This window comes from Natronococcus pandeyae (assembly GCF_008122205.1).
GTDB classification, from domain to species: domain Archaea; phylum Halobacteriota; class Halobacteria; order Halobacteriales; family Natrialbaceae; genus Natronococcus; species Natronococcus pandeyae.
This window is the reverse complement of the sequence record NZ_PHNJ01000007.1, coordinates 115,344-173,014: the sequence shown is the minus strand read 5'-3', so window position 1 is coordinate 173,014 and position 57,671 is coordinate 115,344. Positions and strand designations below refer to the sequence as shown.

At 63.1% G+C, this 57,671-nt stretch carries 45 protein-coding genes (2 of these 45 cut by a window edge); 26 read left to right on the top strand and 19 right to left on the bottom strand.

All coding sequences use genetic code 11. From position 1 onward, the window contains the following. Positions 1–854: the 5' portion of a Gfo/Idh/MocA family protein gene (locus CV102_RS14515; RefSeq protein ID WP_233710699.1), read on the bottom strand. Its footprint begins 244 nt before the window's first position; only the first 854 of its 1,098 coding nucleotides appear in the window; the start codon lies at positions 852–854; the stop codon falls past the left edge of the window. Between the two features lie 128 nt (positions 855–982). Between CV102_RS14515 and CV102_RS14510 the strand changes: the two genes are divergently transcribed. The 5 genes from CV102_RS14510 to CV102_RS14490 all read left to right on the top strand — a co-directional run bounded on the left by CV102_RS14510 (position 983) and on the right by CV102_RS14490 (position 8,753). Beyond that, on the top strand, positions 983–2,164 hold the full coding sequence (locus CV102_RS14510; RefSeq protein WP_148858722.1) for a HEAT repeat domain-containing protein: 1,182 nt from the start codon (positions 983–985) through the stop codon (positions 2,162–2,164). A 20-nt stretch (positions 2,165–2,184) separates the two neighbouring features. Continuing rightward, entirely contained in the window at positions 2,185–4,038 is a 1,854-nt protein-coding gene (locus CV102_RS14505) for a BNR-4 repeat-containing protein (RefSeq protein WP_148858721.1), read from the top strand. A gap of 94 nt (positions 4,039–4,132) precedes the next feature. Beyond that, entirely contained in the window at positions 4,133–5,845 is a 1,713-nt protein-coding gene (locus CV102_RS14500) for a family 20 glycosylhydrolase (protein ID WP_148858720.1), read from the top strand. 46 nt (positions 5,846–5,891) lie between these two features. Beyond that, positions 5,892–7,922 (top strand): alpha/beta hydrolase family protein, encoded by a 2,031-nt coding sequence (locus CV102_RS14495; RefSeq protein ID WP_148858719.1) that lies wholly within the window; start codon positions 5,892–5,894, stop codon positions 7,920–7,922. Positions 7,923–7,976: 54 nt separating this feature from the next. Next, positions 7,977–8,753, top strand: a complete 777-nt coding sequence (locus CV102_RS14490; RefSeq protein WP_148858718.1) for a sugar phosphate isomerase/epimerase family protein — start codon at positions 7,977–7,979, stop codon at positions 8,751–8,753. 282 nt (positions 8,754–9,035) lie between these two features. Here CV102_RS14490 and CV102_RS14485 read toward each other — a convergent pair whose 3' ends face one another. Further along, positions 9,036–12,743: a heparinase II/III domain-containing protein gene (locus tag CV102_RS14485; RefSeq protein ID WP_148858717.1), complete on the bottom strand. Its 3,708-nt coding sequence runs from the start codon at positions 12,741–12,743 to the stop codon at positions 9,036–9,038. A gap of 363 nt (positions 12,744–13,106) precedes the next feature. Between CV102_RS14485 and CV102_RS14480 the strand changes: the two genes are divergently transcribed. Beyond that, positions 13,107–14,318, top strand: coding sequence for an aminotransferase class V-fold PLP-dependent enzyme (locus CV102_RS14480; RefSeq protein ID WP_148858716.1), 1,212 nt, complete (start codon positions 13,107–13,109; stop codon positions 14,316–14,318). A 249-nt stretch (positions 14,319–14,567) separates the two neighbouring features. On the opposite strand, the gene CV102_RS14475 is transcribed toward CV102_RS14480, so the two are convergent. The 4 genes from CV102_RS14475 to CV102_RS14460 all read right to left on the bottom strand — a co-directional run bounded on the left by CV102_RS14475 (position 14,568) and on the right by CV102_RS14460 (position 19,216). Next, positions 14,568–15,683, bottom strand: a complete 1,116-nt coding sequence (locus CV102_RS14475) for an ABC transporter permease (protein WP_148858715.1) — start codon at positions 15,681–15,683, stop codon at positions 14,568–14,570. Continuing rightward, positions 15,670–16,692: an ABC transporter permease gene (locus CV102_RS14470; RefSeq protein ID WP_148858714.1), complete on the bottom strand. Its 1,023-nt coding sequence runs from the start codon at positions 16,690–16,692 to the stop codon at positions 15,670–15,672. Before CV102_RS14470 ends, CV102_RS14475 begins: the two co-directional genes overlap by 14 nt. A 67-nt stretch (positions 16,693–16,759) precedes the next feature. Further along, positions 16,760–16,984 carry a hypothetical protein gene (locus tag CV102_RS14465; protein WP_148858713.1) on the bottom strand — a complete coding sequence of 75 codons (225 nt, stop codon included), beginning with the start codon at positions 16,982–16,984 and terminating at the stop codon, positions 16,760–16,762. Positions 16,985–17,029: 45 nt separating this feature from the next. Beyond that, positions 17,030–19,216 carry an ABC transporter ATP-binding protein gene (locus CV102_RS14460; protein WP_148858712.1) on the bottom strand — a complete coding sequence of 729 codons (2,187 nt, stop codon included), beginning with the start codon at positions 19,214–19,216 and terminating at the stop codon, positions 17,030–17,032. A 194-nt stretch (positions 19,217–19,410) separates the two neighbouring features. Between CV102_RS14460 and CV102_RS14455 the strand changes: the two genes are divergently transcribed. From CV102_RS14455 to CV102_RS14445, 3 genes are all read left to right on the top strand, one after another. After that, entirely contained in the window at positions 19,411–19,671 is a 261-nt protein-coding gene (locus tag CV102_RS14455; RefSeq protein WP_148858711.1) for a hypothetical protein, read from the top strand. A 185-nt stretch (positions 19,672–19,856) separates the two neighbouring features. Next, positions 19,857–21,707, top strand: a complete 1,851-nt coding sequence (locus CV102_RS14450; protein WP_233710697.1) for an ABC transporter substrate-binding protein — start codon at positions 19,857–19,859, stop codon at positions 21,705–21,707. Between the two features lie 161 nt (positions 21,708–21,868). Continuing rightward, the gene (locus CV102_RS14445; protein ID WP_148858710.1) at positions 21,869–22,828 is read left to right on the top strand and encodes a Gfo/Idh/MocA family protein; all 960 of its coding nucleotides are present in this window, start codon (positions 21,869–21,871) and stop codon (positions 22,826–22,828) included. Positions 22,829–23,492: 664 nt separating this feature from the next. Here CV102_RS14445 and CV102_RS14440 read toward each other — a convergent pair. The 3 genes from CV102_RS14440 to CV102_RS14430 form a co-directional block, all read right to left on the bottom strand. Continuing rightward, positions 23,493–24,524, bottom strand: coding sequence for an NAD(P)/FAD-dependent oxidoreductase (locus tag CV102_RS14440; protein ID WP_148858709.1), 1,032 nt, complete (start codon positions 24,522–24,524; stop codon positions 23,493–23,495). Next, positions 24,525–24,884, bottom strand: a complete 360-nt coding sequence (gene trxA / locus CV102_RS14435; RefSeq protein ID WP_148858708.1) for a thioredoxin — start codon at positions 24,882–24,884, stop codon at positions 24,525–24,527. A 246-nt stretch (positions 24,885–25,130) separates the two neighbouring features. Beyond that, positions 25,131–25,772 (bottom strand): class I SAM-dependent methyltransferase, encoded by a 642-nt coding sequence (locus CV102_RS14430; protein ID WP_148858707.1) that lies wholly within the window; start codon positions 25,770–25,772, stop codon positions 25,131–25,133. Between the two features lie 155 nt (positions 25,773–25,927). Between CV102_RS14430 and CV102_RS14425 the strand changes: the two genes are divergently transcribed. Further along, positions 25,928–26,314 (top strand): DUF302 domain-containing protein, encoded by a 387-nt coding sequence (locus tag CV102_RS14425; RefSeq protein ID WP_148858706.1) that lies wholly within the window; start codon positions 25,928–25,930, stop codon positions 26,312–26,314. A gap of 100 nt (positions 26,315–26,414) precedes the next feature. On the opposite strand, the gene CV102_RS27145 is transcribed toward CV102_RS14425, so the two are convergent. Beyond that, on the bottom strand, positions 26,415–26,897 hold the full coding sequence (locus tag CV102_RS27145) for a hypothetical protein (RefSeq protein WP_306438846.1): 483 nt from the start codon (positions 26,895–26,897) through the stop codon (positions 26,415–26,417). 693 nt (positions 26,898–27,590) lie between these two features. Here CV102_RS27145 and CV102_RS14415 point away from each other — a divergent pair. Together CV102_RS14415 and CV102_RS26030 are read left to right on the top strand one after the other, a co-directional pair. Then, the gene (locus CV102_RS14415) at positions 27,591–29,303 is read left to right on the top strand and encodes a cation:proton antiporter (RefSeq protein ID WP_148858705.1); all 1,713 of its coding nucleotides are present in this window, start codon (positions 27,591–27,593) and stop codon (positions 29,301–29,303) included. A gap of 116 nt (positions 29,304–29,419) precedes the next feature. Then, positions 29,420–29,818, top strand: coding sequence for an MFS transporter (locus CV102_RS26030; RefSeq protein ID WP_187432983.1), 399 nt, complete (start codon positions 29,420–29,422; stop codon positions 29,816–29,818). Between the two features lie 231 nt (positions 29,819–30,049). On the opposite strand, the gene CV102_RS26025 is transcribed toward CV102_RS26030, so the two are convergent. Then, positions 30,050–30,223 (bottom strand): hypothetical protein, encoded by a 174-nt coding sequence (locus CV102_RS26025; protein ID WP_187432982.1) that lies wholly within the window; start codon positions 30,221–30,223, stop codon positions 30,050–30,052. A 517-nt stretch (positions 30,224–30,740) separates the two neighbouring features. After that, on the bottom strand, positions 30,741–31,115 hold the full coding sequence (locus tag CV102_RS14400) for a winged helix-turn-helix transcriptional regulator (protein WP_148858703.1): 375 nt from the start codon (positions 31,113–31,115) through the stop codon (positions 30,741–30,743). A 196-nt stretch (positions 31,116–31,311) separates the two neighbouring features. On the opposite strand from CV102_RS14400, the gene CV102_RS14395 reads away from it, so the two are divergent. After that, positions 31,312–32,340, top strand: coding sequence for an NAD(P)/FAD-dependent oxidoreductase (locus tag CV102_RS14395; protein WP_148858702.1), 1,029 nt, complete (start codon positions 31,312–31,314; stop codon positions 32,338–32,340). A gap of 64 nt (positions 32,341–32,404) precedes the next feature. Here the strand turns inward: CV102_RS14395 and CV102_RS14390 are convergent, their stop codons facing one another. The 6 genes from CV102_RS14390 to CV102_RS14365 form a co-directional block, all read right to left on the bottom strand. Continuing rightward, a complete protein-coding gene (locus CV102_RS14390; protein ID WP_148858701.1) occupies positions 32,405–32,596 on the bottom strand; it encodes a hypothetical protein in 192 nt (63 codons plus the stop codon). Between the two features lie 98 nt (positions 32,597–32,694). Beyond that, on the bottom strand, positions 32,695–32,958 hold the full coding sequence (locus CV102_RS14385; protein WP_148858700.1) for a MarR family transcriptional regulator: 264 nt from the start codon (positions 32,956–32,958) through the stop codon (positions 32,695–32,697). 102 nt (positions 32,959–33,060) lie between these two features. Further along, complete coding sequence (locus CV102_RS14380) at positions 33,061–33,279, bottom strand: hypothetical protein (RefSeq protein ID WP_148858699.1); 219 nt, start codon at positions 33,277–33,279, stop codon at positions 33,061–33,063. A gap of 303 nt (positions 33,280–33,582) precedes the next feature. After that, positions 33,583–34,068: a hypothetical protein gene (locus CV102_RS14375; protein ID WP_233710696.1), complete on the bottom strand. Its 486-nt coding sequence runs from the start codon at positions 34,066–34,068 to the stop codon at positions 33,583–33,585. A gap of 162 nt (positions 34,069–34,230) precedes the next feature. Further along, entirely contained in the window at positions 34,231–34,860 is a 630-nt protein-coding gene (locus CV102_RS14370) for a hypothetical protein (protein ID WP_148858698.1), read from the bottom strand. 110 nt (positions 34,861–34,970) lie between these two features. Next, positions 34,971–35,174, bottom strand: coding sequence for a hypothetical protein (locus CV102_RS14365; protein WP_148858697.1), 204 nt, complete (start codon positions 35,172–35,174; stop codon positions 34,971–34,973). Positions 35,175–36,050: 876 nt separating this feature from the next. On the opposite strand from CV102_RS14365, the gene CV102_RS14360 reads away from it, so the two are divergent. The 13 genes from CV102_RS14360 to CV102_RS14305 all read left to right on the top strand — a co-directional run bounded on the left by CV102_RS14360 (position 36,051) and on the right by CV102_RS14305 (position 56,457). After that, positions 36,051–37,049 (top strand): amidohydrolase family protein, encoded by a 999-nt coding sequence (locus CV102_RS14360; protein ID WP_187432981.1) that lies wholly within the window; start codon positions 36,051–36,053, stop codon positions 37,047–37,049. A gap of 467 nt (positions 37,050–37,516) precedes the next feature. Further along, entirely contained in the window at positions 37,517–38,287 is a 771-nt protein-coding gene (locus CV102_RS14355; RefSeq protein WP_148858696.1) for an IclR family transcriptional regulator, read from the top strand. 795 nt (positions 38,288–39,082) lie between these two features. Further along, a complete protein-coding gene (locus tag CV102_RS14350; protein ID WP_148858695.1) occupies positions 39,083–40,510 on the top strand; it encodes a sodium-dependent transporter in 1,428 nt (475 codons plus the stop codon). Positions 40,511–40,910: 400 nt separating this feature from the next. Continuing rightward, entirely contained in the window at positions 40,911–42,056 is a 1,146-nt protein-coding gene (gene pdhA, locus CV102_RS14345; RefSeq protein WP_148858694.1) for a pyruvate dehydrogenase (acetyl-transferring) E1 component subunit alpha, read from the top strand. Next, entirely contained in the window at positions 42,053–43,069 is a 1,017-nt protein-coding gene (locus CV102_RS14340; RefSeq protein ID WP_148858693.1) for an alpha-ketoacid dehydrogenase subunit beta, read from the top strand. Before pdhA ends, CV102_RS14340 begins: the two co-directional genes overlap by 4 nt. A gap of 213 nt (positions 43,070–43,282) precedes the next feature. Continuing rightward, entirely contained in the window at positions 43,283–43,999 is a 717-nt protein-coding gene (locus CV102_RS14335; RefSeq protein WP_148858692.1) for an EthD domain-containing protein, read from the top strand. Between the two features lie 4 nt (positions 44,000–44,003). After that, complete coding sequence (locus CV102_RS14330; RefSeq protein WP_148858691.1) at positions 44,004–44,591, top strand: HD domain-containing protein; 588 nt, start codon at positions 44,004–44,006, stop codon at positions 44,589–44,591. Positions 44,592–45,267: 676 nt separating this feature from the next. Next, positions 45,268–50,703, top strand: a complete 5,436-nt coding sequence (locus tag CV102_RS14325) for an AMP-binding protein (protein ID WP_148858690.1) — start codon at positions 45,268–45,270, stop codon at positions 50,701–50,703. Between the two features lie 136 nt (positions 50,704–50,839). Further along, the gene (locus tag CV102_RS26020; protein ID WP_187432980.1) at positions 50,840–50,986 is read left to right on the top strand and encodes a hypothetical protein; all 147 of its coding nucleotides are present in this window, start codon (positions 50,840–50,842) and stop codon (positions 50,984–50,986) included. Positions 50,987–51,842: 856 nt separating this feature from the next. Beyond that, entirely contained in the window at positions 51,843–53,240 is a 1,398-nt protein-coding gene (locus CV102_RS14320; RefSeq protein WP_148858689.1) for an NAD-dependent succinate-semialdehyde dehydrogenase, read from the top strand. A 57-nt stretch (positions 53,241–53,297) separates the two neighbouring features. Beyond that, the gene (locus CV102_RS14315) at positions 53,298–54,908 is read left to right on the top strand and encodes an acetolactate synthase large subunit (RefSeq protein ID WP_394349487.1); all 1,611 of its coding nucleotides are present in this window, start codon (positions 53,298–53,300) and stop codon (positions 54,906–54,908) included. A gap of 257 nt (positions 54,909–55,165) precedes the next feature. After that, positions 55,166–55,501 carry a DUF7853 family protein gene (locus tag CV102_RS14310; protein WP_148858687.1) on the top strand — a complete coding sequence of 112 codons (336 nt, stop codon included), beginning with the start codon at positions 55,166–55,168 and terminating at the stop codon, positions 55,499–55,501. Positions 55,502–55,992: 491 nt separating this feature from the next. Then, a complete protein-coding gene (locus CV102_RS14305) occupies positions 55,993–56,457 on the top strand; it encodes a hypothetical protein (protein ID WP_148858686.1) in 465 nt (154 codons plus the stop codon). A 102-nt stretch (positions 56,458–56,559) separates the two neighbouring features. On the opposite strand, the gene CV102_RS14300 is transcribed toward CV102_RS14305, so the two are convergent. Then, positions 56,560–57,671, bottom strand: partial view of a S9 family peptidase gene (locus CV102_RS14300; RefSeq protein WP_148858685.1) — the 3' portion only. It continues 772 nt past the right edge of the window; the window shows 1,112 of its 1,884 coding nt (coding positions 773–1,884); its start codon lies off the right edge, out of view; its stop codon occupies positions 56,560–56,562.

The window sequence follows — 57,671 nt, the reverse complement described above, 5'->3', positions numbered from 1 at the left end:
TCGGCCAGCGGCTCGCCGGTGTCGATCTCGTCCCACGCCGCGGCGTCGGCCGTCTTCACCCGAAGCTGGGCGTCGCCGTCGGGGTTGAGCTCGAGTTCCCCTTCGGTACCCGTGACGCGGACGTCACAGGCGATGAGCGGGTTCTCGTCGCCGGTCGCGATGATTGCGTCCGTCCCGTCCTCGTACTGCCAGCGCGCGAGCGCCTGGTTCTCGTTGTGGACGCCGTAGCGGACGTTCTCTTCGCGGTAATCGATCTGTCCCATCACCCACGCTACGGGACGATCGTCGAGGATCGAGTTGCAGAGATCGACGAGGTGAGTGCCGGCGTCGAAGAGGTTCTTCGTCGCGAGTTCGACGCGGGTTACGTCGCCGATCGCTCCCTCTCGGACCAGTTCCGCCACGCGCCGGCTCGGGGTCGCGACGCGTCGCTGGTGGTTGAACGTCAGCTGGACGCCCCGCTCGTCGCAGACGTCGATCATCCGCCGGCTGGCGGCCATGGTGTCGGCCATCGGCTTCTCGCAGTGGATCGCTCGCAGGCCGTCCGCGTTCGCACAGTCGATCACGATGTCGGCGTGGGTCGGCACCGGCGTACAGACGCTGACGATGTCTGGTTCGACCTCCTGGAGCATCTCCGCGTAGTCGGTGAACACGTTCGACGGATCGATGCCGTTCCGGTCGGCGAACGCGCTCGCGTTCTCCTCGACGATGTCGGCGCAGGCGACGAGCGAACAGCGATCGTCCTCGTCGTACGCGGCTGCGTGGTGGTACGCCATCGCTGCACTTTCGCCCCATACCGGGTTGTCGGGCTCCGGCCCTGTTCCAATGAATGCTACGTGGTAGTCTGACACGGTCACAGAGTGGTTACGAACGTATCGACAAATAAATATCGGAGAACGGGACAGTCGTCGACCGGTCTCCCCCTCCGTTCGACCGCGCGGCGACGTCAACTATAAGGGCGGATCGAAACTTGGTACGACATATCATGATCTCGTCTGGAGAAGACGCGACCGAGCGAGCGAGGACTCTTCGCGACGTTGCCACCACTGATCCCGCGGCGGTTCCCATCGCGGAAGTCGTCGAACTGCTCGTGCTCGGCAACCCGGAGACGCGTCAACTCGCGATGGCGTGTCTCGAGGAGACGATCGACGGCCGTCCCGGGGAATCCGCGGCCGCTGTGGCCGCGTTCGAGCGATTGCTTTCCGACGACGATCCGCACGTTCGTCGCAGAGCGGCGCTTTCGGCGGGGGCAGCGATTCGGAACGACGCCGAGTCCTTCGAGACGCTCGTCCCGGCGCTCCGGACGATCGGGAACGATCCCACGGAGCCGGGACGCGACGCCGCGATCCAGGCGCTGTCCGCGCTCGCCCTCGAGCGCCCCGGTTCGGCGACTGACGCGGTCGACCCCCTGATCGACGTCTGTCACGCGCGGGTCGTTCCGACGGAGCCACCGCGAGACGGGTCAGGACCCTCGCGAGACGGTGGCTACCGGGACGACCATACCGCGGCGGCCGTCGGTCCGGAACGCGATCGACGAGAGTCCACTCGCGTCCAGGCGATGGCCGGACTCACGCGGATCGCGGCCGAGCGACCTGAAGCGGTCGTCGACCGCGCGGAGCGGATCGCAGAACTGCTCGGGGACGACCACCACCTCGTCCGGGCGGGGACGTGCGAAGTGCTCGAGTCGGTAGCCGAGACGCATCCGGCTGCGGTCGAGCCGTTCGTCCCGTCGCTGGTCGATCGTCTCGCGTCGGACACCGAACATCCCGTTCCGTGGCGCGCGGCGGACGCGCTGAACGCCGCCGGCGACGAGTACCCGATCCGCGTCGGGGAGGAACTCCGCGGCGTCCTCGATACGATCGAGACGTTCCTCGAGCGGCGCGATCCGGGAATCCGAGGCGTCGGCGTCGGTCTCCTCGCGTACGCCGCGCAGGCAGATGCCGACGCAGTCGACGACCTGGTTCCGCGGGTTCACGACCTCCTCGAGGACGACCAAGCGCCGGTTCGGGCGAACGCGGCGCTGACGCTCGGACTCGCTGGCCGCGGGGAAGCGGTCGACGACCTCGAGTCGCTCGCGGCAGACGATCCGGAGCCGTCGGTCCGCGACGCCGCGACGCGCGCGATCGGCCTGCTCGAGGGTCCCGCGACCGGGGAAACGACCAAGTAGGTTCGCCGGCCCCTTCCTGTATGTCGCCGCTTCGAGACGGATTGCTCGGCTACTGGCCGGCCGTCCGGGACCACCGCGGAACGGTGTGGGACGAGTCGCCGCGGGAGAACCACGGTCGGTACGGTCGCGACGCGCGATGGATCTGGTTCACGAACCCGCGCGCGGTGCGGTACGCCGATGAACGGGATCGGACGTACGTCGGCTACCTCGGCGGGCCGACGGGGACCGACATCGTGATCGCCGGCTTCGACCACGACTCGGGCGAGTTCGAGCGGACGACGCTCGAGCCGTCGTTCTCGGCCGACGACCACACCAGCCCGGCCGTGCTCGTCGCGCGGGACGGCCGGCTCCTCGTCTTCTGGTCGGGACACAACGGCGGCTCGATCCGCTACCGTCGCTCGACGGCGCCCGAAGATCTCTCCGCGTTCGGGCCACTCCGGACGATCGACCAGGCGTGTGTCACCTATCCGAACCCGGTTCAGCTCGAGGGTACACCGGAGGCGCCGATCTACCTCTTCTACCGCGACCGGACGGTCACGAGCGACGCCACGGACGATCCGTACGGATACATGGGCGACGGGCACGTCTACTACCGTCGCTCCGTCGACAGGGGCGATTCGTGGAGCGAGCAGACGCGGCTGGTGACCGCACCGGAGGGTCACTACGGCACGTACTTCGTCCACGCGGCGACCGAGGAGACCGTCCACCTGTTCTTCACCGACGCCGAGCGGGGCGGGGACGCGCCGAAGCGCCACGTCCTGTACGCCGCGTTCGAGAACGGGACGCTCGTCGCGGCTGACGGGGAGCCGATCGCGACCGAATCGGAACTGCCCGTAACGGTTGCCGACCTCGAGCGCGTCTACGACTCCGCGGCGGCCGACGGCGAGTACGCCTGGGTCTGGGACGCGAGCGTCGACGAGCGCGGCGCGCCGGCGGTCGTCTACGCGACGTTCCCCTCGACGCTCGCCCACGAGTATCGGTACGCGCGGTGGGACGGCGACGCGGGAGAGTGGCGCGATCACCATCTCCGAGACGCCGGGCGGTACGTCGAGGCGGCGGGCGTCGAGGGCCACTACTCGGCGGGCGCCGCGCTCGATCCCGACGACCCGACCGTCGCCTACGCCTGCGTGTCGGTGGACGGCTCCCGCGCCGTCGAGCGCCTCGAGACCGATACCGGCGGGCGGTCGTGGTCAGTTCGCACGGTGTGTGACGACCCCGTCGGAACGCCGATCCGGCCGGCCGTCCCCGCGAACGGCGCTGACGAGTGTCCCGTGCTCTGGCTCGAGGGTTCTTACGAGAGCATGCACGCTTCCCAGACCGTCCTGCGCGGACTGCCGACCGGCGGGGTCGACGGACGGATCGAGGGCGACGGCGAGACCGGCGTGACGCTCGGGCTGGACCTGTTCGACGAACGGGCGGTTCGCGACGGCGTCTCCGTCTCGGCGCTCGTCCGAACGCGGGACCTCGACCGCCGGCAGACGGTCCTGCAGTTCGGCGACGGGATTCGCCTCGACGTCGCGCGGGAGACGGCCGGCGCGCTCGAGTTCTCGCTGGCCGACGACGCGTCGACTGCGGTGGCGTCGTGGAACGGGCTCGCCGCCGGCGACGAACGGTTCGTCGAAGGTGCGTGGGATCCCGACGACGGGACGATGCAGTTACGCGTGGACGGCTCCGTCGTCGACGAGGCGTCGTTCGACGGGCCGATCGCGTTCGACGGCCCGAACGCGTCCTGGACGCTTGCGAGAGACGCGTACCTGCTGGGAAGCGGTCTGGTCGGCACCCTCCGCGAGGTGCGGCTCTACGGTCGGCCGACGACGACGGCCGACCACCGGGCACTCCGGAAGTCTGCGGAGGATCGCGTCGCCGACCGCTAAACGCCGGTCGGCTGCCGGCCGGCCAGAGACGCGCCGCGTTCTCGCTCGATGGAAAATCGTTAAGACCGCGCTCTCCCTTGCCACCACGTACCACATGTCTGCACGTGACCTCGGGGTCGTTCCCCGACCGCGTCGAGCCGAGCTGAACGGCGAGACGGTTCGATTCGAGCCTCCGTTTACGGTCGGGACGTCCGACGAGAACGCAGAGCCGGCCGGAACGCTGCTGATCGACCTCCTCGAGCGAGAGACGAACGCCCGGACGATCCAGTCGGACGAGGAGCCGACCATCGGCCTGACGATCGACGACGCCCCCTCGGACGCGTTCGACGATCCGGAAGGGTACGTCCTTGAGGCCGCCGAAGACGGGATCGTCGTTCGATCGGCGACGGTCGACGGGCTGTGCCACGGCTGCCAGACCGTCGTCGGTGGCCTCGAGCGCCGTGACGACTCGTGGCAGTTTCCGGCCGGCGAGATCCACGACTGGCCGGAAACGCGGTGGCGGGGGTTCATGCTTGACCCGGCGCGGGGCTTCCTCTCGGTCGAGCGCGTCAAGCGGCGGATCGATCAGGCCGCGCGGGCGAAGCTGAACCGGCTCCACCTCCACCTGCTCGATCACGAGGGCTACGCCCTGGAGTCCGAGGCCTTCCCCGAACTGAACCGCGGTCCCGACGGCGAGGAGCGGCCGGCGTACTCCCCCGCGGACGTCGACGAGTTGGTCGAGTACGCCGCCCGCCGCGGCGTCGAAATCCTCCCCGAGATCGACGCCCCGGGCCACGCGAGCCACGTCCTCGAGACGTACCCGGAGCTCCGGTGCACCGTCGAGGACGGCGAGCCGAGCGACAGGACGCTGTGTATCGGGACGCCGGCGACCGACGAGTTCGTCGAGACGCTGCTCGAGGAGGTGGTCGAGCTCTTCCCCTTCGAGACGGTGCACGTCGGCGGCGACGAGTGGGCGATGGGCCACTCGTGGGACGAGTGTTCGGTCTGTGCGGAACGGATGGCCGAGGAGGGGTCGGAGACGCTCGCCGAGCACTTCTACGGGTTCGTTCGCCGGGTCCACGAGACGCTCGAGGCGCACGACCGCCGGATGATGCTCTGGAACGACCAGATCGACATCTCGGACTCGCCGTCCCTTCCGCGGGACGCGCTGGTGCAGTTCTGGCGCGTCGCCGGTAAGGGTCGCGGCCCGGTCGAGGGCTGTAGCCTCGAGCGCTTCCTCGAGGAGGAGTTCGAGGTCGTCAACTCGTACGTCTACGCGGCCTACGTCAACGGCTGGATCTCGGAGGAGTACATGCTCGGCTGGGAGCCGCGCAGTCGCCCGTCCGTTCCGGACGCGCGAGCCGAGCAGGTGATCGGCGGCGAACTCCTGGCGTGGGAGCCTTCCTCCGAGGAGACGCGCGCGTACTTCGAGCGCGCGTTGCCGTCGGCGATCCCGGTCTTCGCGGATCGGCTCTGGAACGGCGATCCGATCGCGGATCGCCCGGCGTTCTCGACGGCCCTGACCCGGCACGCGCTCGGCCCGTTCGTTCCCGAAGGGTTCGACGTCTACCGCGAACTCGGCGGTACCATCCTCCCGACGGAGGGGGAGAACGTCCCGTCGCCGCCGGCCCACGCGCACCGATCGCTCGGCGACCGGACTCCAAGCGAGGCTCGAGACGACTACAAAGACGCGCTCGAGACGCTTCGATCCCTGTCCGACTCGGGAGAAGCGGTGTACCCCGAAACGGTCGCGGCGTACGAGGAGTGTCTCGAGTGGCTCGCGGACGTCGCGGACCGGGAGCACCGCGGCGTGATCGATCGCCCCTGAGGACCCGAACTTATAATCCATCGTACTGCTAGTATCGTACTATTCGATGGACCAGTTCAGCGAGAACGTCGACGGCTACTACGACGTAGAGAACCAACTGCCGCGATACCTCCGGCGACTGGCGGAGCCGCAGTTCGAACGCGAGGACGAACGACGAGAGGCGATCGACTCGGTCTCGGCGGCCGACGCGCACCGCGAGCGCGTTCGCGAGTACTTCTTCGAGGCGATCGGCGGGCTGCCCGAAAAGAAGACGGACCTGAACGCGACGCGGACCGGCCGACTCGAGTACGACGGCTACGCGGTCGAGACGGTGATCTTTGAGAGCCTGCCCGGCTTCCACGTGACGACGAACGTCTACGTCCCGGACGGGGCGTCGGCCGACGATCCACGTCCCGCCGTTCTGTTCGTCTGCGGCCACGCCGCCACGGCGAAGACCGCCGGGGGCTACCAGCAGGGCTGTATCGACCTCGTTCGCAACGGTTTCGTCGTCCTCGCGATGGATCCGATCGGCCAGGGCGAACGCCACCAGTTCTACGATCCCGAGACGGGATCGATCCCGGAGTCCGACGACTCGCGGGACTACCCGCGGACGAACACGCTCGAGCACAGCTACCTCGCCCGCCAGTGCACGTTCGCCGGGGCGAACGTCGCGCGCTACTTCGTCTGGGACGGGATCCGCGCGCTCGATTACCTCGAGTCGCGCCCGGAGGTCGACGCCGACCGCCTCGGCGTCACCGGCAACTCCGGCGGCGGGATGCAGACCAGCTACCTCATGCTGGCCGACGATCGGATCGCCGCCGCCGCCCCGTGCTGTTTCATCACGTCGAAGGAGGCGTACATGAAGACCGGCCAGGGCCAGGACGGCGAGCAGATCGTCCACCGCGCGATCGAGCGCGGGCCCCGGTACGACGATTTCCTGCTGGCGTTCGCGCCGAAGCCGGCGCTGATCGGAGCCGCGCAGTCGGACTTCCTCTGTATCGAGGGCACGCACCAGTCCTACGAGCGCGCCTCGAGGGTGTACGACCTGTACGGCGAGGACGACGCACTCGAGTTGGCCGTCGCCGACTCGACCCACGGCTTCGGCCCGGAACTCCGCGAGGCGACGGTCAACTGGTTCCGACAGCAGCTGCTGGGCGAGCCGCCGACGTTCGAGACGGGCGATCCGGTAACCGAGGACGAGGAACGGCTCGTGTGCACCGACGACGGCGAGGTCAGGGCCGCGTTCCCCGACGGCAGAACTGTCGTCGACCTGAACCGCGAGTACGTCCGCGAGACCGCGCCGGAGGCGGGGACGGCGCCGACCGTCGACGATCCGGGGGCGTACGCCCGCCGGCTTCGGGAACGGCTCGTCGACCGATTCGACCTCGAGCGCGACCGACCCGGACTGCACCCGCGGACGATCGAGACCGAGAGCGAGGGGGACGTGACGTGGGAGAAGGTGTTCTTCCTGAGCGAGCGGGAGGTCGTCGTCACGGCCGTCGTCGTGACCGCGGAGGAGGCGGCGGGCGAGGAGCCGCTCGTCCTGTTGCTCGAGGAGGGGACCGACGAGATCGAGGACCGACGCGACGAGATCGCCTCACTCGCGCGGGACCACGGAACCGTCGTCGTCGCCGACCCCCGCGGGGTCGGCGGGGTTCGCTCCCGGACCGTGAACACCCGACAGCAAAACGGCGGCGGCTACGACGACTACCACGGCACGGTGAACAAGCTCGCGGCCGACGCGTTGATGCTCGGCACGTCGCTGCTCGCGCTACAGACGTTCGACGTTCTTCGCGCCGTCGAGTACCTCCGATCCCGGCTCGGCGGAGACGAAGACGGCGACGTCGCGATCGAGGGACGCGGTCCGTGGGGCATCCACGCGCTCCTGGCCGCGGTCGTCGATCCGTCGATCCGGACGGTCTCCGCCGTCGACCCGCTGCCGTCGTTCTACGAGCAGGCCACGACCGAGGAGATCCCGGTCGACCACCGGCTGAACGTCCACGGGATCGTCGGCGAGTTCGACGTTCCACAGCTCCTGCCGGCGCTCGCCGACCGTGAACTCGACTGGGACGGCGCCGACCTCTCGCGGTATCGGTGACCGATGCGTTCGGACGGCGAAACAGTTTAGCCGACGCGCTCTCACGCCTCGTTCATGCAGATCGGACTGTGTACGATTTCGAACCAGGAAGCGAGCGTCGACTCCGTCATTCGCGACGCCGGCGACGCCGGCTACGATGGCGTCGAAGTATGGGGACAAGATCACGTCGGAGACGGCGATCCGGAGACGTGTCGGTCCATCCGGGACGTCGCTCGAGCGGCGGGCGTCGAGATCCCGGTCTACGGCTCGTACCTGCGCATCGGCGCGCCGGAGTTCGACGATATCCTCGAGCACGAACTCGAGATCGCCCGGCGGCTGGACGCGGATCTGATCCGCGTCTGGGCCGGTAGCCAGGAGTACGGCGATCACGACGAGGGCCACTGGGAACAGGCGATCGAGGACCTCTCGCGGGTGAGTCGGCTCGCGGCCGATCGAGGGCTCGGCGTCACTGTCGAAAAGCACGCGAACACGCTCACGAACGACGGCGAGGGGGCGAGACGGCTCATCGAGTCGGTCGACCGGGAGAACTGCCGGCTCAACTGGCAGCCCGCGTTCTCGATGCCCCCTGACGCGTTGCTCGAGGAAGCGAAGGATCTCGCGCCGCTCTCGAACAACCTCCACGTGCAGGCGGTGCCGGAACGCGGCTCCCGCGACCGCTGTCCGCTCGAGGACGCCTTTTTCGACCTCGAGCGACTGCTCGGTATCTTCGAAGATGCCGGATTTTCCGGCTACGTGAACGTCGAGTTCGTCGACGACGACCGTCCGTACCGAACGGCGATCGACGGCGACCTCGAGTACCTTCGGCGCGCAACGTCCCCACAGTCTGTTTAACACCGTTAAACAATTTGTCTCCTACTCGTTTTGTGCCGGTCTATCGTGTGAGTGGCGATAACCAGTGACCGAGCGACGCTTCTATTACAGCTATACGATCGTAATTACCCCGGTAAACCGAACATTTTGTTTGATATTATTAAACAAAGAGGCAGCGAACGGATCGATTCGAGGCTCGGCAGCCGAGTTTTAGAGCGCGTACCGACGGTTGTCTATCCGAAAAACGCGCTGACAGTCGCTGTCTTGCGAAAAAACGAGGGATACGACTGCCCGTGACCGCGTCTACTCTCGCGACCAGGTCGCGGTCAGCGGGATCCTGACGTCGTCGTCGACGTCGACGATGTACTCGTAGCCGCCGTCCTCGAGCTGATCGGGATCGCTGAACTGCCTGACGAACGTCCGTTCGCCGACGTCGACGGTAACCGTGTTTCCGCGGCCGACGGTAACGCCTTCGACAGGGTACGCACCGTTGCCCAGCCCTCGCTGGTCTCGCTCTTCGACCGGCTGATGCTCCTCGTAGCGGTCGCCGCGCCAGCTATCGGACGCGTCGTTGTCGACGTAGACGAAATCCGAGATACGCTCCTCGAGCGCCCGCTGGTCGTCGGGAATCCGGAGTTCGAGTTCGTTCTCGAGGCTTATCTCCCGCGTGAAGTCCTCGACGAACCCGCGGACGAACCCCTGCGATTCCTGAACCAGCGGCTGTCCGTCGACTGGCTTGAGTAGTGTGCCGTCCTGGACGTACGCGTACTCGGGTTCGCCGTCTTCGACCGAGTAGCAGCCGAAAAAGCCCCGGAACTCGAACGTCTCGTCGACGGTGACCGTCCCCTGGTCGTCGAACGCGCAGACGACGTAGTCGGTTCGGCCGCTGGCGAGTTCGATCTTGACGGCGTGGCCGTCGCCGCCCGCGACGTCGACTTCCTCGATCGAGTCGACGACGCGCTCACCGTCGTAGTGCTCGATCGTCGAGACGAACGTGCTCTCGAGGCCGGCGCCGCTGCGGTGGGCCAGCGCGTACCGCAGCGATTCGGGGTTGCCGCCGCGGTCGGGCGGATGACCGTCGGCCAGCGCGACCTCGTCGAACTCGCCGAACGTGGTCAGTCGCATGTGGACGCCGTCCGCGTCGTCGTCGCGGTTGTTCCAGTGATCCTCGACGTCCCAGTCGACCGTGACTTTCCGGTCGGGGTCGTCGTCGCGTTCGACGTTATCCAGGTAATTGAAGCCGCTGCCGACCTCTCGATTGTATTCCGAGTCTTCGCCGTAGCCGGGTTTGGGGACGTCTTCGCCGGCATAGGTGCCGCTATCCTGTGGAACGAGGTCGACTCCCTCGGTACTCGCCTCGCCCTTCGCGCCGTGGAAGCTGAAGTGGTGGTCGTCGCCGCCGGCGACACGGAAGAAGTCGACCGCGTAGGAGTGTTCCTCGTCCACCGTGATCATCGCCGTCGTGCGGCGGTACTCGTCACACTGCTCGTACGCGTGGCGCGCGTCGACGTCGATCAGGTTCACCCGGTCGTCGCTGCCCTCGAAGTGGCGCGGATCGGCGACCCACTGGGGATCCTGCCGCGCTCCGTCGACCGTCACGGTGTTGTGGCTGATCGTGTTTACCGTCCAGTTGCGCCGCTTGGGCCAGTCTCCGGTCTCTTCCGGGTAGCCGAGATCGGGCGAAAGCTGGAGGTCGTGAGCGGCGACGCCAAGGTTCAACGTGTCGCCGTGGTTGTGCGCGCTGCCGCCACCGTTGATGCTGTTGCGGCCGTAGTACAGCCAGAACGCCCGCTTCGCGTTCCCGAGTTCCGCCGCCCGATCTCTGCGTTCGCGATCGTCTTGGTCGAAGAGCTCGAGGTAGTAGACGGCCATCCGATAACCGCCCGACGCTTCGTTCCGTCCGACGTTCTCGAAGCGGATCGCGTTGGTCCCTTCTGCCAACTCCACCGTGTACGTGATCGTGTCGCGATCGAACGACGAGCTGTAGAAGTCGACGGTATCGACGCGCTCGCCGTTGACGGAGAGGTCGTAGATCCCGTACGTCGAGACGAACAGCGTCTCGATCTCGAGGTCGTACTCGCCGGCCGCATCGACGTCGAACTCGAACTCCCACCACTCGCCGTTGTCGTCCGCGTTGAGCTGGATCGCCTCGGGGAAGCTATCGTCGACCGCCGTCGACGCGTCCGTAAACAGGTTCGAGAAGTCGTAGGTAATTCCGAACGACTCGTTCAGGTAGTTCTCGCCGTCGCGCAGGGCGGCGAACCCGTAGCCGGCCAGGTTCTGGCTTGGCAGGTCGAGCGGCCCCTCGGCGTCGACGATCGCGTCGATTTCGTCGCTGATCCCGCCCGGGTCGGCGTCGAAGACGTCGCCGTTGATCCCCGCCGTCGAGTAGCCGTTCGCGAAGTGCCACAGCTGGGCGAAGATCTCGTCGCCCATGACTTCGTAGCCGTCCTCGGTCGCGGACTGGCTGAGGTAGTTGTCGCCCCGGTTCGGATGGGTGTCGCCGATTTCGGGCGTGTGTCGATCGAGCAGGAGGAGGTCGGAGTTCACCCGAAGCGCGTGCCGGAACTTCGGATGCTGGTAGAGGTCGGCGCCGTCGAAGGCGTCGTACCCCTTCAGCGCCTCCGCCACCTGGCGAATCGACGACATCTCGATGCGGTTGTACAGCGGCGCGGCCTCGTTGGAGTAGCCGTCGCGGTCCCAGACGTCGACGATCGGCACGAGGATGTCACCCCCGGTCGTGATCCAGTTCTCGGGTTCGCGATTCCAGACGTCGCCGACGAACCGCTCGCCGCCCGGCTGGAAGACGAACTCGATGGCCTCCTCGGTGTAGCCGTCGGGTTCGTCCAGTACGCGGGCCGAGATCGCCACCGTGGAGAGCTGGCCGCGACCGGGAACCAGGTCGGAGTTCTTCGCCGCCGGCAGCATCTCGCGAACGAAGTTGTCCTCGATGTTTCTCCGGATTTTCTCGACGGAATCTTTCGCCTCGAGGCCGGGGAACTCCTCGGTCTTCGCGTCGAGGAACTCGACCAGTTCGTCGTCGCCGTCCATGCCGGGGAAGAACGCGTCGTACGCCCGGAGGAGATCCCGGACGAGGTTCGGCTCCCAGCCCCCGCCGATCACGCGGCCCGTCTGTCGCCCGCCGTGGTTGTTCCAGTAGTCGGGCTGCATGTACGCCGAGACGTCCATCTCGGGGTAGACGTCGGCGATGCGATCGAGCAACACCGTTCCGGCACGCGAATACTGTCGGTCACCGGTGAGCAAGTAGGCGTCGGTAAGCGCCCAGACGATTCTGAGAATTCCACCGGGGCGCCAGACGTGCCAGTGGTTGTAGAACGCGACGAAGTTCATCCGCTCGCCCGGCGAGCCGATGTCACCGTCCTCGTCGATCCATCCGGTTCCGTCGTCGACGCCCCAGCCCTCGCCCATCTCGGGGTGCTCCTCGTTGACCAGGAGGTCGTCGTCTGCGAGGTCGGGGTCGAACATGCCCCGGTCGTCGAGGCCGCTTTCCCGATACGCGGCGAAGTCGTTCGTCGGCACCACGTACTCCTCGGACGTATTCGTCTGCATCTTCCACGGCCGATCCGTCCCTGGATCGTTGTGGCCGCCCATCGTGTCCTCGCGGAACCCGGGGACGCCGCCGCCGCGCGGAATCTCCTGGGAAGTGACCATGTGCCAGAGATCGTCCAGCGTATACTCCTCGAGGTACGCATCGGCGCTTTCGACCGCGCTATCCCGTTCGCTCGCCGCCCAGTCGTAGCGTTCGACGTTGTTACGGGCGTTCTCGCGCATCCCTTCGGTCCAGAGCGTTGGACGCGTCTTCGCGTTGAGCGTGTCCGAATCGGCGGACACCGTCCCCGTTCCGGCAGTGAGCCCCGCGAGGATTCCTCCGCCGGTTGTCGCTAGCAGGGATCGTCTCGAGACCTCGAAATCGGTCGATCGGTCGGTCACCGTACACCGCTCACCGTCGTTCCAGCCACTACTACTCCCGCTCCGTTCATTGCGAGACATCAACACCCATGAGACAGTCATCACTAATAGAACTTCTCCCGATCTTCACGTCTTTAGAAAACTATGTTTCCTTCATGACGATTCTGACGTTTGGATTGAAAGAAAGCATCCGAAAGCCGCGACTGTTTTGATTCCCGAACGGACGGTTCTGGTGGTGCCGCGACGATCCGAACCGGTCGACATCGCCGATGCGACAGACAGTCGTTCAGCCGATTGGACGTCGTGCGATCACCGAGCGTGCGGGAGATCGGCAGCCACTCGCCCGAGAAGGCCAGTTCGGGGGGCGTCGACGGAAGTTTTTTCTGGCCCGTTTTCGAACGGAACGACGACCAATGACAGTTCGATCCCCTTCGGTGATTCGGCGTGGCTGACGAGCACACGATCTACGACGACCTCGGCGTGCCGACCGTGATCAACGCGACCGGAACGAAAACCCGGATCAGCGGCTCGCTGATGCGCGAGGAGGCGGCGGACGCGATGCGCGACGCCTCGCGAGCGTTCGTCCGTATCTCGGACCTCCAGCAGCGCGCGTCGGAACTCGTCGCCGAGGTGACCGGCGCCGACGCGGGCTACGTCACCAGCGGCGCGAGTTCCGGGCTGTCGATGGCCGCCGCGGCGTGTCTCGCCGGCGACGACCTCGAGACGATGGCGCGGTTGCCCGACACCGAGGGAATCCCGGACGAGATCGTCATGCCGCGGACCCACCGGAACGGCTACGATCACGCCCTCCGCCTGGCCGGGGCGACCATCGTCGACGTCGGGACGAACGACTACCACCTCGGCACCGGCTCGGAGAACGTCGAACCGTGGGAGATCGAGACGGCGATCACCGACGAGACGGTCGCCGTCGCCTACATGGAAAAGCCGTACACGCAGCCGCCGCTCGAGACGGTCTGCGAGATCGCCCACGACAACGACGTGCCCGTCATCGTCGACGCGGCGGCGGAGTTGCCGCCGGTCGAAAACCTCTCGCGATTCCTCGAGCAGGGCGCGGATCTCGTCGCGTTCAGCGGCGGGAAGGCGATCCGCGGCCCCCAGTCGACCGGGATCCTCGCCGGCGACGAAGACCTGATCCGGTCGGTCGCCCGCCAGCACCTCGACATGCACGCGGCCGACGCGGCCTACGATCCGCCGGCGGACCTCGTCGGTGCCGACGAGTTGCCCGGGGTTCCGCGCCAGGGCGTCGGCCGCTCGATGAAGGTCGGCAAGGAGGAGATCGTCGGTCTGATTCGTGCGCTCGAGTTGTTCATCGAGGAGGACCACGACGCCCGCCTCCGGGAGTGGCACGAGCGCGCGGAACGACTCGAGTCGGCGCTCGCCGACGTTCCCGGACTCGAGACGCGACTCGAGGGCGGTGACAAGACCGACGCCGTCACTCAGGTCGTCGCGACCGTCGATCCCGATCGCGCGGCGACCGACGCGACGGGTCTCGTCGGCGCGCTCAGGCGGGAGACGCCGCGCGTGTTCGTCGGCGCCGATCGGCTGGACGACGACGAGTTCACGGTCAACCCGATGTGTCTCGCGGACGACGAGGCCGACTACGTCGTCGATCGGATCCGAGCGACGCTCTCGTAGGCCGAACGACCACTCTTTACTGCGATCGGGGGAGCGCCGGTCGCGTGTTACAACTATCGGGGCCTCCGAACGTCGATGCACACCTGCTCGCGAGTTCGCGAGCAGTGTGACTCGTTTCAGTTGGGACGATCCAGCATCATTCCGCGTCTCGAGTCCGTCGACGAACGCGACGAGCGAACGGCTCCGGACGATCGGGAGAGGGCCTGAAAACGGGAACTGCGTGTGAGTAACGGCGAGAGGGAGAGCGGACTAGTTGAGTTGCTCTTCGTCGCTGCCGACCTTCTTCGCGTGTCGCGCCCTGATGCGCGGGTTGAACACGCGGTCCATCCCCTGGGCGAACAGGATCAGGCCGAACGAGAGGACGACGACCGCGGCCATCGGCCAGAAGATCTGGTAGAAGTTACTCAGGTTGACCAGCGCGTGGGCTTCCGAGTACGCCGTCTGCATCATGATCCCCCAGTTCGCGCTCGTGAACGGGAGGACACCGAGGAAGTAGAGGGCGACGGAGCCGAAGACCACCTGGCGGCCCGCGTTCGCGAAGTTGATGAGAATGTACGGCATCAGTTGCGGCGAGATGTCTCGAGAGAGGATCGTTCTCGAGGGGATCCCCATCGTCCGGGAGGCCTCGACGTACGACTCCTGGCGGAGGGTCAGGACCTGGGACCGAAGCGCGCGTGCGAGTCCCGGCCAGGCGTCGATCGCCAGAACGACGCCGACGAGCCACGCCTGTCGGGGCGCCCAGATCGCCGTCAGGACGATGAGCAGCGGCAGCCCGGGCATCGTCATGACGACGTCTGTGACGTACATGAGGAACTCGTCCAGTTTACCCCCCTTGTAGCCGGCCGTAATCCCGAAGATCGCGGCGAGACCGACGGAGACGAGCGCCCCGGCAACCACCATCTCGAGCATGTCCGGCGTCGCGTGGATGAGGTTCCGACCGATCGGCGTCCCGTAGTTGTCGGCACCGAGCGGGAACCGGATGACGAACCCCGGTATCGAGATCGCGCCCACTGAGAGCTCGTGAGCGGAGCCGAAGTCGATCCAGCCGCCCTCCTCCCAGAGGGCAGCGATCCCGCCGTGGAACGGCTGTAGATTGTTCGGTGCCTGATTCGTCCCCGGTGCGGTTACCAATCGCGGCCCGATCGTCCCAAAGAAGACGAACAGACTGATGACGACGATCCCCACCTGCGTTCGCCAGTCGTTCCAGGCGACCCGGCCCGGTGCGAGGACGTACGCGTCCAGTGCCCGCTCGAAACGTTCCCGTCTCGAGAGGTCGACCGTTTCGGCTTCCGAAAGGTGGCCGAACAGTTGTTCGTCGCTGAGCTGTTCGTTCGTCTCCAGTCCTGATTCGTTAGTATGACTCACTCTGATCACCAGATCCGATTCGTGGGTCGACGATACCGTACGTGAACTCGGCGATGAGGATGCCGATGAGCGTGACGATCGTAAAGAACAGGAACGATCCCATCAACAGCGGATAATCACGCCGCATGACCGCGTCGAACGTGTACCAGCCGACGCCGGGGTACGTGAAGATAAACTCGAGGAGGACGCTGCTCGAGAACACCGCGGCGATGCCGATCATCATCTGGGTGTACAGCGGCAGGATCGCGTTGCGCGCGACGTAGCGGGTCGCGATACGCGGCGAACTGATTCCGCGAAGCCGCGCGACGCGGAGATAGTCCTCACCCAGGATTCGGATGGAGTTCCCTCGCATCGAGAGGGCTCCCCCGCCGAAGCCGACGATGAAACTCGACATGATCGGCAGTACGGCGTGATAAGAGATGCTTGCCATGAACCGGACGTTCAGACCGGCTTCCAGGCTCGTGTTGTACCGGCCGCCGGTCGGGAAGAGGCCGAGCTCGTAGCCGAAAAACGCGAGAAAGAGGATTGCGCCCACGTAGTACGGAACCGAGTTCAGGAACGTCGCGAGGACGGTCATGTAACTATCGAATCGCGAGCCTTCCTTGTAGGCCATCGCCGCTCCGAGAAGGATGTTTGTCGTGTATCCGAGCGCCAGTCCGTAGACGCTGATGAAGACGGACCACGGCATCGCCGTAAACAGAATGTCGAACACCGGCTCGTTGTAGAAGTACGAGTGACCGAAATCCTGGTAGAGGATGATGTCCTGAAGGTACTCGAAGTACTGGACGTACCACGGCTGGTCGGGATCGAATCCGGTGTGTTGTTCGACCATCGCGTCGAGCACCTCGGGGTCGGCCGTTCCCCCACCCGCCTCCATGTCAGATTCGAACTGTGCACGCATCGCCTGGGCCGGGTTTCCCGGCATAAGCCGAAAGAGCGCAAACGTGACCGTCGTCACAGACACGAGTGTCACGACTGCGTGAATCATTCGCTTGGCAAAGTATCTCATCTACGATGATATGGTATCTGCGTGCATTGGTAATATATCTTATCCCGCGGCGGGTTCCGACCGTGAATCACCAGAGACACCGCCACAGTATCCCCCCGCTCAGTAGTGCCATCCCGGAAAGTCCGACGATGTTCATAAGCGTGATGACGAACGTCTCGGAGCCGGGTTCGGCAGCGACGATCCAGATGATCATGAGTCCGAGCAGGCCGACCGAGAACGTAAATAGCATCCGCCACGCGCTCTCGTAGTCACAGAGGTGCTCGAGAAACGTTTTGTCGTATTTATTGTTCATCTATCTCTCACTGTTCCGTGCGTTAGCAAAAACGTTTGGTCGATTTCAGTCGTCCGCGGTCTCCGTCTCGAGTGAAACCGTCTCACTCTCGAGCGGTTCGCTCTCCCAGTACTCGTGGTGTTCGTCCTCGCGGAAGCAGGCGACCCGAGAGGCGCCCTCGGTATCTTTCAGTTCGGGGGCTTCCTGTGTGCAGACCTCGCGGGCTTCGGGGCATCGCGTCTGGAACGGGCAGCCGCTCGGCGGATCCGTCGGATCGGGGATGTCGATCTCTCGGATCGGCGGGTCGGTGGCGTTCGCCTCCTTCGCCTCGTCCGGGTCCAGCGGCGGGGTCGCCCACCGGAGGACCTTGGTGTAGGGGTGTTTTGGATCGTGAATAATCTCCTGTGCCGGACCGATCTCGACGAGGTTGCCGAGATACATGATCCCGATTCGTCCGTCGGACTTCTCGGTGAGATACCGCGCGTTCGAGAAGTCGTGGGAGATGAACAGGTACGACGTATCGAACATCTCCTGCAGGTCGAGCATCATATCCATCATCTCCACTCGCAGCGAGACGTCGAGTGCGCTGACCGCTTCGTCGGCGAGGATGAGGTCGGGACTCATCAGCAGCGCACGAACGAGGACGACGCGCTGCTGTTCACCGCCGCTGAGCTGGTGTGGGAACCGCGCGGCGTAGTCCTCGGGCGGCTTCATGCCGACGCGCTCGAGCAGATTGTAGATCACCGTTTCGCGGTCGCTCGGGCTGAGGTCCGGCCGCCAGCGTTTCAGCGGAGCTGACAGGCTCGCGCGGACGGTCCGGGAAGAGTTCAGCGAACTGCCGGGGTCCTGATGGACGATCTGCAGCGCCCGTCGGATGTCGTCGAACTCGTAGTCGCCGTTCCCGGCCTTCGCTTCCCAGATGTCCTGCCCACGGTAGCTGACGGTGCCGCCCGTCGGCTCCTGGAGGCCGATCGCGGTCTTGCCCAGGGTGGTCTTCCCACACCCGGATTCGCCGACGAGCGCGACGACCTCGTTTTCCCGGAGGTCGATCGACACGTCGTTGACCGCTCGAACCACGCTTTCTTTGCCGAACAGTTCGTCGATAAGTCCCGACTGCTCGAAGTGAACGTCGACGTCGTCCAGCGAGACGACGGTCTCCTCGGTGGATTCGGATACCGAGGACGAGTTCACGGTGCTATCCGGATCCACGCCGAGTGCGTACTCGATTTCGTCGCTCGCCCGTTCCCAGTGGAAGCAGGCGGCTCCTCGCTCGCTGGTGACGTCGTGGTACTCCGGATCCGATTGCTTACACTCCTCGGTCGCGAGCGGACAGCGAGGGTGGTACGAACAGCCCCTCGGTGCCTCGACCGGATCGGGGCTCTCGCCCTCGATCGGGTGCATATCTTCTAAGGTCGCGTCGACGCTCGGGACCGACTTCAACAGGGCTCGCGTGTAGGGGTGTGCGGCGTCCCGAATGAGCTCCTCGCTGGGACCGTACTCGACGAACTCGAACGCGTACATGACCGCGAGTCGATCGGCCAGGCCGGCGACGAGCGGCAGGTCGTGTGTAATAAAGACGACCGTCAGATCGTACTCCTCCTGGAGGCTCCCCAGGAGGCTCATGATCGACCGCTGCATGAGCAAGTCGAGCGCCGCAGTCGGTTCGTCCATCACGAGCACCTTCGGTTCGAGGATCAGGCTCAGCGCGATGAGGGTTCGCTGTTTCATCCCGCCGGAAAGTTCGTGCGGGTACGAATCGAGGACGCGGTCCGGGTCGAGGTAGAGATCCGCGAGAAGCTGCCGCCCGTGGGCCATTCGCTCCTCGAGGTCCTTTCCGTGGGCCCTGATCGTTTCCTCGAAGTGCTCCCTGATCTTCATCGTCGGGTTGAACGAACTCATCGCCCCCTGGAACACCATCGAGATCTCTTCCCAGCGGAACTTTTCGAGCTGGGTTTCGGTCAACGAAAGCACGTCGACAGGCTCTCCGTCGGGGGGATGGTAGATGATCTCTCCGGACACCTGTCCGGGATCGACGACCGCGTGGAGCAGGGCGGACGCGAACATCGACTTTCCGCTCCCGCTCTCCCCGACGATTCCGAGCATCTCGTCGCGGTGGACGTCGAAACTCACGCCGTCGAGGACGCGGGAGGTGCCGCGGTCCATGTCGAACGTCACGTCCACGTCGCGTACCTCGAGAATAACGTCCTGTGAGCTACTGTATTCGTGTGTGACGTCGAGTTCAGTTCGGGTCATAGTTTAGATGATGGATACCGACCCACTCCATCGCTGCTACTGCGTCTTCGACGATAGCGTGGGACATCGGTCTTCCGGTAGTGATGGTTTGTCACAACATACATATTAATCTTTGCGACGGCTTCACTGCCCCACCGGACTCGCCCGCCGGACAAAGATTTATATTGAATCTTATAGAACGTAGGGCCCAGACAATGGCAACTGCGAAGCAGAACGAGAGACGTTCGGCAGAAGAACTGCTGTACAGGTTACTCAAGATACTTCGGGGATCGCTTCTGTTGTCGATCGTCGCGATCGGTGTCGTTCTACTGCTCGTCGGCGCCGTCTTCGAGAGCGGCGTTCAATTCACCAGTCAGGACGGCGTCATCGCCGGCATGCTCGGCGTGTTCGGTATCTCGGCGATTATCTCTGCGGGTTCGTTTTACCTTTTGCTAAAGCGGCTTCGTCAGGATTGAACCGCGACACGTTTCGTCCTCGAGTGACGGGGGATACGGCAGCCGATTACAGAGCAGATAGTGACGGGGACGGCTACCGCGGCGTAAAACGCAGGTATGTCTCGCCGAAATGACGGCGATCCGTCAACCCGTACGTGCAAACCCGAGAAAAATATTTAACCAATGACTTGTAACAGTAGTTGCGTATGCCAAACAGTGACAGATACGGCACCGTGGACTCTGCCGAGGAGTTCATTACGCGGCGACAGATGCTCGCTGCGAGTTCGGCGATGGTCGCGGGGGGCCTTGCCGGGTGTATGGGTGGCGAGACGGACGACGACGAGGACGGACCGAGTACGATCCGGTCGTGGCAGCCGACGATCCCGGACGAGATGAACTTCAACCACTGGGCGGGGGGGTACCCATGGTCCCAGTCGTGGATGATGCTCGAGCCGGTGCAGCGGTTCTTCGCCGACGGATCGATCGCGTTCGAACAGATCGAAGACTGGGAGTACGACGCCGACGAATACTCCGTGACCGTGGAGTTCGCGGACGGCTGGTACTGGTGGAACGGGGATCCAATCACCGCCGAGGACAAGTACTGGTTCGAGGAGTGTGCCCGTCTCTTCCAGGGAGACGGTAGCGAACTCGAAGAGCTTATTCTCGAAGACGAGATGACGCTGACTCGAGTGTACGAAGAGCCACAGAACCCCGAGTTGCTCCAGTACAATCTGGGCGGGTATCTCGGTGCGATGCAACGCATCCACCGCGACAAATGCAAGCCGTGGGCGGAAGAACTCCAGGACGCGTCCGACCAGGACGAGCGTCTCCAGATTCAAGAAGAGATGGCCGACGAGATGCCACTGCACATTTCGACGGTCATGGATGAGGGGCTCGGAAACGGCCCGTTCCAGATCGTCGATTACGACACGGAAGGAATTTACTTCGAACTGTTCGAGGACCACCCCTACGCGGATCAGATCGAGGTCGACGAGTTCGAGTTCATCCTCGCACAGGACGACGCCCTCGCACAGCGAATTCAGGGCGGCGACGTCGACTTCGGCTTCGGATTGCTGCAGCAGTGGGTCGGCGAGGGTGCGGCTCCCGATCACATGGAGGACGTTTCCGTGTACGAGGATACCTTCATGCGAAAGCTCGAGTTCTACGAACAGGGCCCGGGAGCGGAACACGTCCGCCAGTACGAGGTTCGTCGAGCGATCGCACACGTCCTGAACCTCGAGCACATCTCGACGAACTACAACAACGAGAGTACGCCGCGGGAAGCCCAAACCGGCCTTCCGGCGGACGTCACGTCGAACTGGCTCGACGACGACTACGTCGCGGACTACATCGACTACTCGGTCGAAGACGACGAGGACGCCGCGACAGAGCTGATGGAGCAGGCCGGATACGAACTCGACGGCGACGAGTGGGTCGACGAGGATGGCGACGTCGTGTCGCTGGAGATCGTGATCCCGGACTACCAGACGAACCTCGCACGTTCGATCTCGGATCAACTCGCGAACTTCGGGCTCGAGATCGATCTCAACGCCCTCGAATCGGCGACGTTCAACGATCGAACGTCCGACAACATCGATTTCGATATGACTATCGGCAGTCACGGCGCACAGACTGCACACCCGTTCTACTACTTCCGACACAATCACACGCACAGTAACGAACTGGGCGACGCGATCGACATCGAGCAGGCACTCGACGAGGGAGAGACGCGATCGCCGTACAACGGTCGCGAAATCGTGCTCGAACTCCCGACCGAGGTTGGACAGGAGGATCTCTCCGGCTCGACCGAGGAGATCAATATCTTCGACCTCGACCAGGAGTGGCGAACCGTCCAGGACGAACAGCGCAACAGGGAGATCGCCGAGACGTTTTCGTGGTACTGGAACTTCCACCTGCCCGGGATCGACCTCGTCGAAGTCCAGTCCGGGACCTTCGGCAACACCCGGGACTTCGAGTTCGACACGGATACGTCCGACTGGAAAGCGTACCGCGGTGCGTTCCGTGGCCTGAAGCGGGGCCACGTTTCACCGCGTTAGAACCGCCCCTCGTCGGTATTCGAGCGTACAACTGCTCGTCCGAACCGACGAGAGAACGGTTCTGTCTCACGTGCTGTACTGTGATTGGACGCCGTTTTCCCCGGCCACGGATGGTCTCCTGGACGGCACACTTATTATCATTCGGAGACGTTACCATCGATATGGATGTCGCCTGTATCGGTGCTGGCGTTATGGGCCAGCGACTACTCGACCAGCTCGATCGGCACGACGATGTCGCCGTTACTGCGATCTGTGATCTCGACGAGTCGACTGCCCGCAGCGTCGCGGAGCAACGCGGTGCAACGGTGTATACGGATTACGAGAGGCTCTACCGAAACGAGCGACTCGACGCCGTCATCATCGCGATCCCCTCGTTCGCTCACACCGGGCAGGCGATCACGGCTGCCGAGCAAGGGCTCGATCTCCTCGTCGAGAAACCGGTCGCACGGACGAACGAGAAGGCGAGAGAAATTCGGGCCGCCATCGAGGACCATGGCGTCATCTCCCAGTCCGGCTATCTGTTCCGCTACTCGAGTCTGGTCGAGCGCGCCGAGGAACTGATCGACGATCGAACGATAAGCCTCATCGATGGCCGATACTGGGGCGGCGTTCCCGGGCGCGAGTGGGGACGACAGAAAGAGAAGTCCGGTGGCGGTAACGTCCAGCTGTCGACGCACGTCTTCGACCTCGTCCGGTACTTCGGCGGCGACGTCGAGCGCGTCGCCGCGTTCGGGGGGTCGCGCGTAAACCTCGAGTCGATCGACTTCGAAGACGTCAACTCCACCACGATGAAACACGAGAACGGCGTCGTCAGCCACGTCTCGACGAACTGCGTGACGCCGGTCGGTCGAAAACTCGAGTTGGTCGGCGACGGGTTCTACCTCGAACTCGATTTCACTCACCGGAGGCTCACCGGGACTGTGGACGACGAGACTATCGAGTACGAGTCCGACGACTCGAACGAGGCGCTTCGCCGAGAGGCAGACGCGTTCGTCGCCGCCGTGACCGAGCAGGACGACACGTACGTCAGGACCGACTACGGGGACGCCGCGAAGACCCTCGAGCTAACCTTAGCTGCAAACGAAGCGATCGAAACCGGCGACCCGGTCTCGCTTTCGTAGGCTCGACTGTCGTTCGTTGCATTCTCGCCCAGATACCTCGAGTCATCTCGATAGCCGTGGGTCTCAGACGGCGGAAGCGACTAGTTTACGCTTTCACACACCGTTTGATGATGCTAAATCTCCTCGTTGCTCGAGCGGGGCTCATCCGCGTTCGATCATGCGCTCGTCTCGAAGATCGATCGCCTCTCGGTATCGGTGAACAGGGTTTCGTTCGAATGTGATCTCGGTCTCGGTACTCATCAGACGAGGTTTACAGTAGTACAGATGTAATTAAATTCTATCGTTCTCATAATGACTGGCTATTTCCATCCACTTCTGCGACAGGTTAGCTCACCATATATATTTACTATCGTTAAACGAGAACGTGTTGATCTATCGACACACTGAAGCTGCGTCGTATGAAAGAATAGATACTAGTTCCGTTACTAGATATTTATGTCTTTGGACCGAAAATTTCTGGACTATTTTATATCTGGGCCTTACAGGCTATCAAGGCCCCCTACCACCGGAAGGAAGAACGTTTCCTGCTGAAATAGATGTATGAAAGTAGATAAGTATATAACAAGAAAACAAACATATAATTTAGAATTAGAATACCGACGAGAAATTCCATTCCACAGTTTATTCCTCTCTTTCAGCTGTGGGCAAAACGGTTCGTCCGACGTCAGTCGTCCGCTTCGATTTCGGCGATGGAACGAGTGTGGGAATCCGTTGCTGCCTGTTCCTCGAGCCACGCTTCGGCGTCGAGGGCGGCCATGCTCCCGGTTCCCGCCGACGTTACCGCCTGGCGGTAGTCGGGATCCATCACGTCGCCTGCGCCAAAGACGCCCGGGACCGCGGTTTCGGTCGTCATTCCCTCGAGCGTCTCCAGGTGGCCCGACTCCGCGAGTTCGACGGCGGTGTCCTCGAGAAAGGCCGTGTTCGGGACGTGGCCGACGCCGTAGAAGATGCCGCCGACGTCGACCTCCTCGCGTTCGACCTCGGTTCCAGATTCGAGCTTTTCCGTCGGATAGCCGTCGGGGTGGCTCACCAGCGTCGCACCCGTGACGCCCTCGTCCTGTGAGCCGTGGATCTCGAGCAGTTCGGCGTTCCAGCGGAACGCGATTTTCTCGTGGTCGCGGGCTCGCCTGGCCATGACTTCGGAGGCGCGCAGGTCCTCGCGACGGTGGACGATCGTGACGCTGTCGGCGAACTTTGCGAGGAACAGCGCCTCCTCCATCGCGCTGTCGCCGCCGCCGATCACGAGTACGTCGTCGCCGCGGTGGAAGGCGCCGTCGCAGGTGGCACACGTCGAGAGGCCGTAGCCCATCAGTTCGTCTTCGTTCTCGGCGCCAACCCAGCGAGCGCTCGCGCCGGTCGCGACGATCAGCGCGCGGGTTCGCAGGGAATCGCCGTCCGAGAGTTCGAGTTCGAACGGTCGCTCCTCGAGGGTCGCGTCCTCGACGGTGCCGTGTTCGAACTCGGCGCCGAACCGCTCGGCCTGCTCCTTCCCGTGCTGGATCAGCTCCATCCCGCCGACCCCCTCGGGGAAGCCGAGGTAGTTCTCGACCTCGGTCGTCAGCGTGAGCTGGCCGCCCGGCTCGGGGCCCTCGAGCACGAGCGGCTCGAGGTCGGCCCGCGCGGCGTAGATCGCGGCCGAGAGGCCGGCGACGCCGGAGCCGACGATCAGGACGTCGTGGACTGGGGTCTCGTTCATTCAGTCGGTGTATCCTTCGATCAGGTCGCGAAGTCGGTCCGCCGGCAGGACGCCGGTGTGCTGTTCGACTTGCTCGCCGCCCGCGAAGAGCACGAGCGTCGGAACGCCGCGGACGCCGTACTCGCCGGCCAGCGGCTGGTGCTGGTCGACGTCGACCTTCGCGATCACGGCATTCGTTTCGCCCGCCAGCCCCTCGAGTACGGGCTCGAGCATCTGGCACGGCCCACACCAATCGGCGTAGAAGTCCACGAGTACGACGTCGTGCTCGTCGACGACGCGCTCGAGGTGGTTTGCGCTCTCGATGTGGACGGGTTCGTCGATCGACTGTGCGTTCGGTCCGTCGGGTGCTTCGGTTGCCATCACTTCACCGTACGGGCCGAAGGCGTTTAAGAGTTTTGTATGTATTGCACAATACGATACAGGAGGGAATAGAGCGGAGGCGGAATCGATGTATCCACTGTGCGGTCAGTCGAGATGGCTACTGTCTGCAAATAGCGTCTGGAGACGAAATATCGGGTTCTCCAGTGGACGGCGTCGACGAAACTACTTTTCGACATCCGCATACAATATCCCAAAATTGGCACAAATGTATCCGCGACTATCCGGTCATCGTCCATCCGGAACGTGAAGGCGACCGATGTAGCCGAATCGAGTGCCGACGTAGTCGTCGAACTCGAGTCCCTGCCGTTCGGCCCGCTGGTGGAGCGTCTCGAGGGTGACGAAGTGGGGGTCGGGAAGCAGTTCGCCGACGACGAGCCGGCCGCCGGGTTTCAGCACGCGGTGGAGTTCGGAGAGCGCCTGGTCCTGGTCGGGGACTTCGCCGAGGACGACGGTCAGATACGCGGCGTCGAACGCGTCGTCGGGATACGGCAGCGCCTGTGCGTCGGCCTGGACCGGGACCACATTCTTGCTTCCTTCAGCGCTCGCCCGGGCGCGCGTCTGCTCGAGCATCGGTCGCTGAACGTCGAGCGCGTGTACCGTGCCGTCCGGCTCGAGTTGTTGCGCGACGGACGGCGTGTAGTAGCCCGTTCCCGGCCCGACTTCGAGGACGCGCTCGCCTGGCTGCGGTGCGAGCAGTTTACGTAACCGGGACCGTGTGAGGACCGGTCTGGGGAGATCGATCCAGACCCGCTGCGAGTACGGACACGGGGACGGGTTCTTCCGCCAGTACAGCGCGTACGCGAGTCCGGCGGCGAGGACGAATCCCAGCAGGCCACCGAGCCGTCGAACGGTGCGTCGATCGACCATCGGAGTTGGCTTCTCCGCGTACCGGCTAAGGCTTTGTCTCGATCGACCTGCGGTTCACGTGGGGTCGGCCTAGCCCAGGCACACTCCGTCAGTTCTGCTAGCGACATTGACGTGCCACCCGAACAGTAATGACCGTGCTCGCTGTATTGCGCAGCATGTCCTATACACTGAACAAGCGGGTCGACGGCGAGTTCGACGACGTCGTCGAGCGGACGATCAGCGAACTCGAAGACGCCGGGTTCGGCGTTCTCTGTGATATCGACGTGCAGGCGACCCTCGAGAAAAAGCTCGGCGAGAGCTTTCGACAGTACAGAATTCTGGGTGCGTGCAATCCCGAACTTGCACACCAGGGTCTCGAGGCGGAACTCGAACTCGGTGCCCTGCTTCCGTGTAACGTCATCGTCTACGAAGCCGACGACGGTGACGTCGTCGTCAGCCCCGTCGCTCCAGAGGAGCTACTCGCGGTCACCGGCAATTCGGAGCTCGATTCGATCGGCGAGGAGGTCCGCGGTCAGTTCGAGCAGGTCCTCGAGAACCTCTGATCCGTCCGCTGCGCCGCTCGATTGCTCGCCGGATCCCGGGATCGGCGACGGTTACAGAGATATCAGGAGAAAGCCCGCGGCTTTAGCCGTGTGGAGGATATCAACGGTCCGGCACGGTCGTCTCGGCGTCGGTGAGGACGCGGACGACGTGTTCGCGGAGCGCCGTCGTCGCGAGTGCACCCGTTACGTGGCCCTTGTTCAAGACCGCGACCGGCAGCCCGTCGTAGCTGGGACGCTGTCGGTCGAACTCGATGATCCGGTCGTACCGCGCGAGCAGCGGTTCGCAGTCGTCCGCGCCGATGGCCCGGAACGCCTCCTCGAAGTCGAGGACCGCCCGCAGACGCTCCGGTCGCCGGCGAGCCGGTTCGCCGGCCAGCTTTCGGTAGACGGAAGAGACGAACAGTTCGCCGAGCGCGGCGCCGGCGAAGATCGGGACGTAGCGATCGACCGCGCCGAAACAGGCGCGGTGGAGGTTGATCGCCCAGCCCCCCAGGCTGATTCCCGACGCGACGACGGGGGCCTCGGTTCGCTCTCGCGTGCGTTTTGCGAGCGCCTCGATCAGCGCGGCTGAGGCGGCCAGCATCCCGACGAAGTTCTCGAGATTGGCCCATCGCTCGAGCGTACTCCCTGTTCGAGCCGTCGTGGAAGGGCGCCCGGACGACGACGAGATTCGCCGGTACGCTCTGATCGCTCGCGGCGAACAACCGCTGGAACGAGTTCGAACCGAATCGCCCGAAATCGAACGGTCGTTCGCCGCTGCCGTGGTGATAGACGAGTGTCGGGTACTCCGGTCCGTGCCACTGCCAGGGCATGTACGCAGCATCGAATTCTCCGACCGGGGTTTCGACGGTCACGTCGTGTCGGCCGGCGCGAGTCAGATCGAGGCCGTCGACGGCTGCAGTCGTCTCGGCCGCGACTTCGACGAGCGGGGGCGACTCGAGGCTTCGTGCGAAGAATTTCTCGTCCCGAAGGAGGACCCCGCTGAGCGCGATCGTTCCGACGTCGACGGCCTCGTGGACGTTCATCGCGCCGACGTACGATCGCGCCACCGTTAGCAGTACCGACAGTTCTCGCACTGGGGATCGCCGGCGGTAGCTCACGATTCGGATCGAGACGCGCTCGACTCGTATTACCCCGGCCGTCCCATCGTCACTCGAGCCGGTGTACTCGACTCCGGACGACAGGTAGACGTCTCCGCTCGCGAGGACTGCGGCGAGCAGTATTTCTCGAGCACCCCCGTGGTACCATTAACTGGCCTCGTGGAATACTGCCCGTGATGAGCGTCCTCGAGACCGTGCTCGTCGAACTCGTCGTCGTCCTGCTGGTCGCGACCACGGTCGGCGTCGCCCTCTCGAGGATCGCGAACATCCCGTACACGATCGCGTTGCTGCTCGTCGGCTTCGGTGCCTCTGTGATCGGAATCCCTCACACGATCGGTCTCACTGAGGAGATCATTTTGCTCGTCGTACTCCCGGCATTGCTGTTCCAGGGCGGCGCGAACGTCGACCTGCAGCGCCTGCGGGAAAACCTCCTTCCGGTGGTGTTGCTCGCCGGCCCCGGACTCGTGCTCTCGATTCTCGTTCTCGGCGTGCTCGGTCGGTACGCGTTCGGCTACTCGTTGCTGTTCGCGGCGATGATCATGCCGACGGACGCGGTCTCGGTGGTGGCGGTGTTCGAAGACGTCGGCGCGCCGAAACAGCTCTCGACCGTCGTCGAGAGCGAGAGCCTGCTCAACGACGGCGTGGGCGTCGCCGTCTTCACGACGATCCTCGCGGTCGTCGCCGAAGCCTTCCAGCGCGGGATCTCCCCGGCGGAGTTCGCTTCCGCTGCGGACCTGGCCTGGAGTATCGGATTCGAACTCCTGGGAGCGAGCCTCGGCGGCTTTCTGGTCGGTGTCGTTGCCGGCTACCTCGTCTATCGGACGATGGTCGTCGCCGACGACGCGATGCTCGGCGTCACGCTCACCGTCGTCCTGGCCTACGGCTCGTACTTTCTCGCGGACGCGCTGGGCGCGAGCGGCGCCATCGCCGCCGTCGTCGCCGGACTGCTCATCGGGGATCGGGGAGAGACCGAAGCACTCGATCCGCAGACGCGGATCACGGTCGCCACGACGTGGGGCGCCGTCGCGTTCCTGCTCAATACGCTCCTGTTCGTCCTCATCGGCCTCGAGACCCCGATCGACGCCTTCGTCGACAACGCCGGACTCGTGCTGGTCGCGTTCGTCCTCGTCGTGCTCTCCCGGTTCGTCGTCGTGTATCCGCTCGTGACGGTGGCCAATCGGTGGCTCGCCGACCCGCTCTCGCGGTCATCCCAACACGTGGTCGGGTGGAGCGGATTGCACGCGTCGATCCCGATCGCGCTCGTCCTGGGGTTGCCAGCCGATCTCCCGATCGCACTCCGAGAAGAGCTCCGCGTCCTGGTCTTCGGCGTCGCGGCGTTCAGCCTCCTCGTCCAGGGACTCACGATCGCCCCGCTGCTCGAGCGCCTCGGGATCGGCCGTCGACCGCCGGCCGACGCGGTCTATCGACTCCTGACGGCCCGCCTCTGCGGGGTCGACGCGGCGCTCGAGAGCGCGAGTCGACTCCACCGAACCGAGGACCTCCCGACCGATCTCTACGTCGAATTTTGCGAAACGTACGGCTGGGAGAAACGCCGCCTCGAGACGGCGATCTCCCAGCTCCTCGAGCGCTATCCGTCGGTCCGGCGTCGAGCCGAACTCGCCGGCGAGCGGCGCGTTCTCGAAAGCGAGAAGGAGGCGGTCATGGAGGCGATCAAGTCAGGCGTCGTCGAGGGAGAAGACGCCGATCGACTGCTCGAAACCGTCGATGCGCGACTCGAGCGGGTCGAGGCGGGCGAGAGCAACGTCCAGCGGCTCGAAGAGAGGGGGTTTCGGGAGTTCTGGAGGGACGCGATCGACGCGTACGATATCGACGTCGACGAACCCCAGTTAGACGGTCATGAGGGACGCTCGAATCCTGACGACGAATAGCAGAAGGGACGACACGTACTCGGTCGCGCTGAACAACGACGCCCCGGACGCCATCGGCATTTATGACAACTGGAGAACTATTGTAACCAGCACCGATGTACCCCCGTTTCAGAGAAATGGCGGCGAGTGGCATATTCGCACTCGTTGTCACGTATCTCCTCTTCGAGCCCGGACGGCCGTTGTGGGGATGGATAATCGACTGGATCGGGACCCACAGCGGGGAACCGGTCGCGATGTTCTTTCTCGTTGGGTTGTACGCCCTCTTCGGTGCAGTGTTCTCACTGCTCACGGGCGTCCGATTCGATAATTTCGTCGCTGGTGGGTTTCTCGCGTATATTGCGTTGGTGACGTACCTGGAAGCCGTTGCTGGGCCGTTCGACAGTCCGGTTCACCTCTTTCTCGGGCTCTTCTTCTTGTTCGGGTTCGGATTTGGGGCGAAACTCGCAGAAGGTGCGGAGCAGCGAGGGGTCTTGCGACGACGGACTCCAGGCGCCGAGGATCAGACTCGAGAGTAGCGCGCTCCACCAGGCCTGTAGCTGGTCGAACCAGTACCCGCGGCGTCCGCTGTCCGACCTGTACCGTCTTCCTACTCACTCTGTTCGTCGCACTCACGACGTACTTCGACCCGTTGCGTCCGGTTCTCGGTACACTTTTTGTGGTGACACTAGCAGGACTGATTTCCGTTCGACAGGCGGACGTGTCCGTCCTGCGAACTGCCGTCCGGGTTCGTGCTTCGCCAAGCCCTATCAGCTGAGTGACGGAGCACCGATCGGCTCGTCATGGAGGACCAGCATCGTCCGGCGGGCCAGCATCGTCCGGTGGCCCGGCGTCATCCGGTGGACCGCGATCGCCATCGGCGTTCGTCGGGTCATCGTCACCCGACCCGTAATCGTCTCGGCCAGGCTCGTCCGCCGACTCACTGCCATCTCGCTCGGGAGGATCGTCGCTCTCCGAGTCTGGCCCCTCCTCCGCCGACTCAGATTGATCTGTCGTTTCACCGTCTCTATCCGTTACAGACTCGTCGTCACTCTCCTCGAAATTGGCCGTGTACTCGTCGTCCTCTGGCACGGAATCCCCGCCGGAAGGGGTCATTCCTGGGATTATCATCCACGTTACGATCAGAATAGTAGCCCCGATGAGGCAAATAAGAGCAAGCAGATGCGCGCTCGAGACCTCCGAGTCCACGCGAGACATTGGCAGATCGACGGACGACCCAGGGGGGCTTTGTTAAACGGGAGATACCCCGCAGACGGTTCGATCTGAACGACGAGCACGCTGTGATTCGCGACAACGTCGTCTCTCACACTCTCTGTCGACCCAGTTGCAGAGAGAATACGATCACTCGTCAGCTTCGTCGACGTCGTCCCAGAGATGCACGTGGTACTGGGTGTCGTCGATCGTTCGGAAACGAAGCGCCGGCACGGGCTCGATGCGCTCTCACGTGATCGAGCGACTCTCGTCCGCTGCGGGCATCAGGTGTTCTTCTCCCCAGGCGGCCATCTCCTGAATAACAGACTCGAGCGATTCGCCGAGTTCGGTCAGCGAGTACTCGACGCGAACCGGTTTTTCGCTGACGATCTCCCTGTCGACCAGTCGTTTCGCCTCGAGGTCCTCGAGGACGTCCGAGAGGACTTTGCTCGAAATCCCTCCGACTTCCTCTTTCAGCGCGTTGAACCCGAGCGGCCCGTTGGCGAGCAATCGGTGGAGAACGACGGTGTGCCACTTCTTGCCGATCAACGTCGCGGTGGACGTGATGGGACACCAGTCTTCCCCCGCACACCACACTTCGAGTTGCTCTGTTGGCTCGTCCATGATCTCGTACTAGTGCCGAATCGGCATATAGTTACGTATTGTAATCTAGTTACGAAGGGTGACTGCCGTCCGCTCTCTAATTCGTGCCGTTCTCGTCGTACTCGGCTCAGGTTACCGGCCGGTAACCGCGTTACGAGGCGGTTGGCTCGTGCTTATAACCAACCAAGAGTAACTGGGTTACGAGAGGTAACCACATATGACGACGTCCACTGATACCACGGAGACGCACTACGAAGTCGCCATCGTCGGCGGCGGTCCGGCAGGCTTGACAGCGGCACTGTACGCGGCGCGACTCGGGCACGAAACCGCGGTTTTCGACCGCGGTGGCGGCCGCGCTGCGATGATGACGGAGACGCACAACGTCATCGGCGTTCCCGAATCGGTGTCCGGAAACGAGTTCCTCGAGACGGCCGTCGAGCAGATCCGATCGTACGGTGCGGACTATCGCAGGGAGTTCGTCACCGCTATCGATCGATGCGACGGTTCGTTCGAACTGGAGACGACCGAGGGAACGGTGTTCGCCGAACGGGTCGTTCTCGCGACCGGGTTCTCCGACGGTCGACCCGACCCACCGCTGCCCCGGACCGGACGCGGATTGCATTACTGCCTCCACTGCGACGCGTACGTGTTCGTCGACGAACCGGTGTACGTGATGGGCCACGGCGACAGCGCCGCAACCGTTGCGATGCTCATGCTCAACTTCACCGACGACGTCGACCTCCTGTTGCGGGGCGCCGATCCCGACTGGAGCGAGGAAACGGACATACTGCTCGAAAACCACCCGGTCGACGTCGTCCACGAAGACGTCACCGGCGTCCGAAACGGTGGGGACGGCTGGCTCGAGGCGCTGGAGTTCGAGGACGGCGCCGTTCGCGAGTACACGGGTGGCTTCGCGATGTACGGCTCTGAGTACAACAACGACCTGGCGGCGTCCCTCGGCGCGGAACTCGCGGACGACGGGTCGGTCGTCGTCGACGATCACGGACGAACGTCCGTCGAAGGACTGTTCGCCGTCGGCGATCTGACGCCCGACCACAACCAGATTCCAGTCGCGATGGGACAGGGTGCGAAAGCGGGGATCGCACTGCACAAGAGCCTCCGCGAGTTCCCGAAGTCGCTCGCGGAACTCGAGCGCCACGGGGCGGTCGATCCCCAGGACGTTCCCGGAATGGCAGCCGAGTTACGGTCCCAGGCGAGTGTTCACTCGGCGGCAGACGACGACTGAGCAGGAACTACAACCGAGGTATGAAAATCACGGAGAAAGCCCACGACCCCTGGTGTGGGAGTCGTCACGCCACGAGGAGGGCGTCGATCCAGTCGTCCGACTGGATCCAGGCGTCTTCGATCCGTTCGTCGTAGACGATCAGCTGTGAATCGTCCGTTTGGACGGCTGAATACCGCTCGAGTGAGACTGCATCGACGCCGATCGACGACCGCTCGTTTACCGGGGTTCGGTCTGATGGGGTGGGGTCTGCAGACATGAGGGTACGCTCCTGTAGTTACCTTACAGTACTAGCTAACACTTGGTAACCTATAAAGACTCGCGAACGTCCTCGTTACCAGGTTACGCCGAGGAAAGTCAGTCGCCAGTGGCCGGCAACCCGTCCGAGGCGATCGAATCGTGGATCGAATAGATCGACTTCCTCGCGTCACGAAAGCAGACGCGTTTGTGAACCACGTCAGCATCGCGAAGATTTTCGAGTGCGTACCGAACCGTTCGCTTGCTCAGCCGAGTTTCGGTCGCGATCCGTCCCTGGGTCATCGCGCCCTCGACCTGGAGGACTTTCAGTACGAGTTTCGCGCTCGGCGGCAGATCGTAGAATCGTTCCGGGGCGTGAGTCATACGCATCTCTTCGCTCGCAGAGTCACATATCCGTTTACTGGTGATGCACTGTTCGTGCACGACCGGACGGTTTTGCGACCGTTTACCGTGGATACGGGGCAGTTACTGTTCCACGTGAGAGGCCGCGAGTTCGTCGATTTGGCCGAGAAGGTCGTCGACGGTTGGACGATCAGCCGGCAGTTTTCCGCGGTGGACGTATTCGATCGTTGGCTGCTCGCCGGCCGCGTCGATGAGGATCGCTTCGGGCATCCGTCCGACCACGTCGTGGAACGATCCGACAGCGCCGAACCGAACGGGCTGATCGTACTGCTCGCTCGTCACCTTCGATTCGTCGGCCAGAAGTGGAAACGGAAGCTTGTGCTGTTCGTGTCACTGTCGTGCTCGGTCGATCGATTCGGGAAGGACCGAAACGACGTCGGCTCGATGAGCGGTAAACTCCTGACACCTTGAGGTGACGATCTCTGTAATTTCGGTCGTGGAACGTGGGTGTGAGCCACCCTCTCAGACTCTTTGAATCCGACGGGAGAGTTCGGCACTCCGCTCGAAGTGGAGACACCGTGGACTCGTTCCGATGCGAACTGCCGAGTCCTGGTAGTAAAGCGACGTGGAACGAACTGGCCCGTGTTAGTGTTCGGAGTCTTCGATCTCCGCGTAGTACTCCTCTTCTGACCAGTCGCCGTCGAGGAACGCGTTGGCCCACTCGGTCTCGAGAAAGACCATGAACTCCACATCCCCGTCGTCGTCGAGAGCGGTCGGCATCGCTCGACGGTCGAACCCCTGGTCGACGATTTCGGCGTAGGCGTCTCCAAGGATGGGGACGTCGTCCTCCACACCACGGCTATCGACGTACTCCGGGACGAACATACCGTTTAGTTCCCAGTCAGTGACCGAGAGGTCGTCGTCGATGGCTTCGACCATCTCCGCGGCGAGTGCTCTCATTTCTTCGTCGTCGCCGTTTTCGTTGCCGTCATCGCCACCCCGATTTTCCTCTTCGGCCTCGTCCGTCTCGTCGAGACACCCCGCGACGGTCCCGACGCCGACGGCGGTCGCCGCAGCCAGAACGGTTCGTCTCGATACGTGCCGGGCGATTCTGGAGTCGCTTCGTTGCATCGTGTGTTCTCTCATCGACGGGTTCTATGCTACTTCGGGGCCGAAATCACAAAAAATAGCGCTCCGGTCGTGCGCCGGCGACGAACGAGCGCGGACCCGGGACGGATCGTCGCCGAGCAAATCTCGTGGCGTGTCCGTCTATTCGCACCCGCAGGGAATCCGTTATTCCTCGTCGAAGACGCCATACACTGCAACGCCAGGCTCGGTGTCGTCGACGTCCGCCTCCAAGCCGACCTCGATCACGCGGGCCCACGTCCCCTCCGCCGGAACGTTCCACATCTCGTCTATGCAGTAGCAGTTCAAAACGAGCCCCGAATCCGGTCCGTACGGCTGTCCCTCGGGGGGAGCGGCACCGAACGTCAGTTCCTCGTCGCTTCGCACTGCGATCGCCATCGTCCGGGCCTCGCCCGGTTCCAGTTCGATCGTATACAGCGGGATTTCGCCACCGTCGACGGTGGGGAGTTCCGCCGAGTCGTCGACGAGGTCCACGTCGGACAGATCGCTCGTCTCGTAGCTCTCGGTGTCGCTAACCGATGCCTCCGGGTTCGGTTCGTAGAGTTCACTCGTCGTCGGAAGGTGGTCCTCGGCAAACCCGATCCCTAACGCGACCGTCCCCTCCTCGGAGTCCGTTTCTTCAGCAACGGTTTGCTGAAGCGATTCGATATCCAGCTCGTCCCGCTCGGAAACGTCTGGATCGTCGTCCAGCGCGGTGCACCCTGCCGCTCCGACGACGAGCGTCCCGGCTGCGGCTCGGATAAACGTCCTTCGCTTAGGATCGGAAGTAATCTTCATACTGTACCTGACCGTTCGATACACAAAGGCATTGAGAAACCCTCGAGCCTCTCTTCACTCCGTACAGACAGCTCCGAATGTTCCAGGCACGGATTTGACAGCGGCTGAACTCAGGGTGACCACTCGCAGGCGTCACCCGTAGTCAGATCGTTCTCGTCAACGTACTCCACCAGACAAGCGTAGTTACAGAAGTAGACGGGTGAGCCGCAGTCGACGGTGCAGTCGCGCACACAGACGGGGTCGTGTTCGAAGATTTGCGATTCGCAGAACGCGCAGATCTGGTCCACGTCGGGGGTCGTACTACTTGTGGACATGCGTAAAGTGAGGAGAACCGACAATGAAAGCGTTTCGCCGCGGAGGTGGTGGAATACGGTTCAGAACGACACCGTTGACTTTTGGAGCTCGTCGCGAGCGTCCTGGATGAACCGACCTCGGTACTGAGCGATTGCCGAATCACGGTGCTGAGCCGCTGCGGGAACAGGTGTGTGGAAATCAACCGCGGGACGGAAGGGGGACCGTTGCTCCTCCGACGTCTATACTATTCATAGACAGCATCGTCGTCTGTCCTCGTCGTTTCTCGGATCGTCGCAAATTGCTCTGCTGACGGGGCAAATCGTATATGAGCCTTATATAACGCCTATAATAACAACTGAAACGGTTTCCACACCCGTTCGCGTTCCGCGGTTCTCACTCACTTCGCTCACGGGTCGTTCCTCCCCGTTCGCGTTTCGCGGTTCTCACTCACTTCGTTCCGAACCGCGCACGTTCCGAACCGCGCTCCCGTCGTGCGATCGGGTGTGCACTGACGTTCAGTGGCTACTACATCGTCAGCGTGGGCTCGTGGGTCAACGGTACCGCACAAAAGGCAGACGACGGTGCTGCTTTCCCATCATTTGTTACGGGGCTCGAACGCTGTGATCCGTATGAGTTAAGCTGTGATCCGTGCGAGTTAAGATTTGACTACACACGTTACTAATTTACACCGCTCTGTGGAGCTACGAGGCATGCCTCGTTCGTCCTCATCCCCCGACGATTCATCCTCCTGTGACTCCGAGCCAGCCGAATCGGACGCTGGCGACTCCCTGTGCTCAGAATTGACCGCGACGCGGCGGCGATATCTCACAATAACAGGCGTCGGTCTCTCCGCAACCACCGCTGGATGCACATCGACCGGTTCCGAGGGATCAACGATGGAATCTGAAACCTCGGAACCGGTCGATGAAACGCCTGACGACCCGGCGACAACCGAGAGTGACACAGAGACCGACGAAGAGGACACGGAAGCCGATGAAGAGGATACGGAGACCGACGAAGAGGACACGGAGGCCAACGAAGACGAAATAGAGTCCATCGACGACCTCCCGCTGTTCGACGCTCACACGCACATCATTCCGACGGAAGCACGGGGGCGAGACCCGCTTTCGACCGACGAACTCGTCGACTGGATGGACGACAACGGCATCGATCGTGCAGTCGTCCTCCCGTTCGATTATCCCGAGAGCTATCCGGTCCAGGCACCGAGCTCGTGGGTGCTCGACGAGGTCCAAGCGTATCCCGACCGACTCGTTCCCTTCTGCTCGGTCGATCCGCGAGAAGTCGACGGAGAAGACGCTGCCGGTGACCTCCTCGAGCACTACATCGACCGCGGCGCTCGCGGATTCGGCGAACTAAAAATCGAGATGGCCGTCGACGACGTGCGCCTCGAGCCGCTATACGAACTCTGTGCCACCTACGAGTTGCCGATCCTCTTTCATACCGACCAGCAGTCGATGCGGGATGAGGTCGGCCTCCCGCGACTCGAGAGCGTGCTAGCCTCGTATCCGGAGGTCGACTTCATCGCGCACGCCCACGGATGGTGGGCCCACATGGCCGCGGACGTCGCGCCAGGGGATCTCGGCCGCATCCCGGAGGGGCCGATCGAAGCACCCGGCCGCATCTGGGAGTTGCTCGCGAGGTACGACAACATCTACGGCGACGTTTCCACGCTGGGTGGATGGAACGCGCTTACCCGCGACCAGGAGTACGGACAGGCGTTTCTCGAGTCTCACCACGACCAAATCGTGTTCGGGAGTGACTACCTCTTTCCCGGACAGCAGGTTCCACACTTTGCCATGTTCGAACGGTTTGACCTCGATCTCGATGCGTGGGCGAATATCCGGTATCGAAACATCGAGAACCTGCTTCGCTGAACCGACGTTCGGAGGGGAAGGCAGTATCTAGATACGGAAAACTACAGAGCATGTATCTGGTGACATTGCAGCAAAACCTGTGAAAGCGCCATTTTGCCCTGATACGAGTGATCCTGGATCGATAACAGAGCAAAGTACCGACCGTTCAGGTCACGTTCGTGTCGACGACGAAGACACCCACGCTCGAGACACAGTTTCGACGCCGATCACGAGGTAGCTATTGTTGCTATTCGTGCAACTGTCCCCCTGCAGTACGACTAACGGTGTAACTCTCAACTACTGAATCGTGAGCGGCTTCGACTGCTTCGAGTTTCTCATCGTCTACCGTTCCAACGATGAGGCTCCCGGCCACGAAACGAACCTCGAGTCCCCTCCCGGCGTTCCAGTTCGGACCGATGAGACGGCGGCAAACCCGTGTACAAATTGATAGAACAACACCTAAATCGCAGGTCGATCGATAGAGAACCATGGACGACACCCCCCGATCGAATCGTCCGGTGACGACGACCGAGTCGTCTATCCGCCTCCTCGAGCAGCTGAAGGACCGTCCCGGCCAGACGCTCGACGAACTCGCCGCGGGGTCGGACCTCGCGCGGAGTACCGTCCATCGCCACCTGCTCACACTCGAGGACAACGATTTCCTGTTCAGGGAGGACGGAACGTTCTATCTCAGCCTTCGACTGCTCGACTTCGGAATCAGCGCCCGCACTCGCGTCCCGTTTTTCGACGTCGGGCGACGGCAGGTCGATCGATTGGCCGAGGAGACCGGCGAGAAGGTTTGGCTCGTCGCGAAGGAGGGTGACTTCAGCATTCACCTGTACAAGGCGTTCGGCGACAGTCCGCTGCGGACGTCCGCCCGCGTCGGACAACGACGCTATCTCCACCAACTCGCCGTCGGGAAAGCGATACTGGCCTACCTCGACGCAGACGAACTCGAGGCGATCATCGACCGCCAGGGGCTGCTGGAGATGACCGAACACACGATCACCGACGAGGACGAACTGCTCGAGGAACTCGAGGCGACTCGAGAACGGGGGTACGCGTTCAATATCGAGGAGTCGATCGAGGGGCTGAACGCAGTCGGTGCTCCGATCCGGGACGAAGACGGGACGCCGATCGGCGGGATCAGTATCTCCGGGCCGGCAAACCGGGTGAAAGGTGCGTACCTTCGAAACGAACTACCTGACAAACTCCTCGCAGCGATCGACGAGATTCAGATCAATCTCAGGTACAGCTAGCGACGATTCCGTCGGCCGCCTCGGTTCCAGACTGAATCTCGTCGATCTGCGGCGTGAAACGTCACGACGGCTCGACTTCGGTTTACAGAGATCGGAGTACGAGACGCCCCACTCCACGTCCGAACTACTTGGACTCTTCTTCGTTCTCCGACCACGTGTCTGTCGCGTGCACCACCGTTTCAGGGCTGTAGGGTGCTGATACCGATCTTCTGTGTCGATTCCACCGTCTCGAGAGCGGCCAGCACGTATCGTCGGTATCCACGTAAATTGGATAGGAATACCGTTTGCCTGGGTACAGAACGGAACCAATTCGGTCGTCGACGACCCTTGCAGGGACTGATTACAGCGGCTGAACAGTGCGTGCGCCTCCGATAGCAGCCGATTTGACGAGTGAAGACCACGATGACCGACCGGCGGAGCAGCGGGAGACGAGTGATATCCTGACAGTACTACCGGTGTGGTATACAAACATACATTTGTAATCTTTCGGTCGGTGTCGGTCGTTTGTCCAAGTTACTCGGATAGGTATCATCGCTCGAAAAAAGCGCTACGATCAGGTGGTCGGACGATGACTGATCACATCGCTTTTCGACGACGCTGGGCTCGAGATGCCAACGACCACGGAATACTGTTTTGTTTTGATTATGACAAATCGAGTGCTACTCTTACACACTCCGATCTCGACTCAGTAGCCGCGTATCGGCCAAGTATCGGGATTTTCGATGATCGTTCTCTATCGATCATCTCAGAATAATGAGAACATATATAGCTGCCGAGTATGTTCTGTGGGACAACATGGCACGTGAAACATGGGCCAGCCGCATCGGGTTCATACTGGCGGCGGTTGGGAGCGCCGTCGGACTGGGGAACATCTGGCGGTTCCCCTGGATGACTGCGGAGAACGGTGGAAGTGCGTTCCTGCTAGTCTACCTTCTCATCGTTATCGGCGTCGGCGTTCCGGGGCTTCTGGCCGCGTTTATCATCGGACGACGATCGAATCGAAACCCCGTCGGTGCGTTCAAATCTCTCAAAGGATCACGCGCGTGGACGACACTCGGGGTCCTGTGTGTCGTCACGGCAGTCGTGCTGCTATCGTTCTATAGCGTCGTCGGTGGCTGGATCCTCCGCTACTTCGTCGAGAGCTTCACGGGGGCGTACTTCGCGGACCCCGGTACCCACTTCGAAGCGATCAGCTACGGAGCGGACGCGTTCGTCTATCAACTGATCGTCCTCGGTGCGAGTGCGCTGATCGTTACGGCTGGCGTGAGACGGGGAATCGAGACGACGACGAAGCTCATGATGCCCGGTATCGTCCTCTTGCTGGTCGCGTTGGCCGTCTGGGCGGCACAACAGCCCAACGCAGCACAGGGGTACGAGTTCTATCTCGGCTTCGACGGGGAGTATCTCGCGGATAACTTTTTGACGGTACTCGGCTCGGCCGCGGGGCAGGCGCTGTTCACGCTCTCGATCGGTGGCGGAACGATGATCACGTACGCCTCCTACATCGACGACGACAGGTCGCTCCCGCTGGACGCGTCGGCGATCGCCGTGCTCAACCTCGGGATCGGCGTGCTCGCGGGACTCGTCCTGTTCCCGCTCCTCTTCTCGTTCGCCGCCGGACCGACGGCCGGCGGTCCCGGCGCCCTCTTTGTCGGTATGGCCGGGGCGTTCGCGAATCTCCCCGCGGGACAACTTCTCGGCGCAACCTTCTTTCTGGTCGTCCTGCTCGCCGCCATCACAAGTCTGATCAGTATGCTGGAGATCCCCGTCTCCTTCCTCGTCGACGAGTTCGACCTCGAGCGATCGACGGCCACTCGAGGGCTTTTCGTTCTGATCGCACTCACCGGGGCTCTGAACGCCTTCAGTGCGGACGTCTTTACCCTCTTTGCGGACCACCTCGTCGACCTTCTGCTGACGCTCGGACTGACCGGCTTCATGTTCTACACGGCCTGGGTACTCGGTCCGGACGCCGTCGAGGAGTACCGCAACGGTGCCGGTCTGCTCTCGCGACCCCTGGCCACGCCGTGGCGGTACGCGATCGGAACGGTGTTCCCGACGTTCCTCCTCTTCGCGTTCTACTCCGACGCGTCGAGCCTGGCGGGGTTCTCGCCGGACACGTCGACGATCGTGTTCGTTACGCTCGCGACGGCCGTCCCCTTCGTGCTCTTCCTTCGCTGGTCGGCGCGTGACGTCCCGTCGACGTCCGTCGACACCGCTGACTGAACGCGTCGGATCAGCTTCGGTCCAGTTTTGGACGTTCCCGCCTCGAGTGGACGGCTCGTCGGCGATGTATCGTCTTCCTCCGCGGTTGGGTGGTTGTGTCTACCTAGCACAGAACTATTAAGTACTATAATGACAATTGTAACTTATATGGTGACCGCCAGTACACCGGACGTTCGCGCCGTAACCGAGCTATCCCGGCAGTTCGATGCCAGCCGTCGCTCGATCGGTCCTCTTCGCTTTACACTGGCGGCTCTCGCTCCGGTACGTAGCGGGAAACGTATTCCCACCGGACACACCCTCTGGTAGCGCTTCCGGGACTCGTTTCCAGCGATCCCGGGGGTCCCCAGACCGGCTACGGAGTCGTTCCGCGAGTAGAGAGACGTTCATACACCACCCACCAATGAGCACCCAAAACGAAGCAGACCCGCACGTAAGCAGCGAGTCGACGCAACGCGACGAACCGATCCGGATCCTGGACGACGACGGCAACCTCCTGCCGAACGCGGAGGCACCGTCGCTCTCCGACGAGCAACTGGTCTCGATGTACGAGGATCTCGTGCTCGCGCGCCAGTTCGATCAGCGTGCGATCAGTCTCCAGCGGCAGGGACGGATCGCGACGTACGCCCCGATGACCGGACAGGAGGGATCACAGGTCGCAACGAGTTACGCGCTCGAGGAGCAAGACTGGCTGTTCCCGACCTATCGCGAGCACGCGGCCAAGTACGTTCACGGCATGAGCCTCCCGTCGCTCCTGAAACCGCTCTGTGGACTCCGGGACGGGTACGCGATCCCGGACGACGTCAACGTCCTGCCGGAGTACATCCCGATCGCGACGCAGGTACCCCAGGCGATGGGGATGGCCTGGGGACATCACCTCCAGGACCGAGCCGACACGGCCGTCCTGTGTCATTTCGGCGACGGCGCGACGTCCGAGGGCGATTTCCACGAGGGGCTGAACTTCGCCGGCGTCTTCGACGTCCCCGCGGTCTTCGTCTGCAACAACAACCAGTGGGCGATCTCCGTCCCTCGAGACCAGCAAACGGCCAGCGACACGATCGCACAGAAGGCCGCCGCGTACGGAATCGAAGGCGTACGCGTCGACGGGCTCGATCCGCTCGCAGTCTACGAGGTCACGCGTTGTGCGCTCAGCAAGGCGAAGAACCCCACCGACGACGAGCGTCGTCCGACCCTCATCGAGTCGGTCCAGTACCGCTACGGCGCCCACACGACCGCAGACGATCCGTCCGTCTATCGCGAGGAGGACGAAGCCGAGGCGTGGCGACAGAAGGACCCGGTCGACCGCCTCCGGAACTTCCTGTACGGGGAGGGGGTTCTCGACGAGACCCTCGAGGACGAGATCGACGACCGCGTCGACTCTCAGATCAGCGAGGCGATTTCGACCGTCGAAGCGGCGGAAGCCGATCCGGCGCACATCTTCGAACACGTCTACGAGGAGCTGCCGGACCGTCTTCGCGAGCAACGGGACGAACTGAACGCTCTTCGAGAAAAGTACGGTGAGGAGGCGTTCTCCGAGGTGTTAGAATGAGTTCGGCGGCGACGCCCGACTCCGATCGGAGGACGGACAGCCTGACCCTCGTCGAGGCGGTCCAGGACGCGCTCTACACCGAGATGACGGCAGACGAGAACGTCGTCGTGCTGGGCGAGGACGTCGGCGAGAACGGCGGCGTCTTCCGCGCAACCGAGGCGCTCTACGAGGAGTTCGGCGGTGATCGAGTCGTCGACACGCCGCTCGCGGAGTCGGGCATCGTCGGAACGGCGATCGGACTGGCGCTGTCCGGGATGCGGCCGGTCGCGGAGATCCAGTTCATGGGCTTTGCCTACCCCGCGTTCGATCAGATCGTCAGTCACGCCTCCCGGTTACGGAGTCGGAGCCACGGGAAGTACTCGGCGCCGATCGTGATCCGTGCCCCCTACGGCGGTGGCATCCGCGCTCCGGAACACCACTCGGAGTCCAAGGAGGCCTTCTTCGTTCACGAACCCGGACTCAAGGTCGTCTGTCCGAGTACGCCCGCCGACGCGAAGGGACTCCTCATCGCGTCCGTTCGGGATCCGGACCCCGTCGTCTTCCTCGAGCCGAAACTGCTGTATCGCGCGTTCCGCGAGGACGTCCCGACGGGGAGCTACGAGGTGCCGCTGGCCGACGCCGCGATCAGACGGGAGGGAGAGGATATCTCGGTGTACACGTGGGGAGCGATGACCCGCCCGACGCTCATCGCCGCGGAGAACGTCGCCGAGGAGTACGGCGTCGAGGCCGAAGTCGTCGACCTGCGGACGCTGTCACCGCTGGACGTCGAGACGATCGTCGACTCCTTTAGAAAGACCGGCCGGGCCGCAGTCGTCCACGAGGCGCCGAAGACCGCCGGGCTGGGCGCGGAGATCGCCACGACGATCCAGGAGCGCGCAGTCTGCTATCAGAAGGCGCCGATCAAGCGCATCGCCGGCTTCGACACGCCGATGCCGCTGCACGCGCTCGAGGACTACTACCTCCCGCAGGCAGTCCGCATTCAGGACGGAATCCTCGAGACGGTCGACTTCTAAGGATCAGTCGAACCCATTTCGGAGGGTGGTGAAGCAGTACCGAGGACAGGTTCGCTACTGACTCGTCTACGGAAGCGGTTCAATTTCGGAGGCCCGACCGCTTTCCCGCTCGAGATCCGGCGGATCGATTCGGGAGCGCAGCCTCGAGCCACCAACGGGCGCCGATCGAATCGTCCTCATAATTTATTATATCGCACGCAAAAATTGCGTGTGATGTACAAGCACATCGCCCTGCTGGTTCGCCAGGAGGGGATGACCCACGAGGAGTTCGTCGACTACTGGCAGAGCGAGCACACGCCGATCGCCCGCGAGATCGACGGCGTCGTCCGGTACCACCAGGTGTTGCCAACCGAACCCGAGCACGCGGAGTTCGACGGGCTCGCGGAGCTGTACTTCGAAGATCTCGAGGCGCTTCACGACGCGCTCGGCAGCGAAGGCTCGCGAGACTACGATCCCGAGAAGGGGAAAGCGAAGGAGGCACGCGAGGACGTGGACAACTTTCTCGCGATCGAGAAACGACCGCGGTTCATCGGCGAGGAGATCGTCCAGAAGGATACGGTCGACAGCGACACCGACGGCCTGTACAAGCACTCGGCGTTCCTCGTCCGCCAGGAGGGAATGAGCCACGAGGAGTTCGTCGACTACTGGCAGACCGAGCACACGCCGATTGCCCGTGAGATCGACGGCGTCGTAAAGTACAACACGGTCATTCCGACCGATCCCGAGAACGCCGAGTTCGACGGCGTCGCCGAACTCTACTTCGAGGATATCGAGAAACTGTACGACGTGCTCGGCAGCGAGGGCTCGCGCGACTACGATCCCGATCGAGGCAAGGCGAAAGAAGCGCGCGAGGACGTGGACAACTTCCTCGCGATCGACGAACGCCCCCGGTTCATCGGGCGGGAACGACTCGTCAAAGACGAGGCGTGATCGCATGACCGACTTCGACCAGCAGATCCGCGAGGCGTTTCCCGAACTCGAGCACATCGACAGCGACGACCTTCGGGAGCGGGTCGTCGAGGCGTGGACCCTCGGCCTGGAGCGCGGCGGCTGGCGCCACGTCGAGGACATTCCGTACGCCTGGAACATCCAGGAGACGACGAACGTCGAACACGTCCGTGGCGTCACGCGCATCGCGCTCGAGGCCGCGCGCGAACAGCGGGAGTTCCACGGCGCCGACCCGGACGAGGACACGATCGTCGCGGCGTGTCTCCTCCACGACGTGGGGAAGTGCTACGAGTATCCGGATCACGTCGACGCCGAACGCCTCGACGAGCCGGATCCGCGGTACGTGAGCGAGGAGATCCCGCACTCGATCTCGGGCTACGCGCTCGCCCACGAGGTCGGCTGTCCGCTCGCCGTTCAGCGGGCGATCCCGCACTTTCTGGGCGAGGTTCCCAAACGAACGCTCGAGGCTGAACTCGTCAAGAGTGCAAACTCCGCCTCCTCGAACGCCATCACGCAGGCGAGCATGGGAATCACGCTCCAGGAGTGGGTCGAGAGCTACTCCCAGACCTCGTGATATCCGGCCGACTGCGACACCCGTTCCGCCGGCCTCGACGACGGTAGTTGGCAGTGCGATTTTCTCTCGAAACGCTCGTTCAAAATCGACATCTGTGGATAAACAGTCGGGAACTATAGTCTAAAATCTCCAAAAACTTTCCGATACGGGATCCGAATACGCGGGAGACACTCATCATCCTATTACTATTTACTCGCCGATCGGCGGATACTGAACGGTATCTTTCAAACTACCTGTGTGCAGTATATCGCTACGAAAGCGGTACAAATCGAAACGATTCCACAGGACTGGGCTATCAGTGATCCGCTCATCGCGACGACGGTGCTCAGATTACACCGACTCGCTGAGAGAGTCGAACACCACGAAAGCCCCTAACGCGGTCGGGGACGGCGGGCGACGTAAGCACGCGAGCGGAGCGAGCGCGCAGCGAGCCCCCGAGCCGAGCGGTCCAGGCGCTTTCGTGGTGGTCTCACCCGAATCTGATTACTCACGGTAGTATTTGAACACGGTCCATCGCGACTCTGGCAGCGCCGAGAGCAGTACACTCGCTACCGACCCAGCTTTTCGAGCCGTGTTCGTATCAAACCCCCGATACCACTTACTTTGGCGTGAACCGTCGGATACACGACCTCGAGAAACACTCTTTACGGCGAACGTTGATCGTTATATTCGTTCAATGGTGAGTTCGAACCCCGCCGAGGAAGAGGCGACGATCGACGGGAACGTACGGTCGAATCCGATTCGAACCCGCGACGACTGGGAGGCAGATCGAACTCGAGCAGCGGCGGATCCCGGCGAGTTCCACGGTTCGATCGCAAAGAGAGAGCTCCACTGGTATCACGGAGACGACGACGAGTGGCTCTCCTGGGGCGACGACGCCGAGTCCTGGTCCGGTTTCGACGCCGAGACCGGTTCGGCACTCGAGCGGGAGTACGACGCTTCCCACGAGCCGTGGGACGTCGCCTTCGACGACTCGAATCCGCCGCTGTACGAGTGGTTCTCCGGCGGCCGTACCAACGCCTGTTTCAACGAGGTCGATCGACACGTTCTCGCCGGTCACGGCGACGAGACGGCGTTTCACTTCGAGGGGGATCGGTGGGACCAGTCGAAAAACGGCGGCCGCGGTGGTCCGGTCGTCTCCGAGGACGTCTCGCGGCGCGAGTTGCTCGTTCGCGTCGTCTCTGCCGCGAAAGTGCTGCAGAACCTCGGCCTCGAGAAGGGCGATCGAATCGCGCTGAACATGCCGAACATCATGGACCAGCTCTACTACACCGAGGCCGCGAAGCGTCTCGGAATCGTCTACACGCCGGTGTTCGGCGGGTTCAGCGACAAGACGCTCTCCGATCGCATCGCACGGCTCGGTGCCGACGTGCTCGTCACGAGCGACGGCGGCTACCGAAACGCGGAGGTCGTCCCGTACAAGGAACGGTACGCCGACCCGGCGCTGGACGACTACCTCCCGGTCGAGACGGTGACGGAAATCGTCGACCGAACGCTCCGGGAGCTCGCCCTGGACGAGCGCCACGCCGACGTGATCCGCGAGCGCGTCGAGGAGGCGGTCGCCGGCGAAGCCACCGTCGAGCGCGGTCAGGCGATGCGCGGGGTGGGGAACGCCCTCGAGACGTTCGACGAGCCGTCGGGCGAGGAGAAATCGGAGATCCGGACCGAGATTGCACGGGCACTGGTCGACTCCGACGAACGGGTCGAACGCGTCGTCGTCGTCGAACACACGGGCCACGAGATACAGATGCACGACCGCGACGACTGGTCGGCTGACCTGCTCGCAGAGGCGCAGGACGATATCGTCGCGAACGCCCGGGACGCAGGGTTCGACCTCGAGACGTTCGAGGAGCTGTACGACCTCTCGGATCGGGACCTGACTCGAGCGCTGTGGAAAACCTCGCGTCCGGAACCGGTCGACGCGGAGTACCCGCTGTTCGTCATCTTCACGAGCGGATCGACGGGCAAACCGAAGGGCGTCGTGCACGTCCACGGCGGCTACACCGCGGGAATCGCGAACACGATGAAAGTTTCTTTCGACGTCGTTCCGGGTGAAGATACGATCTTCGTCATCGCCGACCCCGGCTGGATTACGGGCCAGTCCTACCTCATCAGCGCCTCGTTGACGACCCGGACGACGAGCATCCTCCTCGAGGGAGCGCCAGTCTACCCGGACGCGGGTCGGTTCAGTTCGGTCATCGAACGGTACGGCGCGACCGTGTTCAAGGCGGGCGTGACGTTTCTGAAGGGTATCATGGAGGACGATGAGAGCGTGAGCGACATGCGAGAGTGGCGAACCGACTCCCTTCGCGTCGCGACGTTCTGTGCCGAACCGGTGAGTCCGGCGGTCCAGCAGTTTGGAATGGACGAACTCTGCGAGTGGTATATCAACTCCTACTGGGCGACCGAGCACGGCGGGATCGTCTGGACGCACTTCTTCGGCAACGACGACTTCGCGCTCCGGCCGGACGCGCACACCTATCCGCTCCCGTGGGTGTTCGGAAACGTCTGGGTCAAGGAGGATGAACACGCCGACGGCTCGATCGCGTGGCGCGAGGCGGAGACCGAAGAGCGCGGCGAGATCATCGTCGAGGAGCCGTACCCCTACCTGATGCGGTACGTCTGGGGCGATCTCGAGAGCTGGGACCCGGACGACTGGAAGGACGAGTGGAACGGGAACGCAGAGCGCTTCGAGGACGTCTACTGGGTCGAAAAGGACGGCGAGTACGCCTACCTCCAGGGCGACGTCGCCAAGAAGTACGACGACCGCTCGTTCAGCCTCCACGGGCGTTCCGACGAGGTCATCAACGTCTCCGGCCACCGGATGGGAACCGAAGAGATCGAGGGCGCAATCTTGCAGGACAAACAGCTCAATCCCGACTCGCCGGTGGCGAACGCGGTCGTCGTCGGCGCCGACCACCACGAGAAGGGACTGACGCCCGTCGCCTTCGTCCAGACGAAGCCCGACGAGCGACTCACGAACGAGGTCGAAGCCCGACTCTCCCGCCTGGTCCGAGAGGAGAAGGGCGTCACCGCGATACCGGACGCGTTCATCGAGGTGGAGGCGTTCCCCGAAACCCGCTCCGGGAAGTATATGCGTCGCATGCTCACGGCGATGCTGAACCGCGAAGACATCGGCGATACGAGCACGCTGAAGAACCCCGGCGTGGTCGAACGAATCCGTCCCAAGTGCGAGCGGTGGCGTCGTCGGCAGGATCTCGCCGCCGAACAGGAGATCCTCGAGCGGTACCGGAATCTCACGGTCCAGTACAACTTCGTCCGCGGAGCGGCCACCGACGAGCAGCTCGCGACGGTGACCGTCGACAGCCCGCCGGTGAACGCGCTCAACGAGCGAGCGCTGGACGAACTCAACACCGTCCTCGAGCACCTCGACCGCCGCGAGGACGTCGGCGCGGTGGTGATCACGGGCGCCGGTCCGTCCAACTTCGTGGCCGGTGCGGACGTCGAGCAGTTCTTGGAGGAGGTCCACGAGTTCGACGAAGCGATCACGTTCCCGAACAAGGCCCACGAGGCGTTCCGGCGGATCGAGGAGCTGTCCGTCCCTGTCGTCGCCGCGGTGAACGGTTCGGCGCTCGGCGGCGGCAACGAACTCCAGCTCGCGGCCCACTACTCGGTGGCCGAGCAGGGCGCCGAGTTCGGCCAGCCCGAACTGAACCTCAACCTGATTCCGGGCTACGGCGGTACCCAGCGGCTCCCCCGTCTCCTTGCCGAGCAGCGCGGCACCGACGGGGTCAGGGACGCGGTGACGCTGATCACGAACGGACGGACCGTCGAGGCCGACGACGCCCTCGAGATGGGACTCGTCGACGAACTCGAGACCGACCGGACCGCTCGCGCTCGAGCGTCCGAACTCGCCCGCGAGCACATCAGGGGGGCGTCGGACGTCCTCGCCGACGCTCGCGAGCAGCGACTCGAGAATCGGTCGTCGTGGAACGAACCCGGAACCTTCCCGGAAGACGTGCTCGAGGATCCGATCGTCGAACGGAACCGAACCCAGTGCGAGCACGTCAGCGAGGGCCGTTCGACGGCGTTCGATCGGGCCGTCTCGGCGATCCGAACCGGCTTCGAGGAGGGGATCGAGGCCGGTCTCGAGCGCGAGGCGACCCACTTCGCCGAGGCCGTCGTCGATCCGGACGGGGGCAAAGCGGGGATCGAAAAGTTCCTCGACCGGGCGAGCGAGCCGCTTCCCACCCGGGAGCGGTTCAGCCCCTCGGCCGACGAGGAGCAGGAACTCCTCGAGACGGGACGTCTCCTCCCGCCGGGCGAGCCGTTCTTCCCCGGCGTCGACGAGATCCCCGACTACCAGTACGCCCAGGCCGTCGTCAAGGACGAGGAGACCGGCGAGGCCGCACACGGCGATCCCGCGGATGCGGAGGTCGAAGAGATCGTCCCGGTCGAGGAACCGGGGCCGAACGAGGTCCTGGTGTACGTTCTCGCGAGCGAGGTCAACTTCAACGACATCTGGGCGATCACGGGGGTCCCCGTGAGCCAGTTCGACGCTCACGATCAGGACTACCACGTTACCGGCAGCGGGGGCGTCGCCCTCGTCGTCGACGCCGGGGAGGCGGTCACACGCGAGGGCCGCGTCGCGATCGGTGATCTGGTGACGATCTATTCGGGCCAGAGCGACCTCCTCTCGCCGACGATGGGGCTCGATCCAATGTACGCCGACTTCTCGATCCAGGGGTACGAGGGACCGAACGGCAGCCACCAGCAGTTTATGCTCGCACAGGGGCCACAGGTGCTCCCGATCCCCGAGGAGGCGACGATCGAGCAGGCGGGCGCGTACGTCCTCGCCACGGGCACCGTCTGGCGTGCGCTGTTCACGACGCTCGACATCGATTCCGGAACGACGATGTTCGTCGAAGGCGCCTCGACTGGAACCGGCTGGGAGACGACGAAACTCGCCACGCGTAACGACGTCGCGGTGACGGGACTGTGCTCGAGCGACGAGCGGGCCGACCGCATCGAGACGCTCGGCGCCGACGCGATCGATCGAACAGCTGAGCCCTACGACGACATCTGGGGGCGGATTCCCAGGGACGAAGCCGAGTGGGAGGCGTGGAAGGAAGACGGCGCGGCGTTCGTCGACGCCTACGAGGCCCATCACGACGGCGAACGGGCCGATTACGCCGTCAGCCACGCCGGCGAACTGTCGTTCCCGCGAACGTTCCAGCTTCTCGACGAGGGCGGGAAGCTGACCTTCTACGGCGCCTCGACCGGCTACTACCTGACGTTCCTCGGCAAGCCCGGCGCGTCGACGCCGGCCGAGATGTTCGAGCGAAGCGACGTCCGTGCGGGCGACGGCGTCCTCGTCTACTACGGGACCGATACCGGACCGGACGACGTGGTCGACGAGACCGGCCTCCGGGCCATCGAGGACGCGCGAGAAGCCGGCGCGCGGATCGCCGTCGTGACCTACACCGACGAGCAACAGGAGTTCGTCGAGTCGCTCGGCTACGGCGACGCCGTCGAAGGCACCGTCAGCCTCGAGGGCCTGAAGCGCCGCGAGGACGAGTTCCGCTGGCCCGAGACGCTCCCCGACTTGCCGGACGCGCAGGACGATCCCGAGGCGTTCAGGCGCGTCGTCCAGGAGTTCACCGACGAGGTGTTCAAGCCGCTCGGTCGGGCGGTCGGCGACCTGCTCCGGACGCCGAAGAATCCGCGGGGGTATCCCGACGTGGTCTTCGATCGGGCCGACCACGACGCGCTCTTCGTCAGCACCATGCTCACGAAACCGCACACCGGCTGTGTCGTCTACAGCGAGGAACTGGCGGACAGACGGTACTCGATGTACGCCCCGCAGGTGTGGATGCGTCAGCGCGACGTTCTGATGCCGACCGCGGAGATCCTCGGAACGCACCTGAGCAACGCGTACGAGGTCGAACAACTGAACGAGGCTATCGACGCGGGAGAGATCGATCTCACCGATCCCGAGGTCGTCGACTGGACGGACCTCCCGGAGGCACACCAGACGATGTGGGACAACGAGCACGAGGCGAGCAGCTACGTCGTCGAGCACGCACTACCGATCGAAGGGCTGACCTCGAAGGAGGAACTGTTCCTCGCGTGGGCTGACCGCTCGAGTTGACCGCTGCAGTCGGTCACCCACGATCCGGACCAGCGCGACGAGAACCCGGTTGAGAGAAGGATCTGCTCCTCCTCGTACTCCGAAGGGAGGAAACAGCAAGCCTAACATCTACACTAGGAACACTCGTAGCCGCCGTATGGTTAGAATCTCGACGGTCGTCATCGTTCTCGCGATTATCCTCGGGATCGGCCTGATTCCGATCCCCGTCGTTCCCGGTATCGGGCTGCTCGTAGGTATCACGGGGATTGTGATCGGGATCGTCCTCCGACTGCTTGGACTGTGAATCTCGGGTGCCTCGAGTCGACGGCGTTCAAAGTCCACCGACTCGCGGAGAGAATCGACCACCACGAAAGCTGAGTACTCACGGTAGTATTTGAACGCATCCCTCGAGTCAGCTGTAGCAGCGCTCGAACATACGAACTCCGCCAGTGCTCACGTGATCGACATCGAACACGTCGTGGATGCGTGGCCTCGGAACCTCACGGGTCAGACGCTACCGTGACCGAGTGCGACCGCTCGTCGACCAGCGGTTCGGAACGGCGCGGAGGACGGGACACCATGACGACAGTCCGGAAGATATCTAAAATAGGTACAATAGGTAGCTTAGCTGAGGTACCTACCATAGGTAGCTGTTTCGGTGAGAGATCGGAGACGGTGTGGATAGTAACATCTTTCCTACTACGACTAGAATCAAACATGTCTGGTGTGAACTGAGGTCTGGTGAGATCGAGTGCGGATCAGTCGTCGAGTTCGTTCCGCGAGAGCACCGTGATCCGCTTTCGCTCAAACTGTACCATACGAGACCGTATCTCTCCCGATCTAAGCGATCTAAGTGCTATTCCAAAAGACCGGACTATTGGTCGAATTCTGTATTCGGTGTCCCATACCGCCGATCTTCGAGACGTATCTCAACCAGTTAGTTCTACTCTATTATCGAGGTCCTCACTAGATTGATACTGGTATCGAACGTTGTTCTTTCTTCGCCAGTCGCGAGTGAGAGGCTGTGGTATCGCTGACAGGTCTCTCGAGTGGAATTCCTCTCGGAATATTCGGAGAACGCGGCGTTCTATCGCCGGGAACAGCTCTTTGTCGCTCGTTACCGTATTCCCGGAAACGCGCGGTGCGTCAGTGACCTGCCAATGAAAAGTACCAATCCAGCGACCGACGAGGTAATCGAAACGTACGACGACCACACGGCGGACGACGTCGACTCCATTCTCGAGGACGCGGTTTCAGCTTCGGAATCGTGGGCGGAGACGGATATCACCGAGCGCCAGCAACTCCTCGAAAACGCCGGCGAGATCCTCCGTGACCGGCAGGACGAGTACGCCGAGTTGATGAGCCGAGAGATGGGCAAACCGATCGACGAATCCTACGCCGAACTCGAGAAGTGCGCGTGGGTCTGTGACTTCTACGCCGAACGCGCGGGAGAGTTCCTCTCTGATCGCGCGATCGGCAGCGAGCCGAACGCGAAGACGTTCGTTTCCTACGAGCCGCTGGGGGCCGTGCTCGCGGTGATGCCCTGGAACTTCCCGTTCTGGCAGGTCTTTCGCTTCGCTGCGCCGCACCTGACTTCTGGCAACGTCGGGCTGCTCAAACACGCCTCGAACGTTCCGGGCTGTGCGCTCGCGATCGAAGAGATCTTTCGCGAGGCGGGGTATCCCGAGGGCGTCTTCTCGACGCTGTTGGTCGGCTCCGACACGATCGAGGACGTCGTCCGGGACGACCGTCTCGACGCGGTTACGCTGACGGGGAGCGAGGGTGCCGGCCGGGCCATCGCCGAACAGGCCGGCAGCGAACTGAAAAAACACGTCCTCGAGCTCGGCGGGAGCGACCCGTTCGTCGTCCTCGAGGACGCGGATCTCGACGCGGCGGCCGAAACCGCGGCCACGGCGCGGACGATCAACTCGGGACAGTCCTGCATTGCGGCCAAACGGTTCATCGTCGCCGACGAGGTCTTCGACGAGTTTCTCGAGCGCTTCGTCTCGGAGATGGAGGGCCTCGAGATCGGCGATCCGCTGGAATCGGGGACCGAAATCGGTCCGCAGGCACGCGAGGATCTCATGGAGGGCGTCCACGAGCAGGTCGAGGCGAGCGTCGAGGCGGGTGCCTCCCTCGAGTGCGGCGGCGAACCCCTCGATCGCGACGGCTGGTACTACCCGCCGACGGTGCTCGCCGAACCGCCGATGGACAGTCCCGCGGCCGAGGAGGAGGTGTTCGGGCCGGCCGCGGCCGTCTTCCGTGTCGCCGACGAGGAGGAGGCGATCGAACTCGCGAACGACAGCCACTACGGACTCGGCGGCTCGATCTGGACCGCAGACCTCGACCGCGGGGAGCGGATCGCCCGCGAGATCGAAGCCGGCTGCGTGTTCGTCAACGAACTCGTCAAGTCCGATCCCCGACTGCCCTTCGGCGGCGTGAAGGCCTCGGGCTACGGTCGCGAACTCGCCAGGGAGGGGATCCACGAGTTCGTCAACCGAAAGACCATCTGGGTACAGTCTGCCGGCGAGAGCGACGACGTTCCCCAGACCGAGTAATCGCTTCGAGCAGTTCGATCCCGCCCTCGGGAGAAATCCCGTTCATGTGTTACACTCATGTATCGCAGGGTGGTCGGGACGAACGTGCCACCAGCATCCGACCTACTCGTCGACTGCCTCGAGGTCGAAGGCGTCGAGTACGTCTTCGGTCTCCCGGGCGAAGAGATCGAGGATCTGCTGTTCTCCCTGCGAGACTCGGAGATTACCTTCGTTCCGACCCGTCACGAACAGGGTGCGGCGTTTATGGCCGACGTCCACGGCCGGCTGACCGGCGATGCGGGCGTCTGCCTCTCGACGCTCGGACCCGGCGCGACGAACCTCATCACCGGGGTCGCCGACGCCCAACTCGATAAAAGCCCGCTCGTCGCGATCACGGGCCAGGGTGGTCGCGAACGGCTGCACAAGGAGAGCCACCAGGCGCTCGACGTGATCGACGTCTTCGAGCCGCTCGTCAAGTGGAACACTCAGATCGCGGAGCCCGAGATCGTCCCCGAATCGGTTCGCAAGGCGTTCAAACTCGCCGAGTACGAGAAGCCGGGTGCGACCCATCTCGAGTTCCCCGAGGACGTCGCTCCCGAGGAGACCGACGCCGAACCGATCCCGCTCCGCGATCAGGTGCGCAGACCGGACCCGGATCCTGCGTCGGTCGAGCGAGCCGCGACGCTCCTCGAGGCGGCCGAGCGTCCGATCCTTCTGGCAGGAAACGGCGCAGTGCGGACCCGCGCGGCCGATAGCATCCGTGCGCTCGTCGATCGACTCGAGATCCCGGTCGTCGCGACGTACATGGGTAAGGGTGCCATCTCCGATCGCGAACCGGCCTCGCTGATGACGCTCGATTCGGGGCCGAACGACGAGGCTGCTCGCGCGATCGACCGGGCCGACTGCGTCGTCACAGTCGGATACGACATCGCCGAACACGACCCGGAGGGGTGGAATCCGGACCTCGAAAAGACGATCGTTCACATCGATTACGATCCTGCAGAGGTCGACCGTCACTACAACCCCGACGTCGAAATCGTCGCGGACGTCGGCGCTGCGCTCAGAGCGATCGACGAGCGGATCCCGACGGACGCCTGTTCGCTGTGGTGTCGCGACCTCCACGATCGGTTGCTCGAGTCGGTGACGAGGCCACCCGAGGAGAGCGATCCGACCTCCGTCAGGAACGCACTCCCGCTGTTGCGTGAGGCCATGGCCGACGAGGACGTCCTCGTCTCGGACGTCGGCAGTCACAAGATGGCGATCGCACAGTCGTTTCCGACGTACGATCCGAACACCTGCATCATCTCGAACGGACTGGCGAGTATGGGAATCGCCGTTCCGGGTGCGCTTGCAGCGGATCTCTCGGTCGACGGCAACGTCGTCGCGGCGACCGGCGACGGCGGCTTCCTGATGAACGCGGCGGAGATCGAAACCGCGACCCGACTCGACTGCGGGTTCACCATCGTCGTGTTCAACGACAATGATTACGGGCTTATCTCCGCACAACAGGACGAACACCGCGGCGAGCACACCGGAACGGAGCTCGCAAATCCTGATCTCGTGACGTTCGCCGAAAGCTTCGGAATCGACGCGTATCGTCCAGAAACGTGGGACGAGATCGAACGTGCGTTTGCGGATGCAGTTCCGAGCGACGAACTGGCGCTGATCGAACTCCCGCTCGACGAGTAGGTTCCGCCTCGAGTGCGTTCGAGACCGACACCCACCCACTCACCACCCTCTCACCCACTCACTGAACACCTGCACGCCGATACGATCGATAGCGCCGCCGAGAGATGGCGATTCCCGTCGTCGCCACAGCGACCACGGTGACGGTGCCGGCGGCGTGATCAGTTCTTTCACATCTGTGTGAATTGGTACCGATGCTCAGGTGCAGGCAGCATCCTTTCACTGGTTACAGTCGTATGATAGCCTGCCTTCCCCAGTCTATGGCCCCTCAGAGCGAACACCAGGAACGGGCGTTCGACCTGTCCAGAGAAGAGCAGTGGGTACTGCACCACACGCTCCTCGATCGGATGGAATCGGAGGTGCGATCTCCCGCTGACACCGACCCGCCACCGCTTGCAGTGTATCGTGTGTTCGAGAAACTCGAGGCCGGAACGCACCGGTTCTCACAACGTGAACGCCGGTGTCTCCGAGACGAACTGCGCCAGTGCGTCGCAGCGGCCGAGACGCCGGACCGGGACCGACCGATCGCAGAGCGCCTCCTCGTCGAACTCGAAACGCCGGACGCTACCGATTCCGTGGCCGAGCCGCTGCCGTAACTCGGCCGCGGCTTCGGCCGGCCGATCTCTCGAAACCGACGGTCAGCGAGTCCAATCCGGGTGAGACGACGGGTCGATTACGTCTGGCGGGAAAACATAGCTCGCTCCCTCGTGGAGACAACGACCAACGAGGCGTACACAAACCAGAGTACCGCTACGAGCGAGAAAGTTGCCTCCGTGGAAACTCAGGACGACCGAGACTCCAACGCGAAGAATCCTCGTCCTTCACAGTAGTTTCGAATGCCAAAATCTGTGCATTGCTTATTTTCACTTCGCTCCGGCTGAATAGACCGCTCAGTACAGGACAAATAGGTAACGGAACAACCACCAAATTCGTGATAGTTGTCACGAACAGCGTGCTGATACCAGAGATTTCGATTGACACAATTTCTGTGTGCCTTTATTTCGACCACTATATCACAACCATTCACATCCTAACGAGATTTGATATCGCAATAAATATTTATCTGTCGACATTATAGGGGTAGAAAATGGAACGGCGTGTGTTCCTCACTTCGTCCGGCACCGCCCTCACAGTTCCTTTCATAGGATGCACTGCCTCATTGAGGTGCCCTGACCCTGACATCGAGTCTCCGATGGAATATGAGGAGTTTGACTTCAGCGCGTCTTTAGAAGCAGAAGACGAAGTGCGACTTCTCACTACCCCTGATGACGTTGAAGCCGAGGAAAGAGAGACCAGACAGAATCTAGCAGAGGTTGACTTTGACACACAGTGTGCTGTAATAGTTGAACGGCCATTGCGTGGAGATTGGGGTTCACACCACATATTGGGGGTTGAACGGGACTCTGACAACAACAGTCTGCTCCGAGTACACGCTTGTTCGACTGACAGGCCCGACGAACCTAATGACGTGCAGACTTACTTGTCGTTTGGGATTATTGTTGACTATACTGGAAACACGCCCACGGATGTAACCCTCCGCCACCATTATTAGCAATAACTGCCGAAGAATCTTCGTTCATACACATAGTGGGAATACCGAATCGACTCTGCCCTCATGCACAATTCTCATCTACTGTTCAGGGCGGGGAGGATATCAAACGTGCTCGTCGAGGAAGTCGGCGATCCGCTCGAACTGCTCGACGCGATTCTCGAGTTTGGTCGTGTGGTGGCCCTCGTCCTCGAAGAGACACGTCTCGACGGGGGTGCCCTGCTCCGCGACGGCCGCAGCGATCTGGCGGGCCTCGTCGACCGGAACGCGGGGATCGTTTTCCCCGTGCTGGATGAATAGCGGACACTCGATCCGGTCGACCCTGTGAATGGGGCTGATCGATTCCAGGAACTCCCGGTCCTCCTCGAGCGACCCGTACTCGGCCTCGCGGTGGGAGCGCCGGTAGTCGCCGGTGTTCTCGAGGAACGTGATCCAGTTCGCGATGCCGACGAAGTCGACGGCGGCCGCCCAGAGGTCGGGGTACTCGGTGAGACACGCGAGCACCATGAGCCCGCCGTAGGAGCGGCCGTAACAGACGATCGACTCGCCGTCGATCTCCGGCCGGTCACGGAGCCACTCGACCCCTTCCGCGACGTCGCGAACGGAGTCCATACGCCGTTCCACGTCGTCGAGCGCGGCGTACTCGCGCCCGTAGCCCGAGGAGCCGCGGACGTTCGGTTCGAAGATGGCGTACCCGTTGTCGAGGAAGTACTGCCGGATCGGGCGGTTGCGCCACGACGGTCGACGCTGGTGATGTGGTCCGCCGTGGATGTCCACGATCACCGGCATCTCTCCTTCCTCGTAGTCGTCCGGGAGCGTGAAGAACGCGGGGATCTCCCTGCCGTCGAACGTCTCGTACCGGATCAGTTCGGGCTCGTGATATCGCTCGAGCGAAACCCCGCCCGGCGAGGGGACCGTCCAGCGCTCCGCTTCCGGAGCGTCTCCATCGTCGACGTCGTTCAGGTCGACGACGTAGATCGAGTAGTTCAGGCTGGTCGAGGAGACGGTCATCGCCGCTCGGTTTCCCGTGGGGCCGATCGTCAGGTCGGACACGACGCCGTCGGGGAATTCGACCGCCGCGACGTCGACGTCGGTCGACGAGTGGAACTGACCGACGTACAGTTCCGAGTAGCCGTCGACGTTCCGGGTGTACGCGAGTCGACCGGTTTCGGCATCGAGTGCGAACTGGTCGATGCTCCAGTCACCGTCGTCAGATG

What these genes read in the sequence shown, in the direction of transcription:
- CV102_RS14320 (WP_148858689.1), top strand. Translation starts at nt 51,843, where the DNA reads ATGAAAAGTACCAATCCAGCGACCGACGAGGTAATCGAAACGTACGAC.
- CV102_RS14340 (WP_148858693.1), top strand. Translation starts at nt 42,053, where the DNA reads ATGAGTTCGGCGGCGACGCCCGACTCCGATCGGAGGACGGACAGCCTG.
- CV102_RS14360 (WP_187432981.1), top strand. Translation starts at nt 36,051, where the DNA reads ATGGAATCTGAAACCTCGGAACCGGTCGATGAAACGCCTGACGACCCG.
- CV102_RS26020 (WP_187432980.1), top strand. Translation starts at nt 50,840, where the DNA reads ATGGTTAGAATCTCGACGGTCGTCATCGTTCTCGCGATTATCCTCGGG.
- CV102_RS14445 (WP_148858710.1), top strand. Translation starts at nt 21,869, where the DNA reads ATGGATGTCGCCTGTATCGGTGCTGGCGTTATGGGCCAGCGACTACTC.
- CV102_RS14505 (WP_148858721.1), top strand. Translation starts at nt 2,185, where the DNA reads ATGTCGCCGCTTCGAGACGGATTGCTCGGCTACTGGCCGGCCGTCCGG.
- CV102_RS14315 (WP_394349487.1), top strand. Translation starts at nt 53,298, where the DNA reads ATGTATCGCAGGGTGGTCGGGACGAACGTGCCACCAGCATCCGACCTA.
- CV102_RS27145 (WP_306438846.1), bottom strand. Translation starts at nt 26,897, where the DNA reads ATGCTGGCCGCCTCAGCCGCGCTGATCGAGGCGCTCGCAAAACGCACG.
- CV102_RS14390 (WP_148858701.1), bottom strand. Translation starts at nt 32,596, where the DNA reads ATGTCTGCAGACCCCACCCCATCAGACCGAACCCCGGTAAACGAGCGG.
- CV102_RS14495 (WP_148858719.1), top strand. Translation starts at nt 5,892, where the DNA reads ATGGACCAGTTCAGCGAGAACGTCGACGGCTACTACGACGTAGAGAAC.
- CV102_RS14310 (WP_148858687.1), top strand. Translation starts at nt 55,166, where the DNA reads ATGGCCCCTCAGAGCGAACACCAGGAACGGGCGTTCGACCTGTCCAGA.
- CV102_RS14325 (WP_148858690.1), top strand. Translation starts at nt 45,268, where the DNA reads ATGGTGAGTTCGAACCCCGCCGAGGAAGAGGCGACGATCGACGGGAAC.
- CV102_RS14485 (WP_148858717.1), bottom strand. Translation starts at nt 12,743, where the DNA reads ATGTCTCGCAATGAACGGAGCGGGAGTAGTAGTGGCTGGAACGACGGT.
- CV102_RS14330 (WP_148858691.1), top strand. Translation starts at nt 44,004, where the DNA reads ATGACCGACTTCGACCAGCAGATCCGCGAGGCGTTTCCCGAACTCGAG.
- CV102_RS14465 (WP_148858713.1), bottom strand. Translation starts at nt 16,984, where the DNA reads ATGAACAATAAATACGACAAAACGTTTCTCGAGCACCTCTGTGACTAC.
- CV102_RS14430 (WP_148858707.1), bottom strand. Translation starts at nt 25,772, where the DNA reads ATGGTCGATCGACGCACCGTTCGACGGCTCGGTGGCCTGCTGGGATTC.
- CV102_RS14460 (WP_148858712.1), bottom strand. Translation starts at nt 19,216, where the DNA reads ATGACCCGAACTGAACTCGACGTCACACACGAATACAGTAGCTCACAG.
- CV102_RS14470 (WP_148858714.1), bottom strand. Translation starts at nt 16,692, where the DNA reads ATGAGATACTTTGCCAAGCGAATGATTCACGCAGTCGTGACACTCGTG.
- CV102_RS14365 (WP_148858697.1), bottom strand. Translation starts at nt 35,174, where the DNA reads ATGTCCACAAGTAGTACGACCCCCGACGTGGACCAGATCTGCGCGTTC.
- CV102_RS14425 (WP_148858706.1), top strand. Translation starts at nt 25,928, where the DNA reads ATGTCCTATACACTGAACAAGCGGGTCGACGGCGAGTTCGACGACGTC.
- CV102_RS14490 (WP_148858718.1), top strand. Translation starts at nt 7,977, where the DNA reads ATGCAGATCGGACTGTGTACGATTTCGAACCAGGAAGCGAGCGTCGAC.
- CV102_RS14350 (WP_148858695.1), top strand. Translation starts at nt 39,083, where the DNA reads ATGGCACGTGAAACATGGGCCAGCCGCATCGGGTTCATACTGGCGGCG.
- CV102_RS14395 (WP_148858702.1), top strand. Translation starts at nt 31,312, where the DNA reads ATGACGACGTCCACTGATACCACGGAGACGCACTACGAAGTCGCCATC.
- CV102_RS26030 (WP_187432983.1), top strand. Translation starts at nt 29,420, where the DNA reads ATGGCGGCGAGTGGCATATTCGCACTCGTTGTCACGTATCTCCTCTTC.
- CV102_RS14400 (WP_148858703.1), bottom strand. Translation starts at nt 31,115, where the DNA reads ATGGACGAGCCAACAGAGCAACTCGAAGTGTGGTGTGCGGGGGAAGAC.
- CV102_RS14370 (WP_148858698.1), bottom strand. Translation starts at nt 34,860, where the DNA reads ATGAAGATTACTTCCGATCCTAAGCGAAGGACGTTTATCCGAGCCGCA.
- CV102_RS14450 (WP_233710697.1), top strand. Translation starts at nt 19,857, where the DNA reads ATGCCAAACAGTGACAGATACGGCACCGTGGACTCTGCCGAGGAGTTC.
- CV102_RS14440 (WP_148858709.1), bottom strand. Translation starts at nt 24,524, where the DNA reads ATGAACGAGACCCCAGTCCACGACGTCCTGATCGTCGGCTCCGGCGTC.
- CV102_RS14500 (WP_148858720.1), top strand. Translation starts at nt 4,133, where the DNA reads ATGTCTGCACGTGACCTCGGGGTCGTTCCCCGACCGCGTCGAGCCGAG.
- CV102_RS14305 (WP_148858686.1), top strand. Translation starts at nt 55,993, where the DNA reads ATGGAACGGCGTGTGTTCCTCACTTCGTCCGGCACCGCCCTCACAGTT.
- CV102_RS14385 (WP_148858700.1), bottom strand. Translation starts at nt 32,958, where the DNA reads ATGACTCACGCCCCGGAACGATTCTACGATCTGCCGCCGAGCGCGAAA.
- CV102_RS14415 (WP_148858705.1), top strand. Translation starts at nt 27,591, where the DNA reads ATGAGCGTCCTCGAGACCGTGCTCGTCGAACTCGTCGTCGTCCTGCTG.
- CV102_RS14510 (WP_148858722.1), top strand. Translation starts at nt 983, where the DNA reads ATGATCTCGTCTGGAGAAGACGCGACCGAGCGAGCGAGGACTCTTCGC.
- CV102_RS14355 (WP_148858696.1), top strand. Translation starts at nt 37,517, where the DNA reads ATGGACGACACCCCCCGATCGAATCGTCCGGTGACGACGACCGAGTCG.
- CV102_RS14375 (WP_233710696.1), bottom strand. Translation starts at nt 34,068, where the DNA reads ATGCAACGAAGCGACTCCAGAATCGCCCGGCACGTATCGAGACGAACC.
- pdhA (WP_148858694.1), top strand. Translation starts at nt 40,911, where the DNA reads ATGAGCACCCAAAACGAAGCAGACCCGCACGTAAGCAGCGAGTCGACG.
- trxA (WP_148858708.1), bottom strand. Translation starts at nt 24,884, where the DNA reads ATGGCAACCGAAGCACCCGACGGACCGAACGCACAGTCGATCGACGAA.
- CV102_RS14335 (WP_148858692.1), top strand. Translation starts at nt 43,283, where the DNA reads ATGTACAAGCACATCGCCCTGCTGGTTCGCCAGGAGGGGATGACCCAC.
- CV102_RS14455 (WP_148858711.1), top strand. Translation starts at nt 19,411, where the DNA reads ATGGCAACTGCGAAGCAGAACGAGAGACGTTCGGCAGAAGAACTGCTG.